Source organism: Photobacterium carnosum (assembly GCF_002849605.1).
GTDB classification, from domain to species: Bacteria; Pseudomonadota; Gammaproteobacteria; order Enterobacterales; family Vibrionaceae; genus Photobacterium; species Photobacterium carnosum.
In genome coordinates this window covers 1-57671 of sequence record NZ_NPIB01000007.1, presented here as the reverse complement: position 1 = coordinate 57671, position 57671 = coordinate 1, and the positions used below count along the sequence as shown (strand labels likewise).

The following is a 57671-nucleotide window of genomic DNA, read 5'->3' as shown; positions in this document are numbered from 1 at the left end:
TTCACGAATAATATCCATCGTAGAACGATCAGCGGTTGAGAAGAAGCCATCGTAAAGCATGGTATCAACGTTATCACTATTGGCGTATTCACGTTTAACACTGAACATTTCAAGTAACTTTGCACGAACTTCAGGGTGCTGTTTTAATAATGCCAAATGTTTAAGGCATAATTCACGATCAATACCGAGTCGCGCTGCATCTTCTGCTTTAAGCGTTTTCGCAGGCGCAAGCACTGGACACTTATTTAAATGCACTTCTTTAATCGGGACGGGTAATTCATCAGGACCAAGATCGATACGCTTAGTGTATAAACGCTCACGCAGTTGATCAGCATTCATCTCAATTAATGGGGTTGGATCTTGGGCAAGGTTAACGCAGATCACCGCATTTTTATTGTCAGGATGCCACGCCATCGGTACGATCCAACTGGTATTGCCACATTCAGTGCCAAACATACCGGATACATGCACAATAGGGGTTAAATCAACAATATCAATCAGATCTTGTAATTTACGCTTATGACGCAACTCAAACAGGTAATCAAACAGCTTAGGTTGGTTTTGCTTTAAAATCTTCGCCAGCTCAATCGTGGCGTACACATCAGCCATAGCATCATGGGCATTCGCGTGTTCAATGCCATTCGCGATAGAGAGCTTCTCAAGCTTAAAGCTCGGACGACCTTCATCATCTGTTGGCCAGTTAATACCATCAGGACGCAATGCATAACAAGTACGCATGATATCGAGTAAATCCCAACGAGAGTTGCCGTTTTGCCATGCCCAGCCATAAGGGTCATAAAAGTTACGGTATAACGTATAACGGGTAACTTCATCATCAAAGCGAACATTGTTATAACCAATGACACAGGTATTTGGCTTTGATAGCTCAGCATGAATTTGCGCAATAAACTCAGGCTCTGATAAACCTTTCTCCATTGCTTCTTGTGGCGTAATACCCGTAATCAAACATGCTTCAGGTGACGGCAAGTAATCGGCTGGTGGCTTACAATAGATCACCAAAGGCTCACCGATGATGTTCATCTCCATATCGGTACGCACCCCTGCAAACTGGCAAGGGCGATCATTCGCTGGACTGGCACCAAAGGTTTCGTAATCAATCCAGTATAAGCTTGGTTCGTTGGTTTTTTTCATAGTTTTCCCAAAAGCCGTTGGCTCAATATTAAGTTACCGTAATTAATGACACGCTGCATATCAACTTAATATTTTCTTAAAGCAATACGTTATAAAGCTAAGTATCCCGTAACTGACCTAACAGAGGCAAGTTTTTAGGGAAAATAAAGCGTCCCCATCGTCATTCCCTACAGTGAATGCTCGCGGAGGGCGATAGGGAATCTACTATTCGCGTGTTGTAGGGTTATTTTTTACTGTTTTGCATTGGCGTCATTAATACTCAAACATGTGGTGAATCGATCACTGATAGCTCACCCAATAAAGCGAACCATAATCAACACGCCAATAAGACGCCCAATACCAACTAAAGTAAGGGCGATTTTAGAACGAGTAATGGCAACCTACGATGATGTGTTGTTCTCTGGTGGTGATCTTGATAAGCCGATAACTATTTCAGCCGCTAACCGTTATATCCGCCGTATAAGAGATGGCTTACCCATTGACGATTGGTGTACCCATGATTTTAGACGTTCGTTATCCACCGATGCATCAGAGCTTGGTGTAATGCCACATGTAGTTGAGAAGATGTTAGGCCATGAGCTGAGCAGTTTATAACAAACATGATTGGTTGAAAGACCAGTTAGAAGGGTATGAGCTGTATGCTGAGAAGCTGGATAGTTATTTGAAGTAGGTTTGGTTATGGATTTAATCCGTGTTGGATATAGTTTCTAACACGGAAATGTCCCTTTATGAGTTCGACCTAATATTTATTTATATACTGTTCATGCACTTAAACAGCTGCAAATAGCGACCAGAGGTGAAACATTACGTTTAATGGAATATTGGCGTGGTGTTTACCTTGAAAAGGCGTTAACAGCGTTATGTGCGACTGCAATAGCTGAAGCTACTCAATAGAATGGCCAAGTATGCCCAGAGTGTAATGGTAGTGGATAAAAAGCATAATCGTTGTAAGTGCCAATGCTGTAAAGTTGGTCGTATTGTATGGATACAAGAAACTCGATTTGCGTATTTTGCTCAAGTTCTGCCAGTAACCTATAGCCGTTTTAAGCGTTATAACATGGTGTTGAGTCTTTTGGTGGTTTGGTTGATAGAAAATAGGGCTGTGATGGCGATGGAAGATCAGGTTGAGAGGGAAGGTTGTGTATTTATATGAGATAAGGTGAGCTGCATCTCAGGTTATAATTTGAATTAGGGTATTATCAAAACTTCTAAATTACGTTAAGTAAGAGCTCTAACCGTATGTATATTAGTAGTTTATCGATAGTTAATTTTAAGAATTTCAAGCATTCCACTTTTAAATTTGTAAAAGATTCAGTGAACACAATAATAGGGGAAAACGCTGCGGGTAAAACTAATGTTTTTCAAGCAATGAGATTAGTATTGGATGAATCACTTCCTTCAAATGTTAAGCAACTTACGTCTGATGATTTTCATCGTGGTTTAGGACAACCTTTTGGTCACTGGATCGTCATAGCTATTTTTTTTGATGATCTTTCAGATACAGAAGAAGAACAGGTATTAGCAAACTATGTTCTTAATACTCATGGTAAATTAAAATCTACAGGAAAAGGGACATACACTTTTTTATTTAGACCTAAATTCTATATTAGACAGGCTCTTTATGACATTGCTACAGGTCATGATACTCGACATCAGCGTGAAGAGAGTTTTAATAACTTAGTATCTGGTTTACTTATTGGTAGAGAGACATATGAAGCAATTGCCTTTACCAGAACTACACTTGATTTTACTAATGAAGTAACTTATCGAGATAAAGTTGGTGATTTTGAAGATTATATTTTTCCAGACCCGAATCAAGAAAATGCTGCTGAGATTGGTATTCAGAAACCTCCTTATTTTTCAATTGTAAGCGAAGTTGCATGTACTTATGTAAAAGCATTACGAAATGTAGTATCTGATTTAAAATACTATAAGACAAATCCATTATATAAACTACTTACATTAAAAAGTAAGGAAATTAACGATCAAAATAATGTTGTAGAAGATATTATTAATGTAAATAAGAAGATTTCTTCTATACCAGAAATTGACTCGTTGAGTAAAAATATTTCTCGTTCATTATTAAATACAGTTGGTTCGACATATTCACCAAAGATTTGTGTATCATCTCAGTTACCTGAGGATTTTACTGAATTAGTTCAGTCATTGGGTTTAATAGTAGAAGACTCAATGTACTATCAAGGCACAGGGAGAATTGAAGATCTAAGTTTGGGTGGTGCTAACCTTATTTATTTAGCCCTTAAACTATACGAGTACGAATCTATTAGAGATAGTGCTGAACATATTACACATTTTCTATTGATTGAAGAACCAGAAGCACATATTCATAACCATATACAGAAAACTTTATTTGATACATTTAATTTTAATAATACTCAAGTATTTGTTTCGACGCATTCAACGCAAATAAGCTCATCTTCAAAAATATCATCAATGAATATTTTGTCGAGAAAGGAGACAGAAACAGAGGTATATTCTCCTGCATATGGTTTAGAATTAAGACAAGTTAAACGAATGGAGAGATATCTGGATGCAATTCGTAGTGATGTACTTTTTGCAAAAAGTACTATTTTAGTTGAAGGTGATGCTGAGCTTATATTAATACCTGCAATGGTAAAATCTGCACTAGGTGTCAGTCTAGATGAAATGGGGATAAGCTTAGTAAAAGTGGATGGAACTGTATTTAAGCATGTTTGTAATTTATTTCATGAAAAAAGAATTAGAAATTATTGTGCAATATTAACTGATTTAGATGCGGCTTATATAACAGAGGTCAATGATACATTCGCAACTGCAGATTATATAAAGTCACAATTTGCCGCTCAAGAAAGTGGGTCGATGAGAAAATCTGAATTAGATGAGTATACGGTAGGTAATGATTATACTGAAGCATATTACGCAAAGAACACTTTTGAAACAGAATTAATTGAAAATAATAAGAATATCTCTATGTTTACGAAGGTTGTAAATAATGAATATACAAGGCAGTATGATAAAAATAGAGTCAATGAAAACCTATCATCTGATTATTTGCCGTTGAGGTATGACTCTGTACTTAAATTAGCTAAAAAGGTTGGTAAAGGGTGGCTAGCTACTGAGTTAGTTGATCATATAGATCATAATTGTCATATACCAGACTATATTCTTAACGCATTGATGTTTGCTTTAAAAGGAAGAAATATAGATGATATTTTATGGAAAATGATGAATTATAATATTGAACTAATGAATGCTGAATCTCAATCCCTATTCGATGTAACGAAAAGTTTAAAAGAAAATATTAAAATTCACACTAGTCATTGGGATAATTCATTTTCAAGATTTGTGAGTTTATAATGCCTTATAAGAAACTGACTAAAGAACAAATGAATGCAGTAGAATATGATGATAATCTACTGCTTACTGCTTACTGCTTACTGCTTGTCCTGGATCTGGAAAAACTAAAACACTTGTTTCAAAATTAGCCTATATAATTGAAAATAAAGATCGATTACTTATTGGTAAAAGAAAGGTGATTGCTCTAACTTATACAAATATTGCAGCGGACACAATTACAGAACGGTTAATGTCTTATGGAATTAGTGATAAATCAGTATGGGTTGGTACTATTCATTCGTTTTGTTTACAATGGATTATAAAAACAAATATTAATTTAGTCCCTAGATTGAGTAAAGGTTATGTAATAATTGATGAGCACGAAAAAGAAAAATTAATCAATGATCTAAAAGAAAAATATGACTTTGGATTATATGATAATATAATTACTTCATTATCAATTAATTATCAATATGAATATTTAGATAAGACATCTAATCATTATAAATTAGTCGATGAATATCATCAGTACTTGAGAGAAAATAAATATATTGATTTTGAGTTGATATTAAACATTAGCTATAGACTATTAAATGAATATTCTGGAATGTGTGGTAGCCTTGCTGCATTAATACATCATGTTCTTATAGATGAATATCAAGATACATCGACAATTCAATATGAAATATTACGGTTTATCATTGAAAAAGGAAAGTCAAAAATCACGCTGATTGGTGATCAAGAGCAAGCTATTTATACTGGCCTTGGTGCGGAAATAAAAAATAAAGAAGAGCTTATTGATTACTTTAAGCTTGAAAGGCTAGAAGATATGGCTCTGACTGGTTGTTTTAGAAGTAGCCAACGTATTATAGATTTCTATAAAAAATATCAAGATGGCGGAATTGATATTCAGTCAAAATCATTATTAAAAGACTTTAAATCTGTTGTACATATAGAGACGACCATTGATAAGAGTCAATTGTCTAATTATATCCATGCGATAATTCAATCGCATTTAGATAGTGGTTTATCTGAAAAAGAAATTGTTATTCTTTGTCCAAGTTGGTTTGATGTGATGCAGCGATCAAGAGAATTAGACATACTTGATAAAGATTACTCAATTGATGGTTTAGTTGTATCGCCTATTCCTAAAAGTAATAATAATATGTGGTTGGATTTAGTTAGTCTGGCTCTTACTGAACCAAGTATAGAAAACTATTTAAAAAGAAAAATGCTTGCTAATACATTAAGCGAACATCTGAAAGATTGTTGTATATTCGATACCGTTTTAGGCGTGAGAGGTATACTTAAAGCTGTTAATAGATTAGATGTATCTGTGGATCAAAGTATAGAAACTTGGATTGAAGAAAATGTTAGAGAGTTTTGTTCTAGTCTTTCTATAAATATCGATAGTAATATGTTAGCAATGTTGAATCTAAATAGTCTTCTTGAATCAACTAGAGAACGAATTAATAAATACGATATGCAATATAGAGCAAGTGATTTAGAACGATTTTTTGGTAAATCAAAAGGTATAAAAATCACTACTTGTCATTCTACGAAAGGGGATGAATACGATATTGTAATATGTACAGGACTTCTTGAAGGGAAAATCCCTCATTGGAACGATGTATATGTAGGAACTCAACATGCTAATTATGTTGCAAGACGCTTATTATATGTGATTGGTTCAAGGGCGAGAAAGCACTTATATATGATATCAGAAAGAGGTCACCAAACTAAAAAACGTGTGAATTATAAAATTACACCACAGCTTTAATTAGATACAATTATATTAATCTATTAAATAAACAGTGAGTAAAAGTATTAATGCCTTAAAGCTTTTTTGAATGAATATTATTTATTTTTATCGTTTATATTTTGTCAGTTTCTATTGATATAAATTAAAAAAGTAGACATTATCTGCACATTGCAGAACCTCACCTACTCGGTTGCTTGGTCGCGAGTATGCTGGCGGTTGTAGTAGAATTAGTGGGCGAGTACGTTGCTGAAGACTATTTGGTGATAGGTCGTTATGTGCGAATGAGCGGCTGGCTTGAATTTGTTTATTCGTCAGTGTGAGTTTGAATAAAAGTTAATAATAATGTGGATGACTAATAGTATTAGAGATGATATTATTTTCGAAGGTGATATATACCAATTTAAAAAGAAGAACAAAATAAAAATAAACGCTTTCCATTTAATTCTGGTGCAGAAGTTTTGTAATTATTCGACATTAATGTTTTAGCATTTTTCAAGAGTAGGCTGAGCATGTCTTGAGCCGATAAACGCTTAGTTTTTGTTTTGTTCATGATCTCTCCAGCTCTTTTTTATATAGTGGCATTGTATAACAGTATATTAAATCATGTCCTGAATTTTATGGTTATTTGTTATTTAATATATTTTTTGGTATAGATTGAAGTGGTACAGTTATATAAACACAAACATCAGAACGTACTAGATTTATTATTTATGTGGTTCCATAATTAAACTAAGTTATATTTATATAGTATTAGATTGGTACGTAAAATAAATAACTTTGTCTGTGAAGTGCCCTAAGAAATAATCAAACTGATTTAATTGTTTTATATAATTAGGTTAAAAGTTACTGTAATCAATGACACAATGTAATATAAGTTAATTATTACCAGTGACTTATCGCTGATTTAAGCATCATATATTGCGGAACAGTTGATAATTTTTAGCATTCAAAATTATACATAGATCAAATAATAGCAAGTTACTTCATAAGAAAATGCAATTTATTGCTCCTATATGAAACCGATATGATATAGTGATATATGCAATTAATTTAATTGTTTCATTAGTGGTGTGTATATGGACTTTATCGATCGTTTACAGAATTTATCAAAAAAAATCTCACAGATAGGTTCTACATTAGAGACAGAAGAAGCAACAAAAAATGCTCTTATTATGCCATTCTTACATACAGTTTTGGGTTACGATGTTTTTGATCCAACGGAAGTTGTTCCTGAATTTAATGCAGATACTGGTACTAAAAAAGGAGAAAAAGTTGATTATGCTCTTCTTAAAGATGGTGAAGTTCAAATTTTAATTGAATGTAAAAAATTTGGTGAAAAATTATCAACCAAACATGCAAGCCAACTTTTCCGATATTTTTCAGTTACTAATGCTCGTATTGCCATACTTACTAATGGTGATATTTATGAATTTTATACAGATTTAGATGCTCCAAATAAAATGGATGAAAAACCATTTTTGATCTTGAATATGTCTGACTTAGACGAGCATATTGTTCCAGAAGTTAAAAAACTGACTAAGTCTTCATTTGATGTAGATTCAGTTGTTGATGCAGCTGGAGAGCTTAAATATCTTAATCAGATCAAAGTGGTATTGAAAGAACAGTTTAATGCTCCAGAAGAAGAATTTGTTAAGTTCTTTACATCGAGAGTATATGAAGGGGTACAAACTGCAAAAGTTAAGGCTCAATTTTTAGATATTACAACGAAAGCTTTAAAGCAATTTTTAAATGATAGTATTAATAATCGATTAAAATCTGCGATTGGTACTAATGATGATGTTTCAATGAAGATACCGTTAATGCCTGAGTCTATAGCTGAAATTGAGTTAGATATAGTAGATGAAAAATCTAAGGTTGAAACAACGCAAGATGAGTTAGATGGTTTTAATATTATTAAAGCAATTTTGCGTTCAAAATTTGCAGTTGCACGTATTACTCATCGAGATACGCAAAGTTACTTTGGTGTGTTATTAGATGATAATAATAGAAAACCATTATGTAGATTACATTTTAATGCAAAACAAAAGTATCTTGGTGTCGTTGGTGAAAATAAGAAAGAAGTTAGACATCCCATTGCAGCATTAGATGATATTTTCATGCATAGTGATTTGTTGTTAGAAGCAGCATCTAAGTTTGAATGATAAATTAAGGAGGGTAGGCCTCCTTGATTTGTTTTTTACAAGATACATTGTTGCTCGACTTGTGATTTGAAATATCTCTAATGCTTCAACGTGACTAATTAAAATATACGTTGATTACCCATTAAGTTCAGTATGATGTTTTCCGATAGCGGCGAATATTGGTAGTTGCTTTCTTGTTTACTTTTGCACTGTGACAGCGTCACGTTTAAGCTGTTATTTGTGCTATAAGTGATGTTTACAGTAGGCTAGTTATTCTAATTGGACATATTTAGTTCATTATTGACAAGTTTTACTAATAAAATGAGAAAATAAACTCGATTTATGGTGTGCTGGTAACGGGTATCACCTTTAAATCAGCCTTCCATATTTAATTTTTTATATCTTTCCGGTAATGACTGACTACAATATTGCCAAGTGCCAAGTGCCAAGTGCCAAGTGCCAAGTGCCAAGTGCCAAGTGCCAAGTGCCAAGTGCCAAGTGCCAAGTGCCAAGTGCCAAGTGCCAAGTGCCAAGTGCCAAGTGATTGTTTGATTTATTTCATCGCTATGAATATGATAGTTCATAAATTGTAATGGAAGATGTACTGTTGATAATAATATTCTGCTAATTGGTGCTGAGACACTTATTGAAAATTAATTTTAGGTGATGATTCTTTGATAGTTAAATTCATAGAGTAATTTTTAACTTAACGTATATTTTATAATTACGGTATTTGTTTGATGAAATAGTAATGAGTAAATATAAATATGCTAAGTAGGGTGGGTAAGAGGTGATATTTTTACTTACTTTTAAATTGTGACAGCGTCACTTAATTGCTGATTTTTGTGATAGATGAGAGACGTATAGTTGTATTATTGTCATTATTGAGTTATTTTTGTTCTTTATTGGCGCGCTATGGTGATGAATACCTTTAATTTTGCATATTATTCTGATAATAACTCACTATAATGTTGTTTTTTATAATGAATCAAAGAAAGTAACCAGTAAAATCCTCGTGATTATTTATTTTAGTCTGTACTTATGAAGATGCTATTTTATTATATTTATATACTAAATGTCGAAATGTAATTTTTTACTTATAATTGATAAAAGTGATAGTCGTTTGTTTTTTTTGTGATATATATGTAATAGAAATATAAAGTTCAGTTATAAATTCTAATAAAAATATCATCAAAATAATAAAGGAAGTCTCATGAAAGACTATTTTAATACTGCATACCCATCCATTGATCTTCTTAGAAAAAAAGCCAAATCACGGTTACCGAAGTTTGCGTTTGAATACGTGGATGGCGGTTGTAACAATGAGATTGGTTTAAGACGAAATACTGATGACATTCGTAAGCTTGAACTTATTCCTTATTATTTGAGAGATTATAAGGATGTATCTTTAAAAACGACATTGTTTGGTGAAACATATGATGCGCCATTTGGTGTAAGTCCTGTTGGACTTCAAGGATTAATTTGGCCGCAAGCACCAGAGATTTTAGCAAAAGCGGCTTTTGATAATAATGTACCGTTTGTGTTGAGCACTGTCTCTACTTCATCAATTGAAACTATTGCTGAAATTACTGAAGGTAAAATGTGGTTTCAACTTTATCATCCCGTTGATGATGCTATTACGGATGATTTACTTGCCCGTTGTAAGGCGGCAGGAGTTAAAACATTAGTATTACTATCTGATGTTCCAACCTTTGCTTATCGTCCTAAAGAAATAAAAAATGGTTTGGCGATGCCGCCAAAAATGACAGCAGAAAATATGCTACAAATTATGCTTTCTCCTGAATGGGCGCTTGAGACATTAATTAAAGGTAAGCCGGAATTTAAATCGTTAACTAAATATATGTCTGGTTCAATGAATATGCACCACTTAGCGTTGTTCATGGATAAAACATTTAATGGACGTTTAAGTGAAGAAAAAGTACGTAAGTTACGCGATAAGTGGGATGGTAACTTAGTATTAAAAGGGTTATCAACTGTTGAAGATGCAAAAAAAGCGATTGAAATTGGTCTTGATGGGATTATTGTATCTAACCACGGTGGACGTCAATTGGATGCGGGTCCATCAACCATTAGTAAAGGTATTGAAATTCTTAATGCTTGTAAAGGTCAAACAACCATTATGATGGATAGCGGTATTAGAGAAGGTTCTGATATTGCTTGTACATTGGCTGCGGGAATGGACTTTACGTTTATGGGACGTAGTTTTATGTACAGTGTGGGTGCTCTTGGTCAAAATGGTGGTTATCACGCAATGAATATGTTGAAAAAACAACTTCAGCAGGTGATGGAGCAAGTATGTTGTGAAAAACCACAAGATTTGCCTAATCATCTTGCTCAAATTAAAAATCTTTGGTAATTGATTGTTTGTATTAAAAAATGGAAAAGGTGTACTTAGTATACCTTTTTTTGGATTAACGGAGTATATTTGTTTTTACAAGATCAATTAATTCATCACCATAGCCATTAAAGAGGGCTTTTAATGTGTAGATGGTAAAGCCTTTTTCTTGAGCCAGTTTAATTTTTGGCGGTAAGCTTAATTCATTTTTATCAGTGATCACTTCTAGCAGTGCCGGACCATCATGATTTAATAATTCATCAATAGCATCGCTGAGCTTATGAGGATCTGATACGCTGATCCCTTTAATGTTACAAGCATTGGCAATCGCGGCAAAACTTGGATTATTAAGATTAGTTGCATTAGAAACAAAGCCTGATGCTTTCATTTCCATATCAACAAAACCTAATGAGCTATTATTGATAATGACTATTTTAATAGGGAGATTATAAGGTACTAAGGTAAGAAGATCGCCCATTAGCATCGAAAATCCGCCATCACCACATAATGCAATGACTTGACGAGTAGTATCTACGGCTTGTATACCAATAGATTGTGCAAGTGCATTTGCCATTGAACCATGATTAAATGAACCAATTAAGCGGCGCTGACTGCTCATTTTGAAATAACGCGCAGCCCACAATGTTGGCGTTCCAACATCACATGTAAAAACAGCATTTGATTGTGCTTTTGCACTGAGCATTTTTGCCAGTGTTTGAGGATGAATGAGCGTACTTTTCGGTTTTATCTCGGCTAAATTATCCAAATTTTTACGCGTTGTTTGATAATGTTCAATACATTTATCAAGAAAATGGTGATCTGTTTTTTCATCCACTAATGGTAGTAGTGTTGATAATGTTGGGTTTATATCACTAATCAACGCAAGATCAACTTGGGTATGTCGGCCAATAGCATCAGGATCATTATCAATCTGAATAATTTTTGCGGCTTTAGGGTAGAACGGTTTAAATGGAAAACTGGTACCAAGTAAAATTACTGTGTCAGCATTTTCCATCGCATGATAACCAGAAGCAAAACCGATGAGCCCCGTCATACCCACATCATAAGGGTTATCATATTCAATATGCTCTTTACCTCTGAGGGCATGAACAATGGGGGCTTTTAGTTTTTCAGCTAGAGCTAATACTTGATCGTGTGAGCCTTTGCAGCCAGCACCACAAAATAAAACTATTTTTGATGATTGGTTAATTATTTTTTTGCATAATGCTAATTCAGATAATACGGGTGTAATTTGTTGTAAAGCAGGGCGTTGCCATTTTATTGGCGTATTTTTGGGCATATCAAGTAAGGCAATATCACCAGGAATAACAATGACACTAACCCCTTGCTTTAAAATAGCTTGTCTCATTGCTGCTTCTAAAATAAATGGCATTTGTGATGGATGCGTTAATTTTTCACAAAAAACACTGCATTCTTTAAATAAGTGAAGAGGATCCGTTTCTTGAAAATAACGACTGCCCGCTTCTGATGAGGGGATATCTGAAGCAATAGCGAGTACGGGGACTTTATTGCGATTACAATTGTATAATCCGTTAATTAAGTGCATGTTGCCAGGGCCGCAAGATCCTGCACAAACAGCTAGTTCACCTGTCAGTTCCGCTTCTGCTCCCGCAGCAAATGCAGCGACTTCTTCATGCCTTGTTCCGATCCATTCTATTGTGCCATCTGCACGTAAACTATCACTTATTCCATTTAAAGAATCTCCTGTTACTCCCCAAATACGTTTTATGCCTGCAGTACTGAGTGATTTTACTATATATTGAGCAATATTCATGGTAGTCCTTTTATATTATTATTTAATGTTCTTTCTTTGTTATATTAATTACATAATTTAAAACAAAATACTACTAAGGAATTATAATTTATCTTTATTAGTATATTTAATCGTTACGATGAATTTTTTTTGTGTTATTAATTTAATATGTTGAACATTAAATATAGATAAAAAATAAAATTAAATAGTTTGATTTATATTTAAATGGAATATTTGTACACTGTATTATATATAAGTATTCGTTTTAGTGTTATGATGCCGCCCGTTTATTAATCATATAGTAATCATTTATTTTGCTATATCAGAGTAAGTAGTTATGAAAAAAATAATCTTTTTAACCACACTTTTAGGTTTCAGCACTGCTTCATACGCGGGTTTACATCTTGAGTTCAAAAATGTAAATAATCTTAATGGAAGTAACAGCGGTCGAGTTTATGTTTGTACACTGAAACCGTTTAGTGATGTTTTTGCGGATGTTGGTGTAACAGAGGATATGGCACGTTATAAAGTGCAACGTCGCTGTGAAAAATCTCAAGGTGAAGGCAGTATTTTCTGTAAAGCAAAAGAAGCGAAGTGTGTTGAATCATCCCTTGTTTCGGAAGCTGATACTGGTCGATATAAAGGTAAAGGTGTTTCAATTTATAGTCAAAATTATCAAATGGGAGAGTCCGTAAAGATTACTCATGATATTCCTAATTTGGGTGATTATAATTTTGATAATAAAATGTCGTCTTATGATATACCGATGGGGTGGTCAGTAAGATTTTATGAAGGCGTCAATTATAGTGGTGCTTATTATACGCGTAATAGTGGTGATGCTAATGCAACAGGATTCGATAATCAGGTGAGTTCAATTAAGATATTAAGCACTTTTTGATCTCTGACTCTATTGTGTATATCTAAAATAATTGGCACTAACCAAAAGTTAGTGCCAATAGTATTAACATTCTTTAGTTTATTGAAACATTAGTAATAATTTTTTGAGCAATGTATTTGTGCATCGCTGTGGTCGGGTGGGTAACGCCCCAGAAGACATATTTATCAGAGCCATGTTGTGCACAATCATTGGTTAAGCTATGGCTAATAAGATAGTCTTTTGATGAACTACGATTAATGTCCATACAAGCATCTTTAGCATTTATAAAACCATATTTTTGAGGCTCTGAGGTTACGTTTTCAAATATCTGATATGCATCGACAAACGTAATATTGATGCCTTTTTGTTTATAATAAGCCGCTTGTTCTTTTATAAAGAGATTGAATTGTTTAATTTGTTGACTGACTAAAGCCGCTTTATCTGCGGTGGCATATTTAAATTGTGGTGCTTTACTCGCGTCAGGTAATGTCATTAATAAAATATTGTTGGCACCAGCATCGGTTAAACGAATAAGTGCAGTGCTGTAATTGCTTTTGACTTCAGTAATATTTCGATCGTAATTCATAAAATCATTAAGACCAAACTCTAGAGTAAATAGGGTATTTTCAATATGATAGTTTTTTGCAAGTTTCATATAGGTAATAAAAGAAGATATTTGGTCATAAACTCCAGTAAGAATACCATATTCATTTACGCCAGCAGCTCCACCCACAGCCCAGTTATATAATGGTAAATTTTTAGCATTAGCCAGATATTCAGTCCAAACTAAACCATTACTGAAATGCCCAAAGAACCAACTATTACTATTTGGAAATAGCCATTGTGAGCCATTAAAGGTATTACCTGTATCTGAAAGGCTATCACCAAAGGCGACAATTTTATTGATTGTATTTGGTTGACTAACGTTATCATTACTCCAAATAGTATGGCTATAAGATGACTTTATATCTGAGGCATAGAAAATAATGTCTGCATTTTTATTATCTGTATCAATAGAGTCTGCGCAACGTTGTGCAATATCTTTATTCGAGACATCAGTGTAAAACATATTTTTAAATGAAATAGATGACCACCAATAACCAGGTAGTTCATAATAACTATTATCATTATTTTTAGCCCAAACCCAATCTGTAGCCGGTTCATCATGGCTAATACTGGTGCGATACCAGCATTTTACATAAGTATAAGTATTATTGGTATGAGGTGTAGCATTCTGTTGTTGTGGATGATTTTCAATATGTTGAACGTTATCAGAAGCAGTTGCAGCAAAAGGGAATAATAACGTTAATAGCAAATATGCCTTGTTCATGACAGTCCTTTATTTAAGTGTTCGTGTTAATAAAGTTAAAAATAATACGCAAAGACAATGTAAATAATTGCATTGGTTGGTTACATTAATAGAGCCAGTGATGAGAGTCAGATTTTATATTCTATAATGGGATATTCTTCTAATAAATTGATTAATTAAGCTTTTTTTATTTTGATATCCACCCATATTATTATGATATTAAATGGGTATTTATTACTAAGTATTCTATTGGTGAATGTATTGCTATGTTTTTAATGAAAGAATACTTTTAGAGGATGGCATGTAATTGTTTATTAATGTGTTGTGATTATCATAATAAATAGCTGAATAAATAAGTAATATGTTGAAATGTATTTATTTAATCAAGGCAGGGTAGGCTGAGAACGATGAAGATATGACGGTTCTATTTTATGTTATAATGCAATAAGTGTTTCTAATTAGATAAATGAACTATGCTTGGCTACTACCTTCATACAAAAAATGCGCAACAGGCATTAGATGCTATCAAGAAAGGACTTTCTAGCGTTCGAATCTCGACAGATCTTAACCTTAGCGAACAGGATTTTTCAGTCACTGATCAAGGTTTAATTCTTGACGAAGAAAATAAACTTTCTATTGCTGATCTTAAAAAAATCGTTAAAAAGACACAACGAATTTATATTTGTAGTGATGGCGATATGGAGCCATTGGAAGATCGTAGTGTTGGTTATTACAAACTAGCACCAACAGATGGTGCGCCACTGCTTGAAATTAGTGGTGTTAAAATGCATATCTCGAAAGGAACCGATCCTTTCAAAAGTGCGTCAGAGATGGCTAAACAAGCAGTACGCAGTGGTGATAATGTATTAGATTGCTGCAGTGGTTTAGGCTATGCGGCGATTGCTGCTCATCGGCTGGGTGCGAAAAAAGTATTAACCATTGAGTTAAGTGAATCGGTCATGGGATTACGAGCACAAAATCCGTGGTCAAACGATTTAAATAATGATGGTATTGAGCAACGTCAGGGAAGTAGTTTTGAGTTGATCGAAACTATGCCTTCAATTTCTTTTGATGCTGTTATTCATGATCCACCACGTTTTTCTCTTGCTGGTGAACTTTACAGTGAAGGGTTTTATTGTGAAATTTATCGTGTATTACGCTCAAATGGGCGACTTTTCCACTATACAGGTAATCCACATATTATAAAAAAAGGCAGTAGTTTTGTTGATGGCGTTATTCGTCGATTAAAAGCTGCTGGTTTTAAGAATATACAGAAAGTTGATCATTTAATGGGTGTTAGTGCTCAAAAATAAATGATATACAAGGAGTCGATAATAATCATTAGCAATATATACTGATGATTGTATCGACTCTTTTTTATTAACAATTAAATTACTTATTACTAAAGAGTTGTTTCTTTTTTGGTTTTGTTTACAACATGATATTTTTTATTGCCTGGATGATGAAATTTTGAATTGATTACTCTATTGTCAGTTATCGTTGGCGTTACTATTTTTAGAATATTTTTTTTATTATCAGGATTATGAAATTTTGAATTGATAACTGCTGTACTAGAAAAAGCAGATGTCGATATAAATAATAAACAAAAAATAAAATAAATTTTCATATGAATTGTCCTTTTTTCATTGGTGTACTTATATTTATTCTTATGCCACTTTAATTGTTTTTAGCAAAGGTAATTATTATCGATATGTGATCAACTTCAAAATTGAATTGATTTAAAATAGATTAGTAGGTTAATTAAACAGTCATGAGTTTATTTACTATGACTATTAAATTAATAGTGTTCATGATTGATTTTTTCAAGAATAACATTGAGATACATCTTTTTCGCCATTGGTATTAATTTTGTGTTTTTGGTTATTTGTAATGTTGCTAATAATCCGTTAAAAATTAATTCTGCTTGTTGTGATTTAAGCTCAGCATTATTAATGTTATTTTCTGTTAATAAATTCTTAATCATATTTACACGCGTATTTTTGTAATTACTGCATATTTTAGCAATGTTATCGTCTGTATGGTTAAATTCGCTATAGGCTAATTGAAAATAACAGCCATTGAATAAGTCATCTTTCATTAATGTTACTAATATCTCAAATCGTTCTGACAGTTTTTGTTCTAGTGTTAATGTAGGATCAGAAAAAATAACATTTAGACTATTTAATGCTTGTTCACTGAATAAAAATAAGGCTTCTTTTATTAAATTCTCTTTTGAAATAAAATATTTATAAATAGTTGCTTTAGATACTCCTGTAGCAGACGTAATACTATCCATACTGGTGCCGTGAAAGCCATATTGCGCACATAAAGTGATTGTTTTATTAACGATGTTTAATCGCTTTTCCTGTTGCTTATTCATAGCTCTTAACCTCAGTTGTCGTTATCCCGATCATAACAAAATAAACTGTTTAGTTCAAAATACTTGATAGGATCAGTATGGATAGTTTAAGGATAAATACAGTATCGCCACCAGCAACAACGGTAGGGTATAAATACACCAAACACTTAGAAAGTGGTCGATAGTGTTCCTATTGCAAATTTCTTTTTAGTTAAAGACATTCTATTTCTAGTAATCGCAATAATGGTTGTTGAACACAATAAAAAATTATCATCAGCGGCAGATAAGTAATTATAAAACATAGACTATTCTATAATATATGGCAACACTCTTTGAATATAAAGAGTGTTGCGGTTATATGCTAGTAGCGAATTTAGAGGTAATATATCATCATACAATAAGTTTAAATCTAAGCGGAGTAATAATAGTATGGCATTACCGATACGGTTTATTGCAACAGATATGGATGGCACTTTACTGAATGATGTAAATGAACTTCCTCATGATTTTTTAGATGTATTTAATGATCTAGATGCAAAAGATATTTTATTTGCAGCTGCGTCTGGTCGACAATATTTCACATTATTAAAAATGTTTGAATCGATTAAAGATAAGATACTTTTTATTGCCGAGAATGGCACTTTAGTGATGTATCAAGGTAAGGAGCTTTATAGTGCTATGCTTCCTAAATCTGAATCTGATTTAATTATTGAAACAGTACGTAATATTGAGAATAGTCATATTGTATTATGCGGAAAAAAATCAGCGTATATAGAGACAAAAGATAAACAGGCTCAGCAAGAAATAATAAAATATTGTCATAACATCATGTTTGTTGATGACTTATTAGATGTTGATGATGAGGTTATTAAGATATCAGTATTAAATTTTAAGGGTACTGAAGAATATGTTTATCCATTAGTAGCACCTTTATTTGCAGCAACGCACCAAGTCGTCGTTAGCGGTAAAATATGGTTAGATTTTATGGATAAGCAAGCATCCAAAGGGCAGGCGATTAAGGCTATGCGTGATAAATTTGGATTTACGTTTGAAAATAGCATGAGTTTTGGTGATTTCTTTAATGACGTAGAAATGCTTCATGAAACCTATTTTAGTTATGCAATGGGTAATGCACATCCAGAGATTAAAAAATTAGCACGTTTTATAGCACCGAGTAATAATGAGCAGGGTGTAATAACGGTGATCAAACAGCAAGTGTTACACTGTCACGCATTGTGAGTAACAGATATTTATAAGTATCACTAAGAGCGTAAATTCCGTTGACAAATATTGGTAATGCGTTACATTCTTATTTAGATGTATTGCTACGTTGCATAATCTAGGAGTATTCAATGAATACAGATGAACTATTTCCTTTATATATCATTATTTCTGTTGTTGTTTTTTTATTTTTTATGTTCTTTTTATTTATACAGTTATACCTAAAAGCGAAAAAAGAAAATATTGGGGGTTGCTGTAAGGTAGAAGTAAAACCAGCATCAAAGAAAAAAAGGAGCAATAATCATCACTAATTGTTTAGATGAAAAAACGCCATTATGTAATGTAATGGCGTTTTTTTGTTTTTAAGGTAGAAGGTTAATATTATATGTTCGTTTTATTATACATTTTGAGCTGATTATTTAATGTAGATCACTTTTTATAGTTTAAGGCATTGGTTTTTTGATTAAAATTAACATCATTAACAGGTAGAATATTAAACATTAATAATAAGATATTGGAATAATTACTGTTTATGACATCTTCAATCAAATTTATCGCAACAGACATGGATGGCACCTTATTGAGTGACGACAAGGTCTTGCCTACTGATTTTTACGACGTTTTCAATGAGCTTGATGCTCGAAATATTCTCTTTGCTGCGGCATCAGGTCGACAGTATCAAAGTTTAGTGAATACTTTTGAGCCAATTAAAGACAAGATGTTGTTTATTGCTGAAAACGGTACGTTAGTGATGTACCAAGGAAGAGAACTCTATAGTTCAACTATCCCAACATCAGAAATTCATACTATTATTAATAGCATTAAAACCATTGATAATACTTTCATTATTCTCTGCGGTAAAAATTCTGCTTATACTGAAACAACAGATATACAGGCACTAGAAGAAATTAAAAAATATTACCATAATCTTGAATTTGTTAATGATTTACTGGCTGTTGATGATGAATTTATTAAGATTGCGGTACTTAATTTTAATGGTACTGAACAACAGGTATATCCTATTATAGCACCATTATATTCACAGACTCATCAAGTTGTTATCAGTGCGAAAATTTGGCTAGATGTGATGCATAAGACGGCATCTAAAGGTACTGCAATTAAAGAATTACAACGTATTTTTGATTTTAAATTTGAAGAAAGTATGAGTTTTGGTGACTTTTTAAATGATGTTGAAATGCTAAAAGAAACTTATTTCAGTTATGCAATGGATAATGCCCATCCTGAAATTAAACAATTAGCCCGTTTTCACGCCCCAAGTAATAATGACCAAGGTGTAATGACCATTATTAAAGAGCAAGTATTAATATAGGTGTTGGAATAGGGTATTGATTGATTTTATTTATATATTAACAAATTATTCAAACTGTTTTGATGATGATGTTTTTAAATATAATTAAACAATACAGTGCGTTGTATTTGTATACTTAAATAAAGGAAAAGGAATGTCGCCCCAAAGAATATTTGCCAGTGTTGCACTTGTTATTGCCTTAGGTTCATTAGAGAAAAGTATTGTTACTACACCATTATCTATTATTGGCCAAGACTTAAATGCAGGGCAGGCATTAACCTGGGTAGTGACTGCCTATCTATTGGCAGCAACAGCAGTGCTTCCTGTGTATGGTAAATTAAGTGATATTTTCGGGCGTGTAAAAATGCTTAATGTGAGTATTGTTCTATTCATGTTGGGATCTATCGCTTGTGGTTTATCGGATACGTTAGGGCAATTAATCGCTAGTCGTGTTTTACAAGGGCTTGGTGGTGGTGGTTTAATTGCATTAGCATTTACTGTCATTGCCGACAGTATTCCTGCGCGTATTGTAGGTAAATATCAGGGTTATATTTCCATTGTCTATGCTGTTTCAAGTATTGCAGGGCCGTTATTGGGTGGTTTCTTTGCCGAACATCTTAATTGGCGCTGGATTTTTTGGGTTAATTTACCACTAGGGATTCTTGCTTTATGGATGGTTAATCGTAATCTATCCCATTTGAGTAAAGGTCGAAAATCACCATTTGATTGGAAAGGCGCAGCACTGCTTATTAGTGTGACAACATTGGTATTATTACTATTATCGCCAGAGTCACAACTTCCAATAGGTTGGGTTGCAGGTGCTTTATTATTGTCATTAGTTTTACTTTATATTGTTGAAAAATTCGCAAAAGATCCAATTCTTCCTGCACGTTTAGCGCGTTTACCTGGCTACTTAGTTAGCGTAAGTTTGATTTTATGTTCACAGTTACTGATGTTTGCAGTGTTAGTGTATTTCCCTTTACAGCTTCAATGGCAAAAAGGGCTAACAGCATCAGAGAGTGGATTATTTATGATGATTTTTATGTTTAGTATTACAACAGGGGCGTTTATTGGTGGTAAGTCGATTGCGCGATGGGGTAATTATAAAATTTTTGTCATGATCGGATTTTTAATGACGTCATTGGCTTTATGGCAATTACATTTTGATTTTGAAGTTAAATTAGCACTTATTTTTGCGGGTCTTGGACTTGGCTTTACCTTGCCAGCGTTAAGTGTTGTTGTACAAAATGTGTTACCGCCAAGAGATCGTGGTATCGGAATGTCATTATTTAATTTCGGCCGTGAGTTAGGTGGTGCGATTGGTGTGGCTGTTTGTTCTGCTATATTCCATTTTCAATTGCCTGATAATGCATTAGCAGATAGTGCAAATGGTTTGGCTGGCGTTGAGACTAAACTGTTAGAATCTGGTTTTAATACTACATATTTGGTTATGGCAGCAGTTGCTGTTGTTGCCTTTATTTTGGCTATATTTGCATTAAAAACACAGTCTTTATCTGATGAAGTTGAGTTAGAGTGACATGGATTAAAATAATAAGATAAAAATATATTAGGGTAATGTTTAAATAAATCGAGCAAATCACAGTATTAATATTTAAGGGTTAATATTTTTCAATGAAAGTGATGTAAATCTAATTATTAGGATTATTAAGTATCTCCTATAATTTGATAGGAGTAATGTCTTGGTTTAAGAATACTAATATTCAGAGGTTATTATGAGTTTGTTTTATGTTGATAAAAATGCGCAAGATAACGGCGATCATGAAATTCATACAGCAACATGTAGCCATAGCCCTAATTTAAATAATTGTGATGTACTTGGTTACCATACGGCATGTAGTACTGCTTTAGACGCCGCAAAAAAAATATATCCTCAATCAAATGGTTGTTATTACTGTTCATATTCTAGCTATACATCTGAAAGTAAGTAAAATCTCATTAGCAACGTGATAATCAATATTACGTTGCTATTTTTATGCTTCTTTTTTACTTCTTTTAAATGTTCATACCCTTCAATTTTCACATTGATACATAAAGCTAAGCTCTGATAAATTAATTGGTAAGATTAAAGCGATACATTTGCGATATAGTGTAGTATCTAGGCTGTATTTTTCGGATTTATTAATCGGCTTACATAGAATTAATATAATAGTATCAGTGTGAAGGGTGAAAATGGAAATAGAATATAAAGTTAATTGTCCTATTACATCAAGTCAGTATATTGAATTGGTGAATAAATCAGTATTATGTGAGTGTAGATCTACTGAAAGTGAAATTATAATCAAAGAGATGCTAGACAATAGTAATTTAATTGTAACGGCATGGGTTGATGATCAACTTGTTGGTATTGCCCGTGCACTGACAGACTTTCATTGTTGTTGTTATGTGTCTGATCTTGCTGTTGATGAAAGTGTTCAATCAATGGGAATTGATAAGTATCTTATTTTAGTGGCGGCAGAATCTGTGGCAGAGACGTGTAAAATCGTTTTATTGTCGGCACCCAAGGCCGAAGGGTATTATTCTAAAATTGGTTTTAAAGAACATAATAACGCTTGGGTATTAACGGATATTAGTGAATTAGTTCTACCATAAGATAGTGGTTATTTTATGCTTTATGAAATCTGCTCGATATAAAGTAATAACAAGAGGGTAATAAGAATATCTGATTATTGTCTTGTCTATCTATTGACCATGTTAGTAGAACAATGCAAAAAAATAGAGTCTGTACTATCATATTACTTGCTATAAATCTGTATCTTGGTGTAATTTCTCACCACTATTTATTTTTGGAATAATGATCATGCCAAAGGCTAGTGATATTAAAAAATTTGCTGCTATTGAACTTAACGGTAAAGTAGCTTTAGTTAAAGAAATTACTAAGCTAACGCCTAGTGGTCGTGCAGGTGCAAGTCTTTACCGTATGCGTATTTATGATGTTGCAACGGGTTCAAAATCAGATGTTAGCTTCAAAGCTGATGAAATGATTACGTTGGCAGATTTTAGTCGTCAGAAAGCATCTTTCTCATACATCGATGGTGAAGAATATGTGTTTATGGATGATGAAGACTACACGCCATACACTTTCACTAAAGACGCAATTGCAGAAGAATTACTGTTCATTACTGAAGATACTAAAGGTATTGAAGTATTGACTGTAGATGGTGCACCAGTTGCATTAGAACTACCTGCAACAGTAGAGCTAACAATTGTTGAGACTGATCCTTCAATTAAAGGCGCATCTGCAAGTGCTCGTACTAAGCCTGCAACATTGTCTACAGGTCTTGTTGTTCAAGTTCCTGAGTACATTGCAAATGGCGAAAGAATTAAAATCAACACAGCTGAACACAAGTTCATGAGCCGTGCAGATAAATAATAATTAGTTATTATTATTTTATAAAGCCAGTGTCGTTTATTCGACGCTGGCTTTTTTATACTTATCATAAAAATAATACACAGGGAATAATGTGGTTCAGACAATAATAATTGATGTAGCTAAAAAAGAAGATCTACAAGCGGTGTATCAGTTAGAACAGCGATTGTTTGGCGATCATTGTTATCCTGATTTTTTTATTCGCCAAGCTTATGATTGTTGGCCTACTGGCTTATTGGTCGCTCGTCATCAAGATAACGTTGTTGGTTATGTGCTGTGTGCGCCTCAGTTTAATGATCTGTCGTTAATGTTACTAGAGGGCTGGATACTTGCATTGGCCGTTGATACTAGCGTACAGGGGCGAGGCGTAGGTAAGAAATTGATGCAAGAAGGTATGACAACGCTGGCCGGATGCAAAAAACTATGGTTGACCGTTCATCCAGATAACCATGCAAAGAAATTGTATCAACAATTAGGTTTTACTGATATCGAGCAAGAAAATGATTATTTTGGTATTGGTCAACCACGCGTTAAAATGATGTACGTGGTGGAATAAGTTGTTGTTGGATAAATAATAGATATAAAAAAGGGTACCTAAGATACCCTTTACTTCTTTCAACTGTTCATTGAAAAATTAAGCAAGCTCAACGTTAGCCGCTTGAGGACCTTTTTGGCCTTGCTCAACGTCAAAAGAAACTTTTTGACCTTCAGCTAGAGATTTGAAGCCTTCACCTGTGATAGCACGGAAGTGAACGAATACGTCAGCGCCGCCATTGTCTTGAGTGATAAAACCGAAACCTTTCTCATCGTTGAACCACTTAACGATACCAGTTGCTTTAGACATGTGATGTCTCCTGAAAAATAAATTAGTAGCGCACATTACGCTGTTTTACTTATGTACAAAAGAATAATGAAGCGCTTCAGGACAACTGTGAACATTTGAACAGTGTATCGAAGTTTTCTCTTTCAATTTGTTGCATAAATAGGCCTTTAATAAACCATGAGTATTAGGCCATTTTCATATTGAAAGGGCAAGTTTCTCTTTTAATAACAAGCTAATAATGTGACCACTTTAACAAAATAACATGTTATACGGTTATGCTATCATGTGAGTATGGTAGGAAAGGGTATTTAATAAAGTAGAATTGGAATTTTTATTCGACATGTAGTTTGAATTGAAAGAAAGGGCTGAATAAGCCCTTTGTTTTTGTAGATATTTAAGGTTAATTTATTAAGCTCTTTCAACATTTGTTGCTTGAAGACCTTTAGGACCTTGCTCTGTTTCGTAAGACACTTTTTGGCCTTCAGCTAAGGTTTTAAAGCCATCACCACTAATCGCACGGAAGTGTACAAATACATCAGCACCGCCGTCATCTTGAGTGATAAAACCAAACCCTTTTTCTTCGTTAAACCACTTAACGGTACCTGTTGCTTTTGACATGTTGTCTCCTGATCAATCTATTCATCACACGGTATAGCCAATATTTGATTACGGAGCGATTTGAGTGTTGAACTCTGTTGCTGATCATGAAGATGACAGCGAAGATATCCTTGTTCAGATTGCTTAATTGTAAATAAGTACTGGTCTACTATGAAGACTAGGCGCTGATCGGTAATTTGCAAATCAAATTGATTATTTTTGTGAGTAAAAGAAAGAATAATCGTGGTGTCATTATTCTTTCTTGGATATTTCACTTAAATGTCTTGTGTATCGATAATAATCTCAAATATTTCTTGAACGAAATCAAAGCAAATAATAATAGAAAGAGCATAATTCAGACAAGAAGGAACCTTTAAGCGTATGTTAACGCACCACCTAGACGATAATCTTCGGGTATTACTTGAGTTTACAGCGGATTTTCTGATATAACGATTTTAGAAAAGAACTGAGACTCGACGGTTATGTACTAGGAAGTGCATTTTTCCTAATTATTAGCATTAAATCAGTTTCATAAGGCTTTATTTTCAGACTAAGGACAAAACATGAACAACATCCTTGAACTTGTTCGTCAGGCTCGTCGTAAAAACAAACTTAAACGCGAAATTTTAGATAATGACCGTAAAGTTCGTGATAACCGTAAGCGTGTAGAATTACTAGAAAACATGTTGGATTATATCAAAGTAGATATGACCCATGATCAAATTTTAGAAATCATTGAAAATATGAAAAACGATTATGAAGATCGTGTTGATGATCATATTATTATTAGTGCAGAGCTATCTAAAGAACGCCGTGACGTTAGTAAAAACGTTAAAGATCTTAGAAAAGCAGAAATCACAGCGCATAAACATAATTAATTTTATGATTGTTATCTGATCAAGGCCTGAGCAATATGCTCAGGTTTTTTTTTACCTATTTCTAACTTAGCTCTAATGTTACAACTGTAAATTTTCAATTCTATGATGAATAATCAGAATTACGTTGTCATTTTACGGTGAGTATCTGTGACGGGAGGTGAGAGGGTATTAATGGTTATATTCTTGATTAATTGAGCATGTTTAACAAGGGTGTTAGAAAAGGGAAAAGTGTGCAAAAAAAGAGCCCGAAACGATTCCTGTGTCGGGCTTAGGGGAATGGCTCAGTGACGAGCCTTACGCTAACTGGCTTATATTTGGAATTTGATTACACTATCAATATTAGTTTAGCTTTGATGATTTTCCAGTTTTTATAAAAAATAATTATTGGTTTCATCAATAAAGTACTAATAGTTATCAGAATCTTGGATTTGATCAAATATCAAATAGATTCGTATCGCGTACCAATTCACGAGGTAAGCCATTTTTGATACGATTTCCAACCCATTTTCCGATACCAATAGGGTAATCACGGTAAGTAACGATTACTTCGCCTTTACCTGTTAGATCTTCTGGACGAATATCTCGCCCCATAAACCACTCTTTGGCTTGTGGTGCGGTTAACTCGATGGCAACTGACTCATGACCTGTTGCAAGCGTCATGATCGCCTCATGTTGCCAGCGATAGCCTTTCTTATGTTGTTCAGCAAGCTTAATGCCAATACGTTGGAAGCGAATCTCACCAATTAAGGATTTAATTTGTGTTGGGAATAACCACACTTCTTTATCACGTAACCAAATATCACTGTTAGCCGATAAACTAATATTAAGATCAATATTCAATTGTTCAGCAATCAGTTGTTGTTCATCGGCTTTAACTTGATTGAATGGGAATTTACCCATGCGTTTGTTAACTGGATCAGTATCAACAGAGGCATGTTTGCGAATGCGGGCAACAAAGAAGCCTTCGCTATCAAAAACCTGAGGATAAACGTGCAAGAATCCTTCAGTTGTTAATGCTTTTTGTGCGCCTTCAAATAAATCCCCTAAAGATTCAAATTCAACAGCATCACCAAAGGTTTCTTTAAGGTAATAACAGACTTCTTGGTTTTCACGCTGGTTAAGGGTACAGGTTGAATACACCATAACGCCGCCTGGTTTTAATGCTTGGAATGCACTAACGATTAACTTGCGTTGTACTGCGGCAATTTCATCGATGGATTCAAGGCTCCAGTTGGCCATGGCATCGTCATCTTTACGAATAGCGCCTTCACCAGAACAGGGGGCGTCGAGTAAAATAGAGTCAAACGCTTCAGGTGCCCATGTGCCGAACACACAGCCATCAAAATGTGTTAATGCTGCGTTATGAACACCACAACGTTGCAGATTAGCGTGTAATATTTTAATTCGGCTTGCGGCAAGTTCATTGGCCACTAATGCGCCTTTGTTTTGCATTGCACAAGCAATTTGAGTTGTTTTAGAACCCGGTGCTGATGCCATATCAAGAACGCAATCAAGGGCGTCATTGTTATCAAGTAAAGCGGTAACCGGCATCATTGAGCTGGCTTCTTGAATATAAAACAATCCAGCCATATGCTCGGCAGTATTACCTAATGAAACGCTCTTTTCATCCTCACGTTTGATCCAAAACCCCGTATCACACCAAGGAACAGGGGTTAACGTCCAATCTTTATCAGCAACGCGAGTAAGAAAATCGGCCACACTTATTTTTAGTGTATTAACGCGAATGCTGCGACGTAACGGCGTTTTACAACAGCTAATAAACTCATCAATACTCAGGTTTTCTGGCATTGTATGCTTGATGAGATCAATAAAAGCGTCAGGAATATAGATATTAGGATGCAAGGTAGCACTCTCTGTCAAACTAGCAATGTCGGGATTCTATACTAAATAAGGACAAAATTATATCGGCTATCTATGCTTCTAAGTGGGGGGATAAATAGGGATTTACGCTCACTATTATTTTGTGTACAAAAACCGTGTTTATTAGAGAATAAGCGATCAAAAAAGGAGCATTAGATGCTCCTTTTTTATTTACAGTATCAAGGGTTATTTAATTGGGATCGCGGTGCGCCAATCTAACCATTGTTGGTTAACTTCTTTATTAAGTAGGAAGTGTTTACCTTGTGTTGCTTGTTGCGCCAGAGGGTGAGTTTCTGGTGTTGCAAATGAGATCCCCCCACGCAGTAAGCTATCAAACGTTCCTGCTTTTACTTTCGCGCCAGTAAGACCGACATCGACATTTAATCCAGAAGCATTCCAGAATATACTGTTAGCTCGAACAAGGTGACGATACTTTTGTTCAATTTGAACCGTAATTAAAACACGATCAGCCAATGCACCTAATGTAACTTTAACGACTTGGCCAACTTGAATATCACGATAAAGAAGTGGTGTCCCTTCACTAACCGATCCGCGATCTTCACTTTCAAGAATAAAGGTTTTCCCTGCATCAAATAATTCAGCTGAACCTAATTTGAAATTATGAGAACTTGCACCGTTACCGGGTTGTACTGCAATGTATGAGCTTAATAATGAGTCTAAGTTTTCACTGCCACTTAAACTTATTTTTGGTTTTACCATCCAGAAATAGCTATTTTTACGTGCGATTACTTTTGCATATTGAGGGAATAAGCGTGCTGTTACGGTGACGTTATTACGCTCAAAGTTTGGTTCAATATTATCAACTTTACCAATAACAACACCTTGATATTTAATCGCGGTTGATTTTGATATAGAACGGGCATCATCAGCCGTTAAGGTGATCATTATGCCAAAATGTTGAGCATCGCCTAAGCTTGAGTAAAGCTTATAGTCATTGCCTGAACGATTAACGACACCGTTAATGGAATCAAATGCGATACCGCCTTTTAATAATGTTGATAGGGGATCGGCTTTGATTTTAACACCATTAAGGCCAGCCTCGACTTCAATGCCTGAACGGTTCCAGAAAACAGTATTGTTATCAATTAAATGGCGATATTTTTGTTGTATATTAGCTTTTATCTCAACTCCTGATGTTTTAAGCGCAAAACTGGTGATTTCACCAACTTGTAAATTACGATAAAGCACTGGGCTGCCTTCAGATATTGGCGGTAAGTTTTTTGCTACAAGTGTAATAGAGGTAAAGCCTTTTAATTTTTCATCGGCAAGTTTAGCTAACTGTCTATTTTTGAATAGAGAATAGCTTTTTTTGATGCCCGGTTTCCCGCTAGCTGTAAAGCTTATTGCACTACTTATTAATTGATCTGCTGCGGGAATGGAAACATCAATACCATTGTTACTAATATTAGCTTCAATACCGCCATCAATAAAGAAACGGCTATGAGAGCGAACTAAATGGGTATATTGCGGCTGAATTAATGCATCAAATCGAACCTGATCACCATCGAGTGTTACCGTTGTAATATGGCCAACATCGATGCCACGATAGCGCAATGTAGTGCCTGATTTTACACCATAACTTTTATCTGCATAAAGTGAGAAAATAGCAACGCCTGGTTGTTGTTCTTCCAGTGTGTTTTGAGTTATAGCGGTAAAATGACGTGCTTTGTTACCATCACCAGGAATTAACCGTAAGTAATTGCCGCGTACAAGATTACCGATATTTTTCACACCAGAAAGTGAAACGTGTGCTTCTTCGAGTAATAATCGGGAACCGCTGTTGAGTAAATCACTCATACTGGGTTCTATTGCAGCATGGGCTATGATTTTATTGGTTTTGTCATCCAGTTTTAAATTGGAAATTTTACCAATTTGTAAGCCTCGATACATAATCGGAGCGCCTGAATTGCTGACATTATTATTATCTGGCAGAGTGATGGTGATCGCTATTCCACGACCTGCAGTATTAATATTAGAGTAGAGGTTAAATAAATGCCCCTCATCAATTGGTTTACCTTCATCGGGTGAATCGAAGGCAATGGCTCCGGCAATGAGTGCCGAGAGGCTTTCAAATTGAACATTAACACCATTAAAGCCTATATTGGCATTCACACCACTGACATTCCAAAAGCGACTTTTGTTCGTTACTAGATTGACATAACGTGGTTTGATGAGTGCGTCAATTAAGACTTCTTTTTTATTGGTACTAAGGGTGTAGTTATAAATTTCACCGACAGGGATCTTTTTATAAAAAATTTGGGAACCAATACTCAGAGATCCTAAATTAGGGGCTTTTAATTGTAGGGTTAAGCCATTATGTTCTGGCATATTTGCAGGTTGATTTTCTAGCGCGGTAAATTTTGTTGCAAATTCACCAGAACCGGGTTGAAGAGCAATGTAGTTACCTGACACAAGAGCGTCTAATCCTGAAATGCCGGTAATGGATGCTTTTGGTTTAACTAACCAAAATTGAGTATTTGTGTGTAATGTTTTTACTGCTTCTGGATAAATATCAGCAGAAACATAGATACTTTTAAGATCTTTAGATAATGTCACATCACGCACGATACCCACTTCTAAACCTTGATAACGAATAGTCGTTCGGCCTGCAACTAAACCGACAGCATCATTAAAGTGAATTTGAATACGTTCACCGCCTTCATTAATGGCTTTATATAATAACCAGCCAGCGACAATGATCGCGAGTAGGGGTAATAACCATAGTGGTGATAATCCACGATCACGGCGAATATTAACCGGTTGTGGTTGTGTATTATTTGGTTCGTTGTTCATATTTGTCCCAGATTAGACGTGAATCTAAACTCTCAGCTGCTAACATTGTTAATATAACGACCACGGCAAAAGCAATTGCCCCAGGTCCTGGTGTGAAGTCAAGAATTTGTCCACGATCGATTAAAGCGACCATAATCGCTATTACAAACAGATCCATTACGGACCATTTGCCAATCCAATGCACTATTCGGAAAATGCGCATACGTTGTAGACGTTGGTGACGCTGTTTGAATTGAATACATAATAATATATATGCTAACCCAATAATTTTAGCGACAGGAACAACAATACTTGCCACAAAGATAATGATGGCAATACTGATCATTCCTGTTTTTACTAATCCGGCAACGCCTGAAAAAATAGTATCTTCAATCCGTTTACCGTTATTCATAAAGATAGAAATAGGGTAAAGGTTTGCGGGCAAAATGAAAATACTGGCAGTAATAAGATATGCCCATGTTTTCTGTAGTGACTTAGGGACTCGATGATGTAATTGGCTGTCACAACGACGGCAATTGGATAATGCTTCTTGGGTTAATTGGCAGCAATGACAGACTGTGTCGAGCTTATCACTGATATGTTCATCTTCTGGTTGCCATGCATCCCAATAACGACGAACACTGATTTTAGTTAATAATACCGACAATAAAATCTGCATGCTGATTAAACAATATAATCCTATACCCACATAGATTTCTGCCACTTCTTGCACTTTAAAACATGAAATAGCTAAACTGACTAAGAAAACCTCTAGCATTGTCCATTGCTTTAAATGAGAAAGGATCCATAACGACACTTTAAATATATGAAAGTGTCGAAAACGTAATGCGAACTGTGCGCCTAAAACGGCACAGATCAGTAACAACGGTGCAATGGCACTACAAAAAAGAATTAAGATAGCGACAGAAGGGAAGGTGGGAGCAAGTGCTATGGTTCCTGATGCCAACGAGGCTGGGATCATTTGACCGACTAAGCGAATAGTAACTAATGGTAAATTTATTGTAGGGATATAAAGAATAAGACAAGCTAATGCAATCGCTAATTCCGCATTAAAACGCGCAATACCACCACGATAGAGTCGAGTATGGCAACGAGGGCAATAAGCACTATGTCCTTGAGTCGCTGTTGCGGGTAAAACAAGTAAATCGCAGCCTGGGCAGCGTCGAGCCTTCGACATGGTGCGTTTCTTCCTTTAATAATAATGTGTACAAAAGCGCTCATTAAATGGTGAGTAATTTATTGTGAAATGGATACAATAAATACCATCAATGAGCGCCGATCGATACACACTATATTATTTTGCGCTGACGCTGGCTACTGCTTCGTGAGAATCGATATGATGAGAAGATACTTCGGCTGACTGAATTGATCCATAAAGGGTTTGATAAAGCCCTTGTGTATTGACCAACTCTAAGTGTGTGCCTGATTGGCTAACTAAACCATCTTCAAGTACATAAATAATATCAGCTTGTTTTACAGCAGATAAACGATGAGCAACGATTAAGGTCGTTTTGTTTTTTAAAAACGTATTAAGTGCGGTATGCAAAGCAGCTTCTGTTGAGGTATCTAAGGCTGACGTTGCTTCATCGAGAATAACAAACTCAGGATTAGTCAGTATCATGCGTGCAATAGCTAACCGTTGGCGTTGCCCTCCTGATAAGCGAATACCTTGGCGACCAATTTCAGTATTTAAACCGTGAGTCAGACGTTCTGTAACATCAGTAAGTTGAGCAATATCTAATGCTTGCCACAGTGCTTCATCACTAAATGACGCGCCAAGGGTTAAGTTATGACGTAACGTTTCATTAAACAATACGGGTTGTTGTAATACTACGGCCATTTTTTCACGCAAGGCTTCATAGCTAACCGCTTCAATAGGATGGTTGTTTATTAAAATATCACCACTGCTTTTTTGATAAATACCTAAGAGTAATTGAATTAAGGTCGATTTACCGCCGCCAGAGGCACCCACTAACGCCACGCGTTTACCCGCTGGAATATCAAGGTTTAAACCACATAACACTTCTTTGTCATTATCATATGAAAAATGTAAGTCACGGATCTTAATCGCAATAGTTTGATCATCATTAAAAGGGTAGACCGTTGCTGGTGGACGGGTTTCTTCTTCAAGTGATAATAAGCTATTAAGACGTTGCATTGCCGCAGCTGCGCCATACCAAGCGAATTGAATACCTAATAATTCTTGAATGGGTCCTAACATAAACCATAGATAACTAAAGACAGCTAACATTTCACCAATGGTTAAATTACTAAATAACACCATCAGCATGGCGGCGGCTCGAAATATCTCAAAACCGATTAAGAATAAGAGAAAGGAAACACGACCAGCGGCTTCTGATTGCCATGCATATTTATCAGCGCTGTGGCGAATATCATTGGCATTACCTTTTAATTGATCTAAAAAATCACGTTCACGGTTAGATGCTCGTAATTGGTAGAGGCCATCTAATACTTCAATTAGGCGATGTTGAAAGACTTCATAAGATTTGTTTTCTTTACTTTTTAAATTCTTAACACGGCTGCCCATCAGTTTAGAGGCATAAACAACAATAGGATTGATGATCAGAATGAAAAGCCCGAGTTTCCAATCTAGCCATAAAAGCACACCGGCAGTACCAATAACGGTTAACAGTCCAATAATAAAGCGGCTTAATGTATCGCCAACGAATTTATCAATTGTTTCGACATCAGTAATAAGGTGAGAGCTAATACCACCACTGCCACGCTCTTCATACTGACACATACTTATACGGCCTAATTTATCAAGTAAATGTTGGCGTAAGTTATAGGTTATGTCTTTTGATACTAATGTGAATTGTCTGCTTTGCAGTATATTCAGTGCCTGACTAAATGTACGCATTAATACGACTAAGACTAATACGAGAAGAATGTAACCTGTTGCATTGTGCCAAGTTGAAGGTAAAAGAGTATTAAGATAAGTAATGCCTTCGCCCGGTTTATGCAATAGAACTTCATCTACCATTAATGGCATTAGAAGTGGAATGGGTACACTGATCAAGGTTGCGATAATTGCAATAATATTTGCAACAATTAATCTTGGTTTATGTAACTTAGCTTGTAGTAGCAACCAAGCCCAATTAATCATAAGATGGTTCTTATCTTTCACGGTGAGAATAATTCCTATTATCAGTATTGTTCTTGCTATTCTAACGGCTATATACGGAGTTATCTATGGAAAAGACAACCGCTTTTTATCATCGCCTTACTCAACAAGCATTAGGGTTAATTGAAGGTGAAACAGATCTTATTGCTAATCTATCTAATATTAGTGCGTTATTAAATATGGAGTTAGAACAAATTAATTGGGTTGGGTTTTATTTGCTAAAACAAGACCAATTAGTGTTAGGTCCATTCCAAGGAAATCCAGCTTGTGTCCGTATCCCTGTCGGACGAGGTGTTTGTGGTACCGCTATTTCTGAGAACAAAGTTCAACGTATCTCAGATGTGCATACTTTTCCTGGGCATATCGCTTGTGACGCTACAAGTAATTCAGAAATCGTTATTCCACTTACTGTGAAAGGAAAATTAATCGGTGTGTTGGATGTTGATAGCCCAAATTTGTCAAGATTTGACCAAAATGATGAACAAGGTCTAGTTTCTTTCGTAGAAGCACTACAAAAAGTACTCTAATTTCATGCTTTCGGTGGTTTTTCCTCGTTAGGTAATTATAATAGCAGCACTATTTCTTTTTGAACAAAGCACAAATAACGAGCAATCCTCGTTTATGTCAGGAAACTCCATGGAAAACTCTGAAAAGTTAACGAACAGTAAAGAAGTTATTGCATACATCGCTGAGCGTTTCCCAAAATGTTTCACTGTTGAAGGTGAAGCTAAGCCACTTAAAATTGGTATCTTCCAAGACCTTGCTGAGTGTCTTAATGAAGATCCAAAAGTAAGCAAGACTCAACTACGTACAGCTTTACGTCAATACACATCTTCTTGGCGTTACCTTCACGGTGTTAAAGCGGGTGTGAACCGTGTTGATCTAGATGGTAATGATTGTGATGTTCTAGAGCAAGAGCACGTTGATCATGCGCTTAAAGCTTTAGAAGAAAGCAAGGCTAAAGTACGCACTCGTCGTAAAGAGCAAGCAATTGCAAAAGCGGCTAAAGAAGGCGAAGCTAAAAAAACACGAGCAAAAACAGCTAAATCTAGTAACACTAAGCCAAAAACAGCTACTATTAAAAAGCAGCCTGTAGAGACGACACGTGCGCTTAATGCTGATGAAGTAATCGTAGGCAAAAATGTTCAAGTGAACATGGGTTCAGGTAACATGCCTGCGACTATTGTTGAAATTAATAAGGACGATGTGCGAGTTCGTTTAAATAATGGTCTAGTAATGGCTGTTAAAACGGAGCACTTGCGTTCATAAAGGAGAATGCGCGACACATGAATTGTCGATTCCGTTTCTCACTGATAGCTGCTGGCATGATGCTAGCAGCTTCGGTTCAAGCCTCTGAGGCTAAGTATGCATCAAGTGATGTGCCGCATCTTGCTCCTGAAAAACAGCATGCCACGGCGAGCACTAGGGTGGCTTCGCGTTATATGCGTTCCCACTATAAGCATTTTACGCTTGATGATCAGTTCTCTGGACAAGTATTCAATCGTTATATTGAAATGCTTGATTATAATAAAAGCTTTCTTAACGTTACAGATGTTGAGCAGTTTGGTAAGTGGAAAAACCAGTTAGATGATCAACTGAAATCAGGGAATACATCAGCTGCGTTTGATATTTTTAACAAAGTTCTTCAACGTCGTTTTGAGCGGTATCAGTTTGCGCTTACGCAATTGAATACTGAAATAAAATTCGATGATAAAGATGACTTTGTTATTGATCGTTCAGAGCTTGAATGGCCTAAAAACGATACTGAATTGAATGAGATTTGGCGACAACGTGTTAAATACGATGCGCTAAATCTTAAGCTTGCAGGAAAGAAGTGGCCTGAAATTCAAAAGACGTTAACTAAACGCTATAACAATGCGATTAAACGTTTAACACAAACACACAGCGAAGATGTATTTCAGTTATATATGAATGCTTTTTCACGTGAGGTCGATCCACATACAAGTTACTTATCGCCGCGCAATGCTGAGCAATTTCAGGCAGAGATGAATCTGTCATTAGAAGGAATTGGTGCAGTATTACAGGTTGAAGATGACTATACCAAAATTCGTTCTTTAGTTGCTGGTGGACCAGCGGCAAGTTCGAAGAAAATTGCAGCAGGCGATCGCATTATTGGCGTAGGTCAAGAAGGCAAGAAAGTTGTTGATGTAATTGGTTGGCGTCTTGACGATGTTGTGCAGTTAATCAAAGGGCCGAAAGGCAGTAAGGTTATTCTGGATATATTACCTGAAGGCAATAATGCAAAGAGTTACACCGTAACTATTGTGCGTGACAAGATTCGTCTTGAAGATCGTGCAGCGAAATCGGAAGTGAAAACTATCGATGGTAAAAAAATTGGTGTACTCGAAATTCCAAGCTTTTATGTGGGACTATCAGAAGACACCAAAAAAGAACTGATCAAATTAAATGATCAGAAAGTTGATGGTGTTGTGATCGACTTACGTAATAATGGCGGTGGAGCATTAACTGAAGCAACTGCATTAACAGGGTTATTCATTTCAAGTGGACCTGTTGTGCAAGTACGAGACAGTTATGGTCGAATTAAAGTGAATGGTGATTCAGATGATCAAATTTCTTTTGATGGGCCATTGACAGTATTAATTAATCGCTATAGCGCATCAGCATCAGAAATTTTTGCTGCTGCGATGCAAGATTATGGACGTGCCATTGTTTTAGGTGAGCAATCTTTTGGTAAAGGTACGGTGCAACAACACCGGTCATTAAATCATCTTTATGATTTATTTGATAAACCATTAGGTCATGTTCAATATACTATTCAAAAATTCTACCGTATTAATGGTGGAAGTACTCAGAATCTAGGTGTTGTGCCTGATATTTCTTTCCCATCAGCGATTGATCCTGCTGAAACGGGAGAGAGTGTTGAAGATAATGCATTACCTTGGGATAGTATAAAGCCAGCAGGTTATAAGAAGTTACATAATTATAATACGCTTGTACCGAGACTAGCAGCTGAACACCAAGCACGTATTAAAGATAATATGGAGTTTGGTTTTATCAATGAAGATATTTCTACCTATAAAAAGGAAAAGGATATCAATACTATTTCATTGAATAAAAAGACACGTGTAGCAGAACAAGATAAAGATGATTCTGATCGTTTAGCCCGTTTAAATAAACGTCAAAAAGCATTAGGTAAAAAACCTTTCGCTGATTTGGATGCGGTGCCAAAAGATTATGAAGCACCTGATGTTTATCTTGATGAAGCTGTCGCGATAACAGCTGATTTTAGTAATCAAAAGCAATCGTAATAATGATTAACGGAATGACATTACAGTGTTGATGTCTCTATTATCAAAGCGCTCTTCGGAGCGCTTTTTTTTATCTTTATTTTTTATCTTTATTTTTTATCTACGCTTTTAGTGTCTTATTATTGAGAGAGAGTAAATTACAAAGTGTGATGTTGCGCATATTTTTCATCGAAAAATAGGTTTCCCAACTAACGTTAAGTATAAGGCCTTTGTAATTAGATAAGGTCAATAAAAACTAAAATGTTAAGCAAGGGGAAATGCGTATGATAAAGACGTTTTATTTTTTTTGGCTATTTATATTAAGCTTGTTTAGTTGTAATGCTGTTGCTGATGATATTACTGAATTTGATTATCCTTTTTTATTAGGCAATTGGTATTGGTTTAGTAATCAAAAAGAAGGTATTGAAAATGAGGGGGAAAGTTATCGAGCAATGCATGTGATGTTTAAATCCGATTATCATTTTTCAATGCGATTATTACGTATTGATGGCAAAGTTGAACAATGGACAGGTAATTATGATATTGATGACACCAATATTACTTTTATCTCAGCAGATGACGATGATCAGATACATACCTATTTACTTAACTATAACCGTTTTGTTCTTGATGGGGCTCAATTCACTAAATTAGCACCTGAACATTTAGCTGGAAACTGGCGGGCAAAAAATATTTCAGGTCAGGATGTTGCTGATAATATTTCAGAGTTTGCCTTATCATTACGGCCAGATTTTTTATTTTCCGTTGAAATATCTAATCAAGCAGGTAAAACAAAACAACATCGTGGTGTGTATTATTTAGAAGACGATCAAATTGTTTTATTATATGAAGAAGGGCAACATGATAGTCGTTTTGTATTAAATGGGCATAATACATTAACGTTGACCAATAAATATTTTGGTATGGAAGCGATATTAAATAGAGAGTAAAAATAATAATGAATGGTATTATTTATGCTAGCGCCAAATAGCAAAAGAGCGAACATTTATTGTTCGCTCTTTTTATTGATAGATGATCGCGGTAGGTTGTTCTTATTCGTTTACTAATTGAAATGCGGTACGTAATTGATCAAGATAGTTTTCATCACGACAAATACTTTTACCTGGTTCATCTGATATTTTGGCAACCGGTCGACCTTCACACTCTGTCAGTTTTAAAACGACATTCAGTGTTTTTACACCAGGTAGATCACAGGTAAGTTGCGTACCAATACCAAAGCTAACATTAACATTATCATTAAAGTGCTTGTAAATGACTAATGCTTTATCAAGCGTTAGACTATCTGAAAAAACTAATGATTTCGTTTTTGGATCAATGTCTAAAGCTTGGTAGTGTGCAATGGCTTTTTCACCCCAAGAAATAGGATCACCACTGTCATGACGTAAACCAATAAAACGCTCAGATAAACGCTGATCGAAGTCACGTAAGAATGCATCCATATTGATACAGTCTGTTAGAGCAATGCCTAAATCGTGAGGATACTCTTGTAACCAGCGGTTAAGTGCTAGTTGTTGAGAATCAGCTAATTCACCAGATAATTGTTGATGAGCTTGAAACCATTCATGAGCTTGAGTGCCAACGGGTGTTAATCCGCGAGTATAAGCTAAATAGTAATTTGAAGTGCCTTTAAATTCAGGCATATTATCTTTCAAATAATCAACTACATGATGATGAACATCTTTTGAAAAACGGCGGCGAGTACCAAAATCCACTAACGCAAATTGGCTTAAATCACAGTCTTTTGCATCGTGATAAAAGCGATCAATTTTTGTTTTTAGTTGCTCAATAGCAATGGCAGCTGTCGCTTGTGGATAAAGATGCTTACAACGCGTTTCACAAATAATGGCAAGTAAAGGTACTTCCCATAAAATGATATCAAGCCATGTACCACGAATAGTTATAGCCAGTTGATCACCTGAGACATCAACGTCAACGTCATTTGCTTTAAGTTTAAAATCTTTTAAGAAAGCAAGGTAATCAGCATGGAAAAAAGTTAGAGTCGATAGAAAATCGAGTTCACCTTGGGTGAAAGATAAGGTCGCAATATGATCAATTTGTGCTCTAATTTCAGCCGCGTATGGGCGTAGATCTTCTTCGCTACGGCAATGAAATTCTGCCACAGCTTCAACGCCTGGGTATTGATGAAAAACCGCTTGTTGCATATGCAGTTTATAAGCATCAGTATCTAGCAGGGAATCGATAACCCTATTATTGTGTCTGTTATTATTCATACCTGGTAGTAGATACTCACATTAATAAACTTAAAGAATTTATTTTTATAATTATAGGATCTTTAAATTCAATGTCTTGGACATGGTTTATAAGGTTTAGTAAATAAATAACTAAACTATTTAACTGGTGTGAGATTGTGACCTAAGAGGTGAACTACGTCAAGGAATATCAAGTTTAGGTGTTGTGACTGTTGCATTAATCATCTCAACGTGTATCGCGATTAAAGTACGGAAACGATTACGTTAACAATAATAAATGTTGTCTATTCATTCAAGCTTGAAAAGTGTTATTGGTGACACAATATTATTAAATAGCAATCAACATTAATCGGTAGCTCGTGCATGCAGCATTTGAGCAATCATCAAGGATATAAAAATAATGACAGAACATTCTACTGTGACTCAACCTGCAGCAAAATATCGTTCAGACTATCGCTCGCCTGATTACACCATTACGGATATCGATCTGACATTTGACCTTCATGATACCAAAACAACAGTTGTTGCCGTTAGTCATGTTGTACGAATTAGTGATCAAACAAATGCTGAATTAGTGTTAGATGGTGATGATTTAATATTGATCAGTGTGAGTGTGAATGGCCAAGCGTGGTCAGATTACCACCAGCAGTCAGGTCATTTAACCTTGGCAAACCTTCCTGCTGATTTTGAATTAGCAATCACGACTGAAATTAATCCTGAAGCGAATACGCTACTTGAAGGTTTATATAAGTCAGGTGGTGGTTTCTGTACACAGTGTGAGGCAGAAGGTTTCCGCCGCATTACGTTCTATTTAGATCGCCCAGATGTTTTGGCGCGTTTTACTACCAAAATTATTGCAGACAAAGCCGCTTTCCCATACATGCTAAGTAATGGTAATCGCATTGCAGAAGGTGAGCTTGATAACGGTCGCCATTGGGTTCAATGGCAAGACCCATTCCCAAAACCATCTTACTTATTTGCACTTGTTGCGGGTGATTTTGATGTATTGCGTGACACATTCACTACCATGAGTGGACGTGATGTTGCGTTAGAGATTTTTGTCGATAAAGGCAACCTTGATCGTGCTGATTATGCAATGGCATCATTAAAGAACTCAATGAAGTGGGATGAAGAGCGTTTCGGTCTTGAATACGATCTTGATATCTACATGATTGTGGCGGTTGATTTCTTCAATATGGGTGCGATGGAGAATAAAGGCCTGAATGTCTTTAACTCTAAATTTGTATTAGCAAATCCAAATACCGCAACAGATACTGACTATCAAGGTATTGAAGCAGTGATTGGTCATGAGTATTTTCATAACTGGACAGGTAACCGTGTTACTTGTCGTGATTGGTTTCAATTAAGTTTAAAAGAAGGCCTAACCGTTTTCCGTGATCAAGAGTTTTCTTCAGATTTAGGCTCTCGACCTGTTAACCGTATTGCTAATGTGCGTATTGTACGTGGCCCACAATTTGCTGAAGATCGTGGCCCAATGTCACATCCGATTCGTCCTGAAAAAGTCATTCAGATGAATAATTTCTATACATTAACCGTGTATGAAAAGGGCAGTGAAGTGATTCGTATGCTGCATACCTTATTGGGTGAAGCAAATTTCCAAGCGGGCATGAAGCTATACTTTGAGCGCCATGATGGTACAGCAGCAACCTGTGATGATTTCGCACAAGCAATGGAAGATGCTTCTGGGATTGATTTAAGCCGTTTCCGTCGTTGGTACAGTCAAGCAGGTACGCCTGTTGTTAGTGTATCAACCGCTTATGATGCATCAGCGAAGAGTTACGCTGTCACTATTAAGCAGCAAACGCTACCAACAGCCGAGCAAGTTGAAAAGCAGCCACTGCATATTCCGTTTGATATTGAACTATACAATAGCAAAGGTGAAGTGATTGCCTTACAAATCAATGGCGAAACAGTACATAACGTACTTGATGTAAAAGACGCCGAGCAAACATTTGTATTTGATAATGTTGAAGAACTGCCTGTTATCTCAATGCTACGTGAATTCTCTGCGCCTGTTATTTTAGAATATAACTACACAGACGATGAGTTAATTTTCTTAATGGTTAATGCATCAAATGAATTTGCTCGTTGGGATGCGGGTCAGATGCTATTGGCTAAATATATTCGCCAAAATGTTGAGCAAGTACAACAAGGTCACAGTGTAACGTTACCTGACGCTGTGATTGATGCGTTCCGTGGCGCATTACTGGACGAAAACCTTGATCCCGCTTTCATTGCCGAAATGCTAACGCTGCCGAGTGAGAATGAAATTGCTGGTTGGTATACTACGGTTGATGTTGATGCGATTAATCAAGTTGTAGGTGCATTTACCCAATTACTTGCTTCTGAAATGGAAGATGAGTTTAGTGCTATTTATCATAGCTTAACTCAAGGTAGCTATAGCTTAGATCATGCGGCAATGGCACAACGCGCACTGCGTAATAAATGTTTGTCATACCTAGCATATACAGCGCAAGGTAATGCATTAGTTGCTGCGCAATATAAAGCGGCTGACAACATGACAGATACGATGGCTGCAATGTCGGCTGCTAATAATGCCCAACTTGCTTGTCGTGCAGAACAAATGGCTGATTTTAGCGACAAGTGGAGCCACGATGGTTTAGTGATGGATAAGTGGTTTATGCTGCAAGGCACCAATCCTGCGGCTGATGCATTAGCAAATGTGCGCAAGACTATGAACCATCCAACATTTAGCCTGAAAAACCCTAACCGTACTCGTAGCTTAGTGGCGGGTTTCAGTGCTAATAACCCAGTACATTTCCATGCAAAAGACGGTTCTGGTTATGCATTTTTAACTGAAATATTAACGATTCTAAACACCAGTAATCCACAAGTAGCGGCACGTTTGATTGAGCCTTTACTTAAACTTCGCCAATACGATGCTAACCGTCAACAACTGATGCGTGAGCAACTTGAAAAGTTAGCCGCGATGGATAATTTGGCTAAAGACTTGTTTGAAAAAGTACAAAAAACACTTGTTCAAAAATAAGTGATTGATGTTTTAACGTGAGTGTAAGCGAAAGCCAGTGACTGATTGATAATAGTCACTGGCTTTTATTTTATCTTATTGTTTTAAAGATTTTATATAACAACGAATGGGGGGATTAGCGATGCGCAGTTTTACGTTTACTATTAATATTAGTTACACTCTTTTTTTGCAACACTATGCGGGTGCTGCCAGTAATGTGGTGGTTGTAACTGATACTGGCTTAAAGCTTCAACTTCCTGCAATAAGACTACGAGGTTTTCTAACCCATGCTGGTATTACAGGAAAATTCCGTGTCATGGTTAATACTGATAATAAATTTGAGACAATTGAACGCCTTTAATGCTTATTTTGGCTTTATTTTATAGGTTATTAAAAATGGCCCAGATAATGACATTGCATGCTATTTGACGACGCTGCCACTGTTCACCTCCCATAGAATGCCATCATTATTGATATTGTTGTGATTTAGTATAAACAAATAAAATCAAAATTAAAATGTAAGAGAGGACGCGTTCGTAGTTATTAATGAGAATAGCGGCTTTAAAATAATAGCTATAGCAGTAATACACCACCCGTTTACTCAATATTTTGTCTACATCTTTTAATGTTGCGGGTTAAAAGCATTGGGGGTTTATGTTTATCGTAAATGGAATGTATTAATAAGTAAGCATTATGTAAGGTTAGTGTTGTTAGGTTGGTTGCTTTTCTGATCTGTACGAAAACGTTTGCTTTTTGTTATTATTATTTGAAATAAACTCTACTTATAACTCATTGTAAATATTGATATAAAATATAAGTCTATGTTTTATTGATAATAATCAAACAAATAGGGATTGTATTTAGCCTTGTAACTGTGAATAATACCACCCCGTTTACACGGGATTTTTAATGGAGTTATAATGTTATATCGCATCGCACGATCCGCTATTTTCCAGCTGGATGCAGAAAAAGCACACGACCTCGCTATTCAAAACTTTTCTCGCTTTACTGGCACTCCTCTTGATTTCTTCTATCGTCAACATGTTCCTGAACGTCCTGTTGAAGTTATGGGTATTACGTTTAAAAATCCTGTTGGTCTAGCCGCTGGCCTAGATAAGAATGGCGAATGTATTGATGCATTTGGCGCTATGGGGTTTGGTTTTATTGAAGTTGGTACTGTGACACCTCGTCCTCAGTTGGGTAATGATAAACCGCGTTTATTTCGTTTAATTCCTGCTGAAGGTATTATTAACCGTTTTGGTTTTAATAATTTAGGTGTCGATAAACTTGTTGAGAATGTAAAGAAATCGACTTATGACGGTGTTATTGGTATTAACATCGGTAAAAATAAAGACACACCTATTGAAAAGGGCGCTGAAGACTATTTAATCTGTATGGAAAAGGTCTATCAGTACGCTGGCTATATTGCGGTTAACATCTCTTCACCAAACACACCGGGATTACGTTCGCTACAATACGGCGAAGCATTAGATGATTTATTAGCACAGCTAAAACAAAAACAAATCGAGCTTGCTGAATTACATGGTAAGTATGTTCCATTAGCACTTAAGATTGCCCCCGATCTTGATGATGATGAAATTGTTCAGATTTGTGAATCTCTTATTCGTCATAATATTGATGGTGTTATTGGTACGAATACCACATTAGATCGTACCTTGGTTGAAGGCATGGATCATTGTGATGAAATGGGAGGCTTAAGTGGTCGTCCATTACAAAATAAGAGTACTGACGTTATTCGTAAAATGGCGATTGCCCTTAATGGTGCATTACCGATTATTGGTGTTGGTGGTATTGATTCTGCAGTATCTGCGCGTGAAAAAATTCAAGCGGGTGCGCAATTGGTTCAAGTCTATACGGGTTTTATTTATCACGGTCCACGTTTAGTTAAAGACATTGTTAACGGTCTTTAATATAACCGTATGATGTAATAAGACTATTATCTATTTAGCCAAATTGAATGTGATGTTCAATTTGGCTTTTTTATATCTGCAAATTAATACCCATCAATTTTTTGATTAACATCTGATCTCAACAGTGCTGGTGGCTTTAAGTATTAAAATCAATTAATTGAATGTTATGTCACCAAGTGGTTCATTGTTTTTATAGCAATTTGCATCTAATAATAAATACCTGATTTGAATCTGTTTTTTCCTTATGAAAATAGTGATGAGATTTTGGATAGTGACGTTTTAGTTGCAAATGTTTACGCTGTATTTGTGTTCAAATAACAAAGATAGAATGTCCATAAGGAATCAAAGGCTGCCTTTTTCTGCTAATTAACAAATTGATTGTGGTAAAAACGAGGTATTTAATGTGATTTCAGTTATAATTCGACGCAATATTAGTGTGAAAAGAACGCCATGAATCAATATTTAGCAATTACTTCCCGCGGCCTAGAAAACTTGCTTGCGGATGAACTAGAACAATTAGGTGCACAAGAGATTCAAGTTGTGCATGCCGGTGTCCGTTTTAAAGCCGATCAAGCAATGGCTTATCGTTGCTGTCTATGGACACGTATTTCATCTCGAATCATCCAAGTGTTGAGTGAGTTTAATGTCCGTGACGATATGGACTTATACTTAGGTGCAACGGCAATTAATTGGATGAGCCACTTTGATAGCAATACCCGTATTGTGGTTGATTTCAATGGTACTAACCGTGAAATCCGTAATAGCCAATACGGCGCAATGAAAATCAAAGATGCGATTGTTGACCGCTTTACTAAAGCTGATCTTCGTCGCCCAAATATCGATCGTGAAAATCCAGATCTACGTATTCATATGCGTCTTTCTGGTGAGAAAGGTATTCTTGGCCTAGATATGGCAGGTAGCGGTTTACACCAACGTGGTTACCGTAGTGAAGCCGGTCGTGCGCCATTACGTGAAACACATGCTGCTGCATTAGTGATGAAAAGTGGCTGGACACCAGAAACTGCATTGTTAGATCCAATGTGTGGTTCTGGTACGTTAGTCATTGAAGCTGCAATGATAGCCGCTGATATTGCACCTGGCCTTAAACGTAAGCGTTGGGGCTTTGAGTCAATTAAAGACTTTGACAAAGAAGCATGGTTAGAGATTCATGCTGAAGCGACAGTGAAAGCACGTCGTGGTCCTTCAAAAGTAACGACAAAATTCTTTGGTCGTGAAATGGATCAACGTGTATTAGCGATTGCTCGTGATAATGCGGGTCGTGCTGGCGTGAAAGGTTTGATTGATTTTGCCTACGGTGATGCAACACAACTGATTCGTCCTGAAGGATTTGAAACAGGCATCATTCTTTGTAACCCTCCTTACGGTGAGCGTTTAGGAACAACATCTGAACTTATCTCATTGTACAAAGAGTTTGGTAACCGTTTAAAACTTGCTTTTGAAGGCTCAGTTGCGGCTATCTACTCTGGCTCGAATGAATTGTTAAGTTGTATGCGTATGCGTGCAGATAAACAATTTAAATTAAGTAATGGTGCTCTTGATTGTGTACTTAAAACATACTTAATTACTGCTGGTAGTGTTAAGAAAGAAGAAGGTGAAGAAGAAGGCGTTATCGTTCAAGAAGACGTAGCTCCTGATTTTGCTAACCGCTTAAAGAAAAACATCGCTAAGTTAGGTAAATGGGCTAAGCGTGAAGGCATTGATTGTTACCGTATTTATGATGCGGATCTACCTAACTACAATGCTGCTATCGATAAATACAATGATTACCTTATCATTCAAGAATACGCAGCACCAAAGACGGTTTCTGAAGAAACCGCTCGTCGCCGTATTATGGATGTATTACGTGCCACGATTGAAGTAACAGGCGTTGAGCCAAATAAAGTTATTTTAAAAGTACGTGAGCGTCAAAAAGGGCGTAATCAATACCAAAAGCTATCAAGTGCAGAACGTCACATGACAGTGGATGAATACGGTATTAAGTTTAAAGTGAATCTTTATGACTACCTTGATACAGGTCTATTCTTAGATCACCGTATTACGCGTCGTATGATTAGTCAAATGGCAACAGGTAAAGATTTCCTTAACTTGTTTGCTTACACGGGCTCTGCAACGGTTCATGCAGCAGTAGGTGGCGCTAAATCAACAACAACAGTTGATATGTCGAATACTTACTTACGTTGGGCTCAAGAGAACATGGAGCTTAATAACCAAGTAGGTGATCAACATGAGTTTGTTCAAGCTGACTGTCTGCAATGGTTACAAGAAGTTGATGATACGTTTGATCTGATCTTTATCGATCCACCAACGTTCTCAAACTCTAAGCGTATGAAGCAGACGTTTGACATTGAACGTGATCACATCATGTTGATGGAAAATCTAAAACGTATGTTACGTCCAGAAGGACAAATTATATTTTCTAACAACAAGCGTCACTTCAAGATGGATCTTGAAAAACTGACTGAACTTGGCCTACAAGCGAAGAATATTTCAGACAAGACCTTACCAATTGATTTCGCTAAAAATAAGCAAATTCATAACTGTTGGATTATTACCCACAAGGAAGACTAAGTGTAAATCACACTTTATAGCACATAAGGATGTCATCTCTGCGAGCAAGCTTATGGTTTGCTGGTGGAGGTGGGTGTGCAGTATCAAGTAAGCATCGTTGATATTGCGTTGACGATGCTTTATTTTCTCGTTACGGTATAACTATCCCCGTACTCTCAATTCTAAATCATGATGTTCACACTATTTCGGCGCCAGAACGTCATTGGCCATTTGACCGAAATAGGTTAGCAGCATGGTTAACTACTTATAAGCTTGGTTAAAATAAGATGGCACTAATTAAAATCAGTAACGCTCAACTAGCCTACGGCGATCATGCATTACTTGATAAAGCAGAATTTCTTCTTCATTCACATGAACGTGTATGTTTAGTGGGTCGTAATGGCGCAGGTAAATCAACGTTAATGAAAGTAATTGCTGGTGAAGTATTACTTGATGACGGTACCGTTCAACGTCAAAATGAGCTGGTGGTTTCACGTTTAGAACAAGATCCACCACGTAATGCTGAAGGCTCAGTATTTGATTATGTTGCTGAAGGTCTTGCTGATGCTGGTCGTGTATTACGTGAATACCATCATCAGTTAGATTTAGTGACAGAAGATCCAAGTGAAGCAAATATTAATAAGCTAGCGCGTATTCAAGAACAAGTAGACCATCATAATGGTTGGCAGCTTGATACACGTATTGCCGCAGTGTTAGAAAGTTTAAAACTTGAACCAACTGTATTATTAACAGATCTCTCTGGTGGTTGGCAGCGTAAAGCCGCACTTGCTCGTGCTTTAGTGTGTAATCCAGACATCCTATTATTGGATGAGCCAACGAACCACCTTGATGTAACAACTATTGAATGGCTAGAAGGTTTCCTAAAAGACTTCCGTGGTTCAATTATCTTTATTTCTCACGACCGTGCATTCATCCGTTCAATGGCAACACGCATTGTCGACCTTGATCGTGGCCAATTAACGTCTTTCCCTGGTGACTATGAAGGTTACCTTGATGGCAAAGAAGAGATGCTACGTGTTCAAGCTGAACAAAATTCATTATTTGATAAGAAGCTCGCACAAGAAGAAGTGTGGATCCGTCAAGGTGTTAAAGCTCGTCGTACGCGTAACGAAGGCCGTGTTCGTGCACTGAAAGCATTACGTAACGAACGTAGCGATCGTCGTGACGTTGTTGGTAAAGCTGATATGCAGCTACAAGATGCGAACCGTTCAGGTAAGATTGTCTTTGAAGCGAAAAATATCAGTTATAGTTACGGTGATAAGCCAATCGTTAATGATTTTAGCTTTAACGTAATGCGTGGCGATCGTATTGCATTAATTGGCGCGAATGGTTGTGGTAAGAGTACGCTAATCAAGGTCATGCTTGATCAACTGCAAGTTACCGGTGGTGATTTCCATTGTGGTACTAAATTAGAAGTTGCTTACTTTGACCAATATCGTGAAATTCTAGATCCAGAAAAAACAGTAATCGATAACCTTGCTGATGGTAAGCAAGAAGTAACCATTAATGGTAAAACTCGCCATGCGTTAGGTTACCTACAAGATTTCTTATTCCACCCACGTCGTGCTCGTACACCGGTTAAAGCACTATCTGGTGGTGAGAAAAACCGTTTACTACTGGCGAAATTGTTCCTTAAGCCTAATAACTTGTTGGTTCTCGATGAACCAACAAACGATCTAGATATCGAAACATTGGAACTTTTGGAAGATATTCTTGCCAATTATCAAGGGACATTGCTTTTAGTAAGTCACGATCGTCAATTTGTTGATAATACTGTGACTACAAGCTGGATTTTTGAAGGCGATGGTGTTGTTAACGAATACGTTGGCGGTTACCATGATGCCCAATCTCAGCGTGCAAATTCTTATGCTAATCAAGCGAAAGAGCAGGCCGCTCAAATTGAATTAGCAAAAAAGAAAAAAGCAGAACAAGAACAAAAGCAGCAACAAGAAACACCAAAACGCGTAGGTAAGAAGCTATCTTTTACACTTCAACATGAGTTAGCTGCTTTACCGAAAAAAATTGAAGACTTAGAAAATGAAATCGCAAAATTGCAGGTACTCGTTAATGATCCTGCGTTCTTCTCGGATCCGAAGAATGATACTCAAGCGACGCTAACAGCTTTAACGAAGCTTGAAGCCGAATTTGAAGTTGCATTTGAACGATGGGAAGAGCTGGACGCGATGTAAAAGGAATCCTAATGCCACATAAGATGTTAAAGCTTTCTACACTTGCTATTTTAATTGCCGGCGCGTCACAAGTGAGTGCTGCTGTGTATACGGTTGTACCTGTTGATCAGAATAGTACATTAAAGGATCAACCTTATTTTGATAAAGCACAATCAGGTGCTTCGCTTTTATATTCGAGCACTGGTATTCAAGATTCAGGAAGTGATTCAAGTTGCTTTACTGCTGATTGTAAAAGTGAAACGTATAAAGTAACAAGTGAAGCACGTCGAGGTACAGAAGGTACACCGATTGCAGATACCACACCGTATAATCAAAATAGCCAAGATATAGTCAAACAATCTCAATTACGTAGCTATTGTGATAACAACCTAGGTTATGGTATTTGTGATATTTGGGCTGAAAATCAATTTTTTGGTCGTGATTATGCTGATAATGATGAATGGAATGGTCAAGGCGTAGGTGGCTTACAGAAAAAACAAGCAGCTTGGGTTAATGGTTACCACTCAAACTCTCAAGGTTTAGTTAATGGTGTATCAGTAGAGACCTTTGCTTCAAATGCTGAAAGCTACACAGGTACGCAAAAAGCCAACCTTGGTGATATTATTGCAAACACTACAGATACTCTTGTAAAGGGCACTGTAGGGACTGATTTTGTTTATGGTATTACGTCATCATCACTATTTAAAAATGTATCTGGCATGCCTAGAGCGTTTGAAAAGCGTGGTTTTGTTAATACAAATGGTCAGTCTGTTCAATTAGCGCCAGTATCAACATCAACGTCTAATGAACTTGTTTCTAATATGGGACAGACACTAGCCAATGATGCGGTTATGTTCGATGGTAAGCTATTTGTTGTTGGTTCATCATCTTATGCGGCAAGTTTTTATGCGAAAAATGGTAATGGTGATTATCGTGATGATGAAAACAAATTACCAAACGCAGATGACATTTTAAAAGACAGTCCACAAAACTTAGATTTTAACAGGCTTAAAGATTGTACAACCAATGCATCTGAGAACCTTTATTCAAATTGGGAATGCCAGTTTAGTACCTTTGCTAACGAAGCTGCATATTGGCTAGTGAATGCAGACGGCACTGTAACATCTCATGCTATTTCTGCGGGAAGCGGTGATAATCGTGATGGTTTAGCTGTTATTGATAAAGACAATGATTCACTATCATTCCAAGCATCAGCACAAGCAGTAGCATTAGATACGAATGGTAATCCAATTGTTGTTGGTTATTCGACTAATGATGTTAACAATAAATTATATGCGATACAGGCAGCATATTTTACGGCTCCTGTAGGTGATTTATCATCATGGACACGTACTCTAATACCTGGTTTAGCAATTAGAGAAGATGATAGTGGTGATTTTAGTTACACTATGGCAAATGGCGTTAATAGTAAGTCTGTGATTGTAGGTGATGCAAAAGGTAATGGTACAAAACCACAACGTGCATTTATCTATCAAGTTGATCAAGGAAATGCTAAGTTCTTTGATCAACTAGTACCTTCACTGTTCTTTAAAGATTCAAACAGTAATGCAGCTGCGATCAATAATAATGGTCAAGTTGTAGGTTGGGTTGATATGGAAGCAAGCAATGGCGCAGAAGCGCGTCATCGTGCCTTTACTTACATCAATAGTACAGCACAAGGTCCACTCAAGACTGGTGGAGCTTGGATGCTTGATGATCTAACTAACGATCCAAGTGCTGGTGTCGGTTCTTTGGCAAACTCATACCGTATTTTAAATGCAACAGGTGTTAATGATGCTGGCGTGATTGCAGCGACAGCATTTTATTGTGATGGTGGTTATGATAATTTAAGTAAATTATCACCTTGCTCTCTACCTAAAAAAGAAGTACAAACAATCGTAAAATTAGTACCTAAAAATATTGATGCAGTTATTCAACCACGAGCGCAAGATGAAGATCAACCATTGAAGCGTTCTGGTGGTTCACTCGGTATTTTAGCTTTGACAGCGTTAGGTTTTATTGGTTTCAGAAGAAGAAAATAATTTATTAATTAAATTATTTAATCATAACGGGCTCACAATTTGTGGGCCCGTTTTGTTTTTAAGCTTGATCAATTTCATAATCTGAACCATTTTTAAAAGGGAGCTATAACACTCCGTTATTACTTTATTGTAATAAAAAGTACCAAACAGATAAGGATGAGGATCGAACTATGAAGAGACAAAAGCGGGATCGTTTAGAACGCGCACAAGCTCGAGGTTATCAAGCCGGTTTAAATGGCCGTTCTACAGAGGATTGTCCATATAATGGTACAGATACCCGTACGAATTGGTTAGGCGGTTGGCGAGACGCAAGAGAGGAAATGCAACAAGGTCTCTATAAATAAGATAACCTCCCTCATGGTTAACCTTTCTGATGCCCCTTAGGAGAAGGGGCTTTTTATTACGTAAGTCATTATTGCCATCATTTTATTGTGATGATGTTTATTATCCTTGCATAAAAAGCTATCTATTTTCTATGTTTTATTGACGCGTGGTTAAATTAGCAAGCATTAGATTTAAATACAATGTGTTCGTAGTTATATTTTTTAGGTGATGGCTGGTGGACTTAAGATGAGATCAAATACTATTTATTACCCTAAAATAGGTAAAAAAAAGCCCTGAAGAAGACTTCAGAGCTTTAATGTTTTAACTTCTAGTGGAATTAGAAGTTGTCGGTATCTTTGAATAGTCCTACTTTAAGATCTTTAGCAACATAGATTTCTTTGCCATCAACAAGTACACGGCCATCGGCAACACCCATGATAAGCTTACGGTTAATAACACGTTTAAATTGAATGTCGTAAGTTACTTTTTTAGCGGTTGGTAGAACTTGACCTGTGAATTTAACTTCACCAACACCCAGTGCACGGCCTTTACCTTCGCCACCAGACCAGCCAAGGAAGAAACCAACAAGCTGCCACATGGCATCTAAGCCAAGACAACCGGGCATTACGGGATCACCAATAAAGTGGCAGTTAAAGAACCATAGGTTAGGGTTGATATCTAATTCCGCATGGATAAACCCTTTGCCGTGGTCTCCGCCTTCAGCTGAGATATTAACTACACGGTCAATCATCAGCATATTGTCTACTGGTAATGATGGAAATTCAGGACCGTATAGCTCGCTTTTTCCACATGCAACTAGTTCTTCGTGTGTATAAGAATTCTGGCGTGTCATTAGAATCATTTACTCCTTCAAAAGTATGCAAGCAATTTAGCTTACACGTGTACGCTAAACAACTCGGATCAGTTCTGGCCCAACCAGTTGGAAATCATTAATCGAAGTCGATTCATAATACCAATCTGATCAGAAAGGTCACCATGGTGGAAATAATCGATGCGTTCTTCAATTAAAGAGAGGATTGTTTCATCATCTTCATTTTCACTGCGGAAGGCTTTATTTGTAAGACGAGGGATCGCCTCATCAACATTATTCACCGCCCAGATATGGAATTGTTTTGCTTTAATAGCTTCAATCACTTCATCGTTTAAGCAAAGGCTAGATAGGTTAGTATGCGGTAAAATCACACCTTGGTTACCAGTAAGGCCGCGATGAACACAAACCTTATAGAAACCTTCAATCTTTTGATTAATGCCGCCAACAGCCTGTACACGACCAAATTGATCAACGGCACCTGTGACTGCAATTTCTTGATTAATGGGTTGAAATGATAACGCCGACACTAATGCACAAAGTTCAGCTAACGATGCACTATCACCATCGACTTCTGAATAAGATTGTTCAAAGACAATTGATGCTGAGTAGGGAAGCGCTTGATCTAAATCGAGTGCTGTTGCAACAAAGGCCTGCATAATCATCATGCCTTTTGCGTGAATATTACCACCAAGTTCAACTTTTCGTTCAACATCAGTAATATCACCATCGCCAAAATGGACTACACAAGAAATTCGTGCGGGTTCACCATAAGCATGTGGATGTCCAGGCATTTCAACCACAGTTAAACCATTAACCTGACCAACTTCTTCACCTTCAGTTGCGATTAATACTTGACCATGGTGGATATCAGCAATTGCACGCTCAGGTAAATATGATTCGCGATATTCTTTAGCTCTCAATGATGCTTTAATGTACTCAGCAGTGATTGGACGGCCTTCTGATTCTACAGCGGCTTCTGAGAGTAAATTTAGATGCCACAATGGGCATAATGGTAAGCGCGTTTGGTCTTCTGCGTGACGAGCGCCTGCAAATAACAGAGCTCGAATTGCGTCTGAGTCAGCAAGTGCGGGTAAGTTATAGTATTGGATAATACCTTTAATATAACTGATGTAATCAGTCATCGTCGCTTCATTAAGCAATAGATCTTGCTCAAATTCACCGTACATAGCCATACCATCACTTAAATCTGGCTCTGCAGCATCAAGTTCAGCCATGAGATAACGTTCGCCTATAATTATAAGCTTAACGTTAACCGTTTCTGTTGCTGGTAATTCATAGAGACTTTTATTAGTGATTGGTTGCCACTCAAGCTGACCATTCATCAAGACATTCTTTAACTGTGGCCATAAGCTTGGATCGCTTAAAATTGCAGTAATAGATAAAACAAGATAGCCGTTATGTGCTTGATGAAGTAAACCATATTTAAGTTGGGGTTGTGTCTCACCATTTTTAGCCGGATAAACTGCGCCAAATAATTTCTCATGAGTGACGTTGTCACCAGCAATGATAATTGGCTGTTCTACGGTATTTTCATTATTGTTGCTTGATTTGTTAATGCTTTTTTTTAGCAATTCAATAATGTAATCACGATATAACGTGTTATCGGAAGCCGTAATGCGTAGAATGCGTGGCTGTAAATTCATCGCGGTGAAGCGGCGTATAGCATCGGACAAGCGAGATTGAAGGATGCCGACCAGAGTAGGTTCTAGATCATCATATTGATCTAATACGTGCTGATACGGGCTGTAATCTGGAAACATGTTACGCCAAGATTCTTCATGCATAAATTTATGATTTCTATTGTTACTGTGAAAAGATGTGCAGTATAAAGCAATCAAAGGACTCATAATAGACACTTATCGTCTATATTTAAATTTCACTATTAAGGTTATTTAATATTGAGGGAAGAGATTGTTATTTTGCTTCGCAGGAGTTACACTGTAACTGTCAGTATAAATAGTTCGAGACTTATTAATCCTATGAAATATCAGCAACTTGAGAACCTTGAAGCAGGTTGGAAATGGACTTATTTGGTAAAAAAATGGAAAGAAGGAGAAGCAATAACAAGCTTTATTGATCAAAGTGAAGCGGATGTAGCAATAAAAATATTACTGGATATTGAGCATGAACCAACTAAGGTTATCGAATGGATTAATAACAATATGGCGAATAGTTTAGAAAATAAGCTAAAGCAAGCCATTCGAGCTAAACGTAAGCGACATTTTAATTCAGAACAAACACATACGAAAAAGAAATCAATTGATTTGGATTTTCGGGTATGGGAAAAATTAGCTGAAAAATCACAAGAGTTGGGTTCGACGTTATCAGATACTATTGAATATTTGATCAGTGAAAGTTCTCGTATCGAACAAGTGAATCAAACTGTTTTAAATTCAAAAAATGATCTCACTCAGCAACTTAATTCAGATTCTTTTGAGTAATACACTTTTTGATTAAGTCGGTAGTGCTTTTCTTTTTAGTTAAATTTAATTATTGAGAGGTGTGTAATGGAATATGTTCTTTTATTAGCGGTTGTAGTCGTTTTTCTTGTATTTAAAGATCGTCCTATAATGGTGTTAGAGTTTAAAAATGGTGAGCTTATTAAGACGAAAGGACAAGTACCTTCTGGATTTAAAACGGCTTGCAAAGAAATCGCTCATAAAACACCATTTTCTGGGCGTGTAAAAGTATATAAAACACGATTTGCTACAAAATTAGATTTTTCAAATACAATTCCTGCTAAAGTAAAACAACGAATTAAAAATGTTTTTCCACATAATATATCTACATCTAAACGTGGGAAAAGAGCATAAAAATATAATTTAAGAATAAAAAACGTTATTCTTAAAGATAGCGTTTTTTATTTAAATAAGGTTAAAAATGATAACGGCTTACGCAAAACGATTATTAAAAGGGGATGATTTACATCATTCACTATTAGAATTTATTCAATTAAATAAGATACAATCGGGTTCCTTATTAACAGGTGTTGGTTGTTTATCTCAAGCTAAAATTAGATTAGCGAATGAGCAAAAAATATTACATCTTGATGGGCCATTAGAAATTATATCACTATCTGGAACATTGACGCTTAAGCATGTTCATATACATATATCTGTGGCTGATGGAGAAGGGCGGGTATATGGTGGTCATTTAGTCTCTGGTTGTATAGTGTCTTATACGGCAGAGCTCTGCATGATTGAATATAATAATTTAAATTTTGAGTGTGAATATGATCATCAAACTGGATTTGATGAATTGGTTATATTGAAGCGTGATTAATAAGCCCAAGTGATTCATTCTTGGGCTGTAATTATTATCCAATAGATTTAAGTAATGCTTCTTTACTTTGAATAAAAAAAGCGATTTTTCCTTTTAATTCAGCAAGTTCTTTTTCTGCGTTTAAACGTAGAATGATTTCTTTTTCTAATTGTTCACCTACTTCAACAGCTAAATAACCACCTTTAATTAATGCTTTTGTTGTTACATTTGTTTTTGTTAAAGATTTTAATGATTCAATCATGTAATAATGTTGTTCAATATCTCTTATTGTAATAGCCATATATATCCCTTTTATTATTAATGATATCAAAATGATAGCTGCTCGTGAATACATTATTCTAACGCACTATAACTTTATTGATATTAATAAACAACTCAGCTATAACCTTTACCTTTTAACTGACAATTCTTTTGCCTAATAATACTTCAGAAACTTTATTATTGGGGCAAGAAAAAGGAGAGTGTGATATATAAATAGCATCACCTGATCGTAGTGAATCAATAAAAAAATTACTAAACATTAACTGAGCATTGTTCTCATCTATATGTTCCATTCCAAATATATAATAATGGTTTTGGAAGCGTAAAAATATACCATTTAGACGACTAGAATAATCGTTATTACTACATTTCCTTGAAATTAACATAGATGCGTAACCATCATTCAATGTTAACTGCAATGTGTTTTGTGTAATATTGTTATTTTTTATTGAAAATTTATATGTAGCTTTAGTATTAACAGAGCTAATTATTGCTTGTGTGATTAAAAAAACAATAGCAGTAAGAATGCCAATAAGCGCTTTATTTAACACTACATATTTCCTGTTTAATAGTAGAAGAGTAATCAACAAAATGATCATTATTCACACTAAATAATTGATAGTAGTTACATCCTTTACTTATAGGGAATGCATACCATTGACTGATATTGCTATTATCATTCTGTAATATTGCATTTTGTACTGGTTTAGGTAAATCGATACCATTATAAATCACAGGAAGCCCCTCAACAGAGGTTGTATCAATAAAGAACAGAAAACGATAACAAATCATTAATGTAGAAAAGAAAAAAATGATAATAATAATAATGTCAAAAAATGTAACATTAAATATGGATGTTTTTTTAATAGTCACATTTTTCAATTCTTGACTGATTATCTTTTCTTTTTTTTCCATACTACCAATAGGTTGTTCTTCATTTAAAATTAGTGTGTTTTTATTACCTCTCTTTATTACATCATTTTTTGGAGGATGAGAGCCATCATCAATGAGTGCTAATTGTCGAATGCAATAACCTAATTTAGGCTCTGTTGTTATTATTTTATGCTCTCCAATTTTCGCAAAAGCAGTGCGTAAATTTTTGATTGCGACCGTTAGTGAATTGTTAGTTACAATTTTTCCTTGCCAACATTCAGCTAATAAGACCTCTCTATATATCGTATTATTAGCTGACTCAGCAAGAAGAGTGAAAATTAAGGTCTCTGATCGAGAGGCTTTAATAAAAGCACCATCACTAATTCGCGTTATAGTTCTACGTGAAAAATCAATATCGAAACGCCCAAGACGTTTACAAGCGCCGTTTATTTCATCGGTCATTTTTATTCTTATCTATCAGTTTTAGCTATAAAACAATAGCTAAATTGTCATCAAACACACTATATCTAAACAGACAAAGTATCTTAGTATTTTATACAAAACCGTTAAATATGCAATTGTGAAATAAGTATAACCAGTATTAAATCTATAATGTCATGGTAATGTTTATTCTATTTGAACGGTTATCTATACATTATTATCTTAATTTTAAATGTGTGCCTATTTATGATACTAATCAGGTTTATTATTTGAAGTAATTAATTGTGATCAAAGTGAATTATAGAGTAGGGAAGTCAGCATTTTAAATTCATAGAATAGTTAAAGTCTAATTTTCAATGACCATATTGGATCTCAATCTTACCATGTTGCTCAACATATTCGCGCGTTGTCACCATGTAATCAAACGCAGATTCTGTTTCGCTAAACCGCAAGTTCATCAGTTTGCCGGTGGCATCATCAATGAAAACCAACAAACAACATTTGTCGCTGCGGCCTTCAAACCAATCATGATGTGAACCATCTATTTGAATTAACTCACCATAACAATCGCGACGATAACGAGGTTGATAGACGCAAGGCGCGGAACCCAAAGACCATCAGCGATCATCCATTGACGTAAAGTTTCTAATCCGATCTTAATACTGTGGCGTTCAATCAGTTTTTCACGTGCCAATGTGGGTCCGAAGTCTGCGTAATATTCGTGGATGAGATTTAAGCATTGAGATCGTATATCCGCATTAATTTTATTGCCTGGTGATTGTCCACGCCGCTGATGAACTAAACCAACAGCACCAAGATCTCGATAGCGTGTTATTAATCGTTGAACCTGACGAACGCTGACATTAAGAAGCTGTGCAGCATCTTTACGTTTGATTCGTTTTTCACAAACATCACGAATTGTACCTAAGCGAAATATCTCTTTTTCATTCATGGAAACCAACATATTTTGTTTAACTCAAATTGATCAGCAGATACTGATCACTATAGAAAAACAGGACATTTTAGCTTTGCAGAAAAGAGACACTTTACCTTGGGACCTACATCATTATTCCCCGATTAAAATGTCTCCTTTTAAGATAGTTCATTGTGGTAAAAATGGGTTATAGAGTAGGGAAGTTAGGGCTTTTTTCTGGGTGAACTAACACTGGATTTATTTCTTCAAGTTGACGGATTGCCCGTTGTTGGGCTGTACGTTTAGGGGCGCTTTTACTGCGACTACGCTTTTGTTGTTGGTCATATTGTTGCTGTTTTGCT

Annotated in this window: 50 protein-coding genes and 2 pseudogenes (1 of these 52 running past the window's edge); 33 read left to right on the top strand and 19 right to left on the bottom strand. The window is 35.8% G+C overall.

What is annotated here, in order from left to right:
- Positions 1–1152 carry the 5' portion of an exodeoxyribonuclease I gene (gene sbcB, locus CIK00_RS08025; protein WP_101768371.1) on the bottom strand. The gene continues 270 nt to the left of window position 1, outside the view, so the window shows 1152 of its 1422 coding nt (coding positions 1–1152); it begins with the start codon at positions 1150–1152; its stop codon lies off the left edge, out of view.
- 372 nt (positions 1153–1524) lie between these two features.
- Here sbcB and CIK00_RS21520 point away from each other — a divergent pair, with 372 nt between their 5' ends.
- The 4 genes from CIK00_RS21520 (at position 1525) to CIK00_RS08005 (ending at position 6268) form a co-directional block, all read left to right on the top strand.
- A complete protein-coding gene (locus CIK00_RS21520) occupies positions 1525–1746 on the top strand; it encodes a tyrosine-type recombinase/integrase (RefSeq protein WP_233426546.1) in 222 nt (73 codons plus the stop codon).
- 331 nt (positions 1747–2077) lie between these two features.
- Positions 2078–2305: a hypothetical protein gene (locus tag CIK00_RS08015; protein ID WP_233426545.1), complete on the top strand. Its 228-nt coding sequence runs from the start codon at positions 2078–2080 to the stop codon at positions 2303–2305.
- A gap of 86 nt (positions 2306–2391) precedes the next feature.
- Complete coding sequence (locus CIK00_RS08010; protein ID WP_101768370.1) at positions 2392–4509, top strand: ATP-dependent nuclease; 2118 nt, start codon at positions 2392–2394, stop codon at positions 4507–4509.
- A 73-nt stretch (positions 4510–4582) separates the two neighbouring features.
- On the top strand, positions 4583–6268 hold the full coding sequence (locus CIK00_RS08005; protein WP_202820807.1) for a UvrD-helicase domain-containing protein: 1686 nt from the start codon (positions 4583–4585) through the stop codon (positions 6266–6268).
- Between the two features lie 382 nt (positions 6269–6650).
- Here CIK00_RS08005 and CIK00_RS21300 read toward each other — a convergent pair whose 3' ends face one another.
- Positions 6651–6800: a hypothetical protein gene (locus CIK00_RS21300; RefSeq protein ID WP_167388538.1), complete on the bottom strand. Its 150-nt coding sequence runs from the start codon at positions 6798–6800 to the stop codon at positions 6651–6653.
- Positions 6801–7326: 526 nt separating this feature from the next.
- Between CIK00_RS21300 and CIK00_RS08000 the strand changes: the two genes are divergently transcribed.
- From CIK00_RS08000 to CIK00_RS07990, 3 genes are all read left to right on the top strand, one after another.
- Positions 7327–8412 (top strand): type I restriction endonuclease, encoded by a 1086-nt coding sequence (locus tag CIK00_RS08000; protein WP_101768369.1) that lies wholly within the window; start codon positions 7327–7329, stop codon positions 8410–8412.
- A 391-nt stretch (positions 8413–8803) separates the two neighbouring features.
- Positions 8804–8935: a hypothetical protein gene (locus CIK00_RS21615; protein ID WP_267893087.1), complete on the top strand. Its 132-nt coding sequence runs from the start codon at positions 8804–8806 to the stop codon at positions 8933–8935.
- A gap of 669 nt (positions 8936–9604) precedes the next feature.
- Positions 9605–10768, top strand: a complete 1164-nt coding sequence (locus CIK00_RS07990; protein WP_101768367.1) for an alpha-hydroxy acid oxidase — start codon at positions 9605–9607, stop codon at positions 10766–10768.
- A gap of 55 nt (positions 10769–10823) precedes the next feature.
- On the opposite strand, the gene poxB is transcribed toward CIK00_RS07990, so the two are convergent.
- Entirely contained in the window at positions 10824–12542 is a 1719-nt protein-coding gene (poxB, locus tag CIK00_RS07985) for a ubiquinone-dependent pyruvate dehydrogenase (protein WP_101768366.1), read from the bottom strand.
- Between the two features lie 316 nt (positions 12543–12858).
- On the opposite strand from poxB, the gene CIK00_RS07980 reads away from it, so the two are divergent.
- The gene (locus tag CIK00_RS07980) at positions 12859–13419 is read left to right on the top strand and encodes a beta/gamma crystallin-related protein (RefSeq protein ID WP_101768365.1); all 561 of its coding nucleotides are present in this window, start codon (positions 12859–12861) and stop codon (positions 13417–13419) included.
- A 73-nt stretch (positions 13420–13492) separates the two neighbouring features.
- Here CIK00_RS07980 and CIK00_RS07975 read toward each other — a convergent pair whose 3' ends face one another.
- A complete protein-coding gene (locus CIK00_RS07975; RefSeq protein WP_101768364.1) occupies positions 13493–14728 on the bottom strand; it encodes an SGNH/GDSL hydrolase family protein in 1236 nt (411 codons plus the stop codon).
- Positions 14729–15180: 452 nt separating this feature from the next.
- Here CIK00_RS07975 and CIK00_RS07970 point away from each other — a divergent pair, with 452 nt between their 5' ends.
- Entirely contained in the window at positions 15181–16020 is an 840-nt protein-coding gene (locus CIK00_RS07970) for a class I SAM-dependent methyltransferase (RefSeq protein ID WP_101768363.1), read from the top strand.
- Between the two features lie 89 nt (positions 16021–16109).
- Here CIK00_RS07970 and CIK00_RS07965 read toward each other — a convergent pair whose 3' ends face one another.
- Both CIK00_RS07965 and CIK00_RS07960 read right to left on the bottom strand, forming a co-directional pair.
- Positions 16110–16334 (bottom strand): hypothetical protein, encoded by a 225-nt coding sequence (locus CIK00_RS07965; RefSeq protein WP_101768362.1) that lies wholly within the window; start codon positions 16332–16334, stop codon positions 16110–16112.
- Between the two features lie 171 nt (positions 16335–16505).
- Positions 16506–17087 carry a TetR/AcrR family transcriptional regulator gene (locus tag CIK00_RS07960; protein ID WP_101768361.1) on the bottom strand — a complete coding sequence of 194 codons (582 nt, stop codon included), beginning with the start codon at positions 17085–17087 and terminating at the stop codon, positions 16506–16508.
- Positions 17088–17495: 408 nt separating this feature from the next.
- On the opposite strand from CIK00_RS07960, the gene CIK00_RS07955 reads away from it, so the two are divergent.
- The 8 genes from CIK00_RS07955 to CIK00_RS07920 all read left to right on the top strand — a co-directional run bounded on the left by CIK00_RS07955 (position 17496) and on the right by CIK00_RS07920 (position 23540).
- Positions 17496–18305, top strand: a complete 810-nt coding sequence (locus CIK00_RS07955) for a Cof-type HAD-IIB family hydrolase (protein ID WP_101768360.1) — start codon at positions 17496–17498, stop codon at positions 18303–18305.
- Positions 18306–18418: 113 nt separating this feature from the next.
- Positions 18419–18598, top strand: a complete 180-nt coding sequence (locus CIK00_RS07950) for a hypothetical protein (RefSeq protein ID WP_101768359.1) — start codon at positions 18419–18421, stop codon at positions 18596–18598.
- A gap of 221 nt (positions 18599–18819) precedes the next feature.
- Positions 18820–19617 carry a Cof-type HAD-IIB family hydrolase gene (locus CIK00_RS07945; RefSeq protein WP_101768358.1) on the top strand — a complete coding sequence of 266 codons (798 nt, stop codon included), beginning with the start codon at positions 18820–18822 and terminating at the stop codon, positions 19615–19617.
- 133 nt (positions 19618–19750) lie between these two features.
- A complete protein-coding gene (locus tag CIK00_RS07940) occupies positions 19751–21133 on the top strand; it encodes an MDR family MFS transporter (protein ID WP_101768357.1) in 1383 nt (460 codons plus the stop codon).
- Positions 21134–21329: 196 nt separating this feature from the next.
- A complete protein-coding gene (locus CIK00_RS07935; RefSeq protein WP_101768356.1) occupies positions 21330–21545 on the top strand; it encodes a hypothetical protein in 216 nt (71 codons plus the stop codon).
- Positions 21546–21786: 241 nt separating this feature from the next.
- Positions 21787–22206: a GNAT family N-acetyltransferase gene (locus tag CIK00_RS07930; RefSeq protein WP_101768355.1), complete on the top strand. Its 420-nt coding sequence runs from the start codon at positions 21787–21789 to the stop codon at positions 22204–22206.
- A 208-nt stretch (positions 22207–22414) separates the two neighbouring features.
- The gene (efpL, locus tag CIK00_RS07925) at positions 22415–22987 is read left to right on the top strand and encodes an elongation factor P-like protein EfpL (RefSeq protein WP_101768354.1); all 573 of its coding nucleotides are present in this window, start codon (positions 22415–22417) and stop codon (positions 22985–22987) included.
- 91 nt (positions 22988–23078) lie between these two features.
- Entirely contained in the window at positions 23079–23540 is a 462-nt protein-coding gene (locus CIK00_RS07920; protein WP_232575597.1) for a GNAT family N-acetyltransferase, read from the top strand.
- Between the two features lie 78 nt (positions 23541–23618).
- Here the strand turns inward: CIK00_RS07920 and cspE (CIK00_RS07915) are convergent, their stop codons facing one another.
- Positions 23619–23828 (bottom strand): transcription antiterminator/RNA stability regulator CspE, encoded by a 210-nt coding sequence (gene cspE / locus CIK00_RS07915; protein ID WP_101768353.1) that lies wholly within the window; start codon positions 23826–23828, stop codon positions 23619–23621.
- A 387-nt stretch (positions 23829–24215) separates the two neighbouring features.
- Positions 24216–24425 carry a transcription antiterminator/RNA stability regulator CspE gene (cspE, locus tag CIK00_RS07910; protein WP_101768352.1) on the bottom strand — a complete coding sequence of 70 codons (210 nt, stop codon included), beginning with the start codon at positions 24423–24425 and terminating at the stop codon, positions 24216–24218.
- A 542-nt stretch (positions 24426–24967) separates the two neighbouring features.
- On the opposite strand from cspE (CIK00_RS07910), the gene CIK00_RS07905 reads away from it, so the two are divergent.
- A complete protein-coding gene (locus tag CIK00_RS07905; protein ID WP_101768351.1) occupies positions 24968–25282 on the top strand; it encodes a DUF496 family protein in 315 nt (104 codons plus the stop codon).
- Between the two features lie 432 nt (positions 25283–25714).
- On the opposite strand, the gene rsmF is transcribed toward CIK00_RS07905, so the two are convergent.
- From rsmF to CIK00_RS07885, 4 genes are all read right to left on the bottom strand, one after another.
- Positions 25715–27145: a 16S rRNA (cytosine(1407)-C(5))-methyltransferase RsmF gene (gene rsmF, locus CIK00_RS07900; RefSeq protein WP_101768350.1), complete on the bottom strand. Its 1431-nt coding sequence runs from the start codon at positions 27143–27145 to the stop codon at positions 25715–25717.
- A gap of 204 nt (positions 27146–27349) precedes the next feature.
- Entirely contained in the window at positions 27350–29977 is a 2628-nt protein-coding gene (locus CIK00_RS07895; protein ID WP_101768349.1) for an MlaD family protein, read from the bottom strand.
- Positions 29958–31154, bottom strand: a complete 1197-nt coding sequence (locus CIK00_RS07890; protein ID WP_101768348.1) for a paraquat-inducible protein A — start codon at positions 31152–31154, stop codon at positions 29958–29960. The genes CIK00_RS07895 and CIK00_RS07890 overlap by 20 nt, the downstream gene beginning before the upstream one ends.
- Positions 31155–31271: 117 nt before the next feature.
- On the bottom strand, positions 31272–33104 hold the full coding sequence (locus CIK00_RS07885; protein WP_101768456.1) for an ABC transporter ATP-binding protein: 1833 nt from the start codon (positions 33102–33104) through the stop codon (positions 31272–31274).
- Positions 33105–33190: 86 nt separating this feature from the next.
- Here CIK00_RS07885 and CIK00_RS07880 point away from each other — a divergent pair, with 86 nt between their 5' ends.
- The 4 genes from CIK00_RS07880 (at position 33191) to CIK00_RS07865 (ending at position 37341) form a co-directional block, all read left to right on the top strand.
- Positions 33191–33649 carry a GAF domain-containing protein gene (locus CIK00_RS07880; protein WP_101768347.1) on the top strand — a complete coding sequence of 153 codons (459 nt, stop codon included), beginning with the start codon at positions 33191–33193 and terminating at the stop codon, positions 33647–33649.
- A 109-nt stretch (positions 33650–33758) separates the two neighbouring features.
- Positions 33759–34391 carry an RNA chaperone ProQ gene (proQ, locus tag CIK00_RS07875; RefSeq protein ID WP_101768346.1) on the top strand — a complete coding sequence of 211 codons (633 nt, stop codon included), beginning with the start codon at positions 33759–33761 and terminating at the stop codon, positions 34389–34391.
- A 17-nt stretch (positions 34392–34408) separates the two neighbouring features.
- Positions 34409–36412, top strand: coding sequence for a carboxy terminal-processing peptidase (gene prc / locus CIK00_RS07870; protein WP_101768345.1), 2004 nt, complete (start codon positions 34409–34411; stop codon positions 36410–36412).
- Positions 36413–36675: 263 nt separating this feature from the next.
- Positions 36676–37341 carry a lipocalin-like domain-containing protein gene (locus tag CIK00_RS07865; protein WP_101768344.1) on the top strand — a complete coding sequence of 222 codons (666 nt, stop codon included), beginning with the start codon at positions 36676–36678 and terminating at the stop codon, positions 37339–37341.
- 102 nt (positions 37342–37443) lie between these two features.
- Here CIK00_RS07865 and pncB read toward each other — a convergent pair whose 3' ends face one another.
- Positions 37444–38643 carry a nicotinate phosphoribosyltransferase gene (pncB, locus tag CIK00_RS07860; protein ID WP_101768343.1) on the bottom strand — a complete coding sequence of 400 codons (1200 nt, stop codon included), beginning with the start codon at positions 38641–38643 and terminating at the stop codon, positions 37444–37446.
- 379 nt (positions 38644–39022) lie between these two features.
- On the opposite strand from pncB, the gene pepN reads away from it, so the two are divergent.
- The 8 genes and pseudogenes from pepN to rmf all read left to right on the top strand — a co-directional run bounded on the left by pepN (position 39023) and on the right by rmf (position 50706).
- A complete protein-coding gene (pepN, locus tag CIK00_RS07855) occupies positions 39023–41653 on the top strand; it encodes an aminopeptidase N (protein WP_101768342.1) in 2631 nt (876 codons plus the stop codon).
- Positions 41654–41774: 121 nt separating this feature from the next.
- On the top strand, positions 41775–41993 hold the full coding sequence (locus CIK00_RS07850) for a DUF2835 domain-containing protein (protein ID WP_101768455.1): 219 nt from the start codon (positions 41775–41777) through the stop codon (positions 41991–41993).
- A gap of 559 nt (positions 41994–42552) precedes the next feature.
- Positions 42553–43563, top strand: coding sequence for a quinone-dependent dihydroorotate dehydrogenase (pyrD, locus tag CIK00_RS07845; RefSeq protein WP_101768341.1), 1011 nt, complete (start codon positions 42553–42555; stop codon positions 43561–43563).
- 450 nt (positions 43564–44013) lie between these two features.
- On the top strand, positions 44014–46152 hold the full coding sequence (gene rlmKL / locus CIK00_RS07840; RefSeq protein ID WP_101768340.1) for a bifunctional 23S rRNA (guanine(2069)-N(7))-methyltransferase RlmK/23S rRNA (guanine(2445)-N(2))-methyltransferase RlmL: 2139 nt from the start codon (positions 44014–44016) through the stop codon (positions 46150–46152).
- Between the two features lie 57 nt (positions 46153–46209).
- A pseudogene (locus CIK00_RS07835) lies at positions 46210–46412 on the top strand (glutaredoxin family protein).
- Between the two features lie 6 nt (positions 46413–46418).
- Positions 46419–48341 (top strand): ATP-binding cassette ATPase Uup, encoded by a 1923-nt coding sequence (gene uup / locus CIK00_RS07830; RefSeq protein ID WP_101768339.1) that lies wholly within the window; start codon positions 46419–46421, stop codon positions 48339–48341.
- 11 nt (positions 48342–48352) lie between these two features.
- Positions 48353–50362 carry a DUF3466 family protein gene (locus tag CIK00_RS07825; RefSeq protein ID WP_101768338.1) on the top strand — a complete coding sequence of 670 codons (2010 nt, stop codon included), beginning with the start codon at positions 48353–48355 and terminating at the stop codon, positions 50360–50362.
- Positions 50363–50532: 170 nt separating this feature from the next.
- On the top strand, positions 50533–50706 hold the full coding sequence (gene rmf, locus CIK00_RS07820) for a ribosome modulation factor (RefSeq protein ID WP_101768337.1): 174 nt from the start codon (positions 50533–50535) through the stop codon (positions 50704–50706).
- Positions 50707–51023: 317 nt separating this feature from the next.
- Here rmf and fabA read toward each other — a convergent pair whose 3' ends face one another.
- Both fabA and CIK00_RS07810 read right to left on the bottom strand, forming a co-directional pair.
- A complete protein-coding gene (gene fabA, locus CIK00_RS07815; RefSeq protein WP_101768454.1) occupies positions 51024–51539 on the bottom strand; it encodes a 3-hydroxyacyl-[acyl-carrier-protein] dehydratase FabA in 516 nt (171 codons plus the stop codon).
- Positions 51540–51607: 68 nt separating this feature from the next.
- A complete protein-coding gene (locus CIK00_RS07810; RefSeq protein WP_101768336.1) occupies positions 51608–53323 on the bottom strand; it encodes an AAA family ATPase in 1716 nt (571 codons plus the stop codon).
- A gap of 195 nt (positions 53324–53518) precedes the next feature.
- On the opposite strand from CIK00_RS07810, the gene matP reads away from it, so the two are divergent.
- The 3 genes from matP to CIK00_RS07795 all read left to right on the top strand — a co-directional run bounded on the left by matP (position 53519) and on the right by CIK00_RS07795 (position 54821).
- On the top strand, positions 53519–53980 hold the full coding sequence (gene matP / locus CIK00_RS07805) for a macrodomain Ter protein MatP (protein ID WP_101768335.1): 462 nt from the start codon (positions 53519–53521) through the stop codon (positions 53978–53980).
- 66 nt (positions 53981–54046) lie between these two features.
- A complete protein-coding gene (locus tag CIK00_RS07800; RefSeq protein ID WP_101768334.1) occupies positions 54047–54352 on the top strand; it encodes a DUF3634 family protein in 306 nt (101 codons plus the stop codon).
- A 67-nt stretch (positions 54353–54419) separates the two neighbouring features.
- Positions 54420–54821, top strand: a complete 402-nt coding sequence (locus CIK00_RS07795) for a PPC domain-containing DNA-binding protein (RefSeq protein WP_101768333.1) — start codon at positions 54420–54422, stop codon at positions 54819–54821.
- Between the two features lie 34 nt (positions 54822–54855).
- Here CIK00_RS07795 and CIK00_RS07790 read toward each other — a convergent pair whose 3' ends face one another.
- The 4 genes and pseudogenes from CIK00_RS07790 to CIK00_RS07775 form a co-directional block, all read right to left on the bottom strand.
- Positions 54856–55101: a hypothetical protein gene (locus tag CIK00_RS07790; protein ID WP_101768332.1), complete on the bottom strand. Its 246-nt coding sequence runs from the start codon at positions 55099–55101 to the stop codon at positions 54856–54858.
- Positions 55102–55216: 115 nt separating this feature from the next.
- Positions 55217–55633 carry a hypothetical protein gene (locus CIK00_RS07785; protein ID WP_101768331.1) on the bottom strand — a complete coding sequence of 139 codons (417 nt, stop codon included), beginning with the start codon at positions 55631–55633 and terminating at the stop codon, positions 55217–55219.
- Complete coding sequence (locus CIK00_RS07780; RefSeq protein ID WP_101768330.1) at positions 55623–56417, bottom strand: winged helix-turn-helix domain-containing protein; 795 nt, start codon at positions 56415–56417, stop codon at positions 55623–55625. The genes CIK00_RS07785 and CIK00_RS07780 overlap by 11 nt, the downstream gene beginning before the upstream one ends.
- Positions 56418–56773: 356 nt before the next feature.
- Positions 56774–57348 (bottom strand): annotated as a pseudogene (locus tag CIK00_RS07775) (helix-turn-helix domain-containing protein); the annotation flags it as partial.
- Positions 57349–57671: the final 323 nt, after the last annotated feature.

Excerpts from the sequence above, each read along its gene's own strand:
- pyrD (WP_101768341.1), top strand. The coding sequence starts at position 42,553 with ATGTTATATCGCATCGCACGATCCGCTATTTTCCAGCTGGATGCAGAA.
- CIK00_RS08000 (WP_101768369.1), top strand. The coding sequence starts at position 7,327 with ATGGACTTTATCGATCGTTTACAGAATTTATCAAAAAAAATCTCACAG.
- matP (WP_101768335.1), top strand. The coding sequence starts at position 53,519 with ATGAAATATCAGCAACTTGAGAACCTTGAAGCAGGTTGGAAATGGACT.
- CIK00_RS21615 (WP_267893087.1), top strand. The coding sequence starts at position 8,804 with ATGACTGACTACAATATTGCCAAGTGCCAAGTGCCAAGTGCCAAGTGC.
- CIK00_RS07960 (WP_101768361.1), bottom strand. The coding sequence starts at position 17,087 with ATGAATAAGCAACAGGAAAAGCGATTAAACATCGTTAATAAAACAATC.
- CIK00_RS07955 (WP_101768360.1), top strand. The coding sequence starts at position 17,496 with ATGGCATTACCGATACGGTTTATTGCAACAGATATGGATGGCACTTTA.
- CIK00_RS07990 (WP_101768367.1), top strand. The coding sequence starts at position 9,605 with ATGAAAGACTATTTTAATACTGCATACCCATCCATTGATCTTCTTAGA.
- CIK00_RS07950 (WP_101768359.1), top strand. The coding sequence starts at position 18,419 with ATGAATACAGATGAACTATTTCCTTTATATATCATTATTTCTGTTGTT.
- CIK00_RS07940 (WP_101768357.1), top strand. The coding sequence starts at position 19,751 with ATGTCGCCCCAAAGAATATTTGCCAGTGTTGCACTTGTTATTGCCTTA.
- cspE (WP_101768352.1), bottom strand. The coding sequence starts at position 24,425 with ATGTCAAAAGCAACAGGTACCGTTAAGTGGTTTAACGAAGAAAAAGGG.
- CIK00_RS07895 (WP_101768349.1), bottom strand. The coding sequence starts at position 29,977 with ATGAACAACGAACCAAATAATACACAACCACAACCGGTTAATATTCGC.
- CIK00_RS07905 (WP_101768351.1), top strand. The coding sequence starts at position 24,968 with ATGAACAACATCCTTGAACTTGTTCGTCAGGCTCGTCGTAAAAACAAA.
- CIK00_RS07795 (WP_101768333.1), top strand. The coding sequence starts at position 54,420 with ATGATAACGGCTTACGCAAAACGATTATTAAAAGGGGATGATTTACAT.
- poxB (WP_101768366.1), bottom strand. The coding sequence starts at position 12,542 with ATGAATATTGCTCAATATATAGTAAAATCACTCAGTACTGCAGGCATA.
- CIK00_RS07885 (WP_101768456.1), bottom strand. The coding sequence starts at position 33,104 with ATGATTAATTGGGCTTGGTTGCTACTACAAGCTAAGTTACATAAACCA.
- CIK00_RS07865 (WP_101768344.1), top strand. The coding sequence starts at position 36,676 with ATGATAAAGACGTTTTATTTTTTTTGGCTATTTATATTAAGCTTGTTT.
- CIK00_RS07970 (WP_101768363.1), top strand. The coding sequence starts at position 15,181 with ATGCTTGGCTACTACCTTCATACAAAAAATGCGCAACAGGCATTAGAT.
- CIK00_RS07980 (WP_101768365.1), top strand. The coding sequence starts at position 12,859 with ATGAAAAAAATAATCTTTTTAACCACACTTTTAGGTTTCAGCACTGCT.
- fabA (WP_101768454.1), bottom strand. The coding sequence starts at position 51,539 with ATGACACGCCAGAATTCTTATACACACGAAGAACTAGTTGCATGTGGA.
- CIK00_RS21300 (WP_167388538.1), bottom strand. The coding sequence starts at position 6,800 with ATGAACAAAACAAAAACTAAGCGTTTATCGGCTCAAGACATGCTCAGC.
- CIK00_RS07850 (WP_101768455.1), top strand. The coding sequence starts at position 41,775 with ATGCGCAGTTTTACGTTTACTATTAATATTAGTTACACTCTTTTTTTG.
- rmf (WP_101768337.1), top strand. The coding sequence starts at position 50,533 with ATGAAGAGACAAAAGCGGGATCGTTTAGAACGCGCACAAGCTCGAGGT.
- CIK00_RS07975 (WP_101768364.1), bottom strand. The coding sequence starts at position 14,728 with ATGAACAAGGCATATTTGCTATTAACGTTATTATTCCCTTTTGCTGCA.
- CIK00_RS21520 (WP_233426546.1), top strand. The coding sequence starts at position 1,525 with ATGGCAACCTACGATGATGTGTTGTTCTCTGGTGGTGATCTTGATAAG.
- CIK00_RS07930 (WP_101768355.1), top strand. The coding sequence starts at position 21,787 with ATGGAAATAGAATATAAAGTTAATTGTCCTATTACATCAAGTCAGTAT.
- CIK00_RS07880 (WP_101768347.1), top strand. The coding sequence starts at position 33,191 with ATGGAAAAGACAACCGCTTTTTATCATCGCCTTACTCAACAAGCATTA.
- efpL (WP_101768354.1), top strand. The coding sequence starts at position 22,415 with ATGCCAAAGGCTAGTGATATTAAAAAATTTGCTGCTATTGAACTTAAC.
- CIK00_RS07945 (WP_101768358.1), top strand. The coding sequence starts at position 18,820 with ATGACATCTTCAATCAAATTTATCGCAACAGACATGGATGGCACCTTA.
- pncB (WP_101768343.1), bottom strand. The coding sequence starts at position 38,643 with ATGAATAATAACAGACACAATAATAGGGTTATCGATTCCCTGCTAGAT.
- uup (WP_101768339.1), top strand. The coding sequence starts at position 46,419 with ATGGCACTAATTAAAATCAGTAACGCTCAACTAGCCTACGGCGATCAT.
- CIK00_RS07965 (WP_101768362.1), bottom strand. The coding sequence starts at position 16,334 with ATGAAAATTTATTTTATTTTTTGTTTATTATTTATATCGACATCTGCT.
- rlmKL (WP_101768340.1), top strand. The coding sequence starts at position 44,014 with ATGAATCAATATTTAGCAATTACTTCCCGCGGCCTAGAAAACTTGCTT.
- proQ (WP_101768346.1), top strand. The coding sequence starts at position 33,759 with ATGGAAAACTCTGAAAAGTTAACGAACAGTAAAGAAGTTATTGCATAC.
- CIK00_RS07810 (WP_101768336.1), bottom strand. The coding sequence starts at position 53,323 with ATGCATGAAGAATCTTGGCGTAACATGTTTCCAGATTACAGCCCGTAT.
- CIK00_RS07935 (WP_101768356.1), top strand. The coding sequence starts at position 21,330 with ATGAGTTTGTTTTATGTTGATAAAAATGCGCAAGATAACGGCGATCAT.
- CIK00_RS07780 (WP_101768330.1), bottom strand. The coding sequence starts at position 56,417 with ATGACCGATGAAATAAACGGCGCTTGTAAACGTCTTGGGCGTTTCGAT.
- cspE (WP_101768353.1), bottom strand. The coding sequence starts at position 23,828 with ATGTCTAAAGCAACTGGTATCGTTAAGTGGTTCAACGATGAGAAAGGT.
- CIK00_RS07825 (WP_101768338.1), top strand. The coding sequence starts at position 48,353 with ATGCCACATAAGATGTTAAAGCTTTCTACACTTGCTATTTTAATTGCC.
- prc (WP_101768345.1), top strand. The coding sequence starts at position 34,409 with ATGAATTGTCGATTCCGTTTCTCACTGATAGCTGCTGGCATGATGCTA.
- CIK00_RS07790 (WP_101768332.1), bottom strand. The coding sequence starts at position 55,101 with ATGGCTATTACAATAAGAGATATTGAACAACATTATTACATGATTGAA.
- CIK00_RS07890 (WP_101768348.1), bottom strand. The coding sequence starts at position 31,154 with ATGTCGAAGGCTCGACGCTGCCCAGGCTGCGATTTACTTGTTTTACCC.
- CIK00_RS07800 (WP_101768334.1), top strand. The coding sequence starts at position 54,047 with ATGGAATATGTTCTTTTATTAGCGGTTGTAGTCGTTTTTCTTGTATTT.
- CIK00_RS08010 (WP_101768370.1), top strand. The coding sequence starts at position 2,392 with ATGTATATTAGTAGTTTATCGATAGTTAATTTTAAGAATTTCAAGCAT.
- pepN (WP_101768342.1), top strand. The coding sequence starts at position 39,023 with ATGACAGAACATTCTACTGTGACTCAACCTGCAGCAAAATATCGTTCA.